Below are 57671 nucleotides of genomic sequence, written 5' to 3' on the forward strand. Positions count from 1 at the left end.
GAGCAGGGCGATGCCGAGCGCGTACCCGAGCTGCCTGACCGTGTTGACCGTGCCCGCCGCCATGCCCGCGCGCTGCGGCGGCGCGTACGTCATGGCGGCGGAGCTGAGCGACGGGACGGCCAGTCCGACGCCGATCCCGGTGATGACCAGGCCGGGCGCCAGCGCCGTCCACGTGGAGTGCTCGTCGAGCAGGCCCTGCAGGAACGCGCCCGCGCCGATCAGCAGCAGCCCGCCACCGAGCGCGACGCGCGGCGACAGCCCGGGGAACAGGCGGGCGGACGCGACGGAGGTCACCAGCGAGGTGACGGCCATCGGCGACAGCGCCAGGCCCGCCATCACGGGGCCGAGCCGCAGGTCCTGCTGCAGCCAGATCGAGGTGAAGGCCAGGCAGGCGAACGCGGCCGGCATGAGCAGCCCCGCCCCGGCCATGATCCCGCTGAACGACCGCCCGGCGAACAGCTTCAGATCCAGCATGGGGTGCTCGCCACGCGTCTCGGCGACCACGAAGGCCACGAACGCCACCGCCGCCGTGACCAGCGGCACCAGTGCCGCCGCCCAGCCGCTCTGGCCGGCCTCGATCAGCCCGTACGTGAGCGCGCCCGCCGCCACCGTGAACGTGACCATGCCGGCCCAGTCGATCCTGGCCCCGCCGGGCCGCTTCGACTCCTCGACGCCGCGCACGGTGAGCCAGGCGGCGATCAGGCTGATGGGCAGGTTCACCAGGAAGATGGCCCGCCAGTGCAGGTGCTCGGTGAGCAGCCCGCCGAGCACGGGCGCGACGGCCGCGGCGGCCCCGTTGACGCCGCCCCACACGCCGAACGCGATGCCGCGCCGCCGGCCGTGATAGGTGGCGCTGATGAGGGCCAGGGTGGTGGCCATCATGGCCGCGGCGGCCGCGCCCTGCAGCACGCGGGCGCCCAGCAGCAGACTGCTGGAGGGCGCGAGCCCGCAGGCGAGCGAGGCCAGCGCGAACACCCCCAGCGCCCCCAGATAGACCCGGCGCCGGCCGACGTGGTCGGCGACGGACCCGGCGGCCAGGAGCAGGGCGGCCAGCGCCAGCGCGTAGCCGTCCAGCAGCCACTGCGCGCCGGTGAAGGACATGTGGAGATCGGTGGTGATGTCGGGCAGGGCGACCATGACGATGGTCACGTCGACGAGGAGCATGAAGGCGCCCAGACAGGCGGCCACCAGCGGTGACCAGGACGTGCGCTCGGGTGCTTGGGTGGGAATCATGAGGACCACGTTCGGGTCTGGCTGGGGTTATTCGCCAGCCAGAGCAAGAGTTCTGGTGGTTTTCCGTGCGCGTTAGCCTGGGGTGGTGGAAATCATTGAGCTGGACGACGTCGACCGAGGGTTGCTGCACGCGCTGCAGGTGGACGGGCGGGCCTCGTTCAGCCGGATCGGCGAGGTGCTCGGGGTGTCCGACCAGCGGGTGGCGCGGCGCTACCGGCGGCTGCGCGGCACCGGCATGTTGCGCGTGGTCGGCGTCGTGGACGGACGGCGCCTGGGCTTCGAGTCGTGGTCGATCCGGCTGCGCTGCACCCCCGACGCGGCCGTGCCGATCGCCGAGGCGCTGGGGCGGCGGCCCGACACGTTCTGGGTGCATTTGCTGTCCGGCGCCACCGAGATCTCCTGCGGCACCCTCCAGCGCACGGCCGACGAGCGCGAGTCGCTGCTGCTGAACAAGCTGGCCAGGACCAACCGCGTGCTCTCGGTGTCGGCGCACCGGACCCTGCACCTGTTCGTGGGCGGGCGGATCGGCTGGTCGGGGCTGGCCGCGCTCACGCCCGAGCAGGTGGAGCACATGGCGGCCGGCCGGGTCTACCAGCGCTACGGCACGGGCGAGCGGATCTCGCTCGGCCCCGGCGACCAGGCGCTGCTGGACACGCTCTCCATGGACGGCCGGACCGGCTACGCCGACCTGGCGGCGGTGACGGGCTGGTCGGAGTCGACCGTCAAGCGCCGCATGGAGCAGCTCTGTACGGCGGGCGCGCTCTTCTTCGACATGGACGTGCTGCCCACGCTGCTGGACTACCAGACGGAGGCCCAGTTGTGGATGTCGGTGTCACCGGCCGACCTCGACGCGACCGGGCAGGCGCTGACCGCGCATCCTGAGGTGGCGTTCGCGGGCGCGACGACGGGGCCGACCAACCTGATGGCCAGCATCGTGTGCCGCGACGACGCGGCGCTCTACCGCTACCTGACCGACAGCCTCGGCGCGCTGCCCGCGATCCGGCACATCGAGACCGCGCCGATCATCAGGACGGTCAAGCGGGCGGGGGCCGTACTCCCCGCGTGATAATCGAGGCGTGCACCGGCGATCGTTTCTCCGGCTCGGCGGCGTGGCGGCGGCCGGGACACTGGGCGCGCTCACGCCCACGCGGGCGGCGCACACCCCCGACGACACCTTCGTCCTGCTGCGCCGCCGCTGGCGGGAGGTGATCACGGGGGACGCCCCGGACCAGGCGCTGACCAGGGCGGCCGGCCGCTACCGCGACACGATGGCGCCCGGCCGCTCCTCCCTCTGGCCCGACGAGCCGTTCCCCTCGTACGTGGCCACGCCCCGGCGGCTACGCACCATGGCGCGGGCCCACGCGCTGACCGGCGACGCGAGTCTGGCCGAGGCCGTCGCCGAGGGTGCGGAGCACTACCTCCGGCGCGTCTACACCGCCGGCGCCTTCCCCGTGGGCAACTGGTGGCACTGGGAGATCGGCGTGCCGAAGGCGCTGCTCGACGCGGCGGTGCTGACCGGGCTGGAGAACCCGGCACTGCCGGCGGCGGTGGATCACTTCGTGCCCGCGAATCGGCTGGCGAGCTACAGCGGCACCAGCACCGGGGCCAACCGGGTGGACCTGTGCGTGGTGACGCTGCTGCGGGCCATGCTCGCGGACGACCACGGCCGCGCGGAGCTGGCCGTCTCGGCGCTGTCGCCGGTGTTCCCCCTGGTCTCCGAGGGCGACGGGTTCTACCGGGACGGCTCGTTCATCCAGCACACCTATGTCCCCTACCAGGGGGCCTACGGGGTGACGCTGCTGTCGGGGCTGGCGACCCTGTACGCCGTGCTGCGCGGCTCGCCGTGGGAGCTCACCGACCAGGGTGTCTTCGACCTGGTCGAGCGGTCGTTCGCGCCCTTCGTCCGCGACGGCGCCTGCATGGACCTGGTACGCGGCCGGGGCGTCGGCAGGAGGCCGTTCGGCGACCACGAGCGCGGCGCGGAGATCGCGGCGGCGGTCCTGCTGCTGGGGGAGAGCGCCCCGGCCGACCGGCGGGCCCGGTGGCAGGCCATGGTGAAGGGGTGGGCGGTGCGGAGCGCGTACCGGCCGATGCTGGAGCACGCCGAGCCGCCGTTCCGCGCCCGCCTGGCCGCGATCCTGGACGACGACGCCATACCCGCCGCGCCGGAGCCGGTCGGGCACCGGCTGCTGCCGATGAGCGCGAGGGCCGTGCACCGCAGGCCGGGCTGGTGCGCGGCGCTCAGCATGGCCTCGCACCGGATCGGCCACTACGAGCACGGCAACGGCGAGAACCCGCGCGGCTGGCACACCGGCTCGGGGATGCTCTACTGGTGGGCCGAGGGCCACGGCGACCAATACTCGGACTCCTTCTGGCCGACCGTGGACCCCTACCGGCTGCCGGGCACGACCGTCTCCACCCGGCGCCTGCCCGACGGGGCGGGCGCGGCGTGGGGTGACACGCGGACGCCGTGGCGCTGGGTGGGCGGGGCGACCGACGGCACGTACGCGGTGGCGGGCCAGCACCTCAGCGGGCTGGAGAGCACGATGGAGGCGTTCAAGTCGTGGTTCTTCCTCGACGACGCGATCGTCTGCCTGGGGGCCGGGATCACGAGCCGGGACGGCACGGCCGTCGAGACGATCGTGGACAACCGCAGGACCGGCGCCGCGCTCACGACGGGGGCGGGCTGGGCACACATAGAAGGCCACGGCGGCTACGTCGTGCCCGGCGGCCAGAAGTTGCGGACTCTGCGCGAGCGCCGCGAAGGCGGCGGGGTGGCCCGTGACTACGTGACGCTCTGGCTGGACCACGGCGTCGATCCCCAGGCGGCCGGCTACGCCTACGTCCTGCTGCCCGGCGCGAGCCAGGCCGCCACGAGAGCCGCCTCTGTGAGCGTGGCGGTCAACACCGCCCGCCTGCAGGCCGTCCAGGTCCCTTCGCTGGGCCTCACAGCGGCCTGCTTCTGGAACGCGGGGACCGCCGCCGGCCTGACCGCCTCCGCGCCCTGCGCGGTCCTGGCCCGCGAGCACCCGGACGGCACCGCCACGCTCACCGTGGCCGATCCCCGGTGCGACCTGGACGAGCTGGCCGTGACCTGGGATCGGCCCATGGCCGAGGTGCTGCGTGGCGACGCCGTCCTGACCGGCGGCACGCTCAGGTTCGGGCGGCTCGCCGGTCAGGAGGGGGCTTCGATCACCGTGCGGCTGCGCTTTCAGCCCTGAGGACGCCTGCCCAGCTCGTCCGTGAAGCCCATGTCCGCCAGGGCCACCCGGAGCAGGGGCTTGCCCTTCTCCAGCACGTCATACTCCAGCAGCTCGGCCGTCTCCGGGTCGATGACCAGCCGGAGGGTCAGCGTGTGGGCCGTGTTCGCGGAGAGGGCGACCCCCGTACGCCCCAGCGCGTCCGTGACCTGGCCCTGCGACGTGATGCCCGGCTGGTCGGCCAGCACCTGGAACAGGGCGGAGCGGGTGCCCGGCTTGAGCGGAGCGGTCATCAGGTCCACGCCGGTCTGCCAGAGGTAGCCGTTCTTGCTGGTGACCTTCGCGGTGTTCGGGCTCTGCTCCCAGAGCGCGTCCAGGCGGCGCTGGAGCTCCTTCTTGCCGGTGGGCAGGTCTTTGATGTTGCGCAGGTTCAGGCTGGGGTTGTCGATCGACAGCACCCGCTCGGTGTCGTCGTCGTAGGTCCTGGCCCCCTTCTCCACCAGCTCGGGCGATCCGGCGGCCGTCCATGCGGCCTCGTCCCGCGGGGAGCCGAAGGAGACCTCGACGTCCTGGTTGCCCACGGTGCGGCCGGTCTCACCCGCCTTCATCGGCCGCCAGATCTCGCGGGTGTCGGCCGCGAACGCCGTGTACGGCAACTCGGCCATCTTCAGCTTCGTGAGCTTGTCCCCGAACTCCTTCTTCAGGTCGGCGAGTGCCTTGGGGTCGTTCCTGACCTCCTTCTCCTTCTTCCTGAACTCGTCGTCGGCGGCCTTGATGCCGGCCATGTACTCGCCGGGCACGTTGTGGATCTTCTGCAGGGTGCGCTCGTTGACGTACCAGTAGCGGCCGGAGGCGGCCGGTTCGCGCTTGGCCGTCGTGGCGGCGGCCAGCAGGAACATACGGGCGTTCACCACCGGCTTCGCCGTCTTCGACGGCGTCTCGACGGCCACGAGCGGGCTCTGGCGTGGCGCCGGGTCGCCGGAGACGACGACCACCGCGGCCGCGGCGGCGAGCCCGGCGGCGAGCGTGCCGGCCATCAGAAGGTACGGCCGCCGGGAACGCCGCACCACGGTGCGAGGTTCGGCGAAGGCGCGGGCCAGGTCGCCCGCCCGGCGCCGCCGGTAGCCGTCCTCGGCCAGCTCGTCCAGCTCCGAGGGCTTGAGCCGGGCGAACACGCGGTCGTTCATGAGGGGTTCCTCCAAGGGGTGCGAACGGGGCGCGGGACGGCACCGCCCAGGCGGAGCGCCTGGGTCAGGCGCTTACGCGCGCGGTGGAGCCGGACGTTGTACGTGCGGACCGAACAGCCCATGACCGCGGCCGCCTGCTCGGGCGGCAGGCCGTACCAGGTGGCGAACACCATGGCCTCCACGTCCTGCTCGGGCAGGGCCGACAGTGCGGCCATCGCGCTCTCCCTGTCGATGACGTGCTCGGCCACGTCCCACGACTCCTGGTCGCGCGAGGTGGTGAGCGCGGCTATGCGATCGACCAGGGCCTGCCGGCGGTGGCGCGAGTCGCGCTGTTTGGCCAGCAGGTTGCGGGCCACCCCGAGCAGCCAGGGCAGCGGCGACTCCGGCAGGTCGCCGAGCCGCCGCCACGCCACGAGGAACGTCTCGCTGGAAACGTCCTCGGCCACGTCGCGCTCGGCCCGCAGCAGGGCGTACCCGAGCACGCTGCGATAGTGCCGGTCGTAGAGGTCGGTGAATCGTTCTTCGGGATCGTCCACACCCAGTAGTCCCTCCGAACGCACGCGGATTACCGCGTCACTGAGATTCACCCCTTATTCGCGCCCTTCGATACTCCTCCACCACCAGATCGGTGAGCTCCTGGAGCGAGGTGTCCGCGGTGGCCTTGTCGAAGGTGATCGTGCCGTGCTGCAGCAGGTTGACCCGGTCGCACACCTCCAGGATCTGGGCGTGATTGTGGGCGATGATCACGATGGACACCTCGCCGCGCGCCTTCAGATCGCTGACCAGGTCGAGGATCAGCGCGCCCTCCTTGGCGCCCATCGCGGCCAGCGGCTCGTCGAGCAGCAGGATCCGCGAACGCGTGTAGACCGAGCGGGCCACGGCGATGGCCTGCCGCTGCCCGCCGGAGAGCTTGGCCACCTCGACGTCCACCGACGGGATGCGTACGCCCATGGAGTCCAGGTGCTCGGTGGCCAGTTTGCGCATGCGCCGGTTGCTCAGCAGCCTGGCGAACCCGATGTGCTCGCGGCCCAGGAACATGTTGTGGAAGACGCTGAGCTCGTTGATCAGCGCCAGGTCCTGGTAGACGATGTCGATGCCGAGCGAGCGGGCCTGCCTCACCGACTTGAGCGTCACCTCCTCGCCGTCCAGCAGGATGCGGCCCGAGTCCGGCTGGTGAAACCCGCACAGCAGCTTGACCAGCGTCGACTTGCCCGCGCCGTTGTCGCCGATGAGCCCGAGCACCTCGCCGCGCCGCAGGGTCAGGCTGACGTCCCGCAGCGCGGTCACCGCGCCGAACCGTTTGGCCAGGGACTCTGTGCGCAGCACTTCCGTCATGCCCTCAGTGTTCTCCTGGACGAGGGTCATGTCAGCACCGCCTGGGCGGCGACCAGCCGTCCGTACGCGCCTCCCATGGTCATCAGCTCCTCGTGGGTGCCGCGCTGCACGATCCGCCCGCCGTCGACCACCAGGATCAGGTCGGCGTCCCTGACCGTGCTGAGGCGGTGGGCGATCACGATCCTCGTCTGTACGAGCCGGCCGAGGTTCGCCTCGATGGTCGCCTCGGTGGCGCTGTCGAGGTTGCTCGTGGCCTCGTCCAGCAGCAGGACCTTCGGCCGCGACAGGACGGCGCGGGCCAGGGCGAGGCGCTGCCGCTGGCCGCCCGACAGGCCGCTGCCGTCGGTCAGCACGGTCTCGTACCCCATCGGCATCGCGGCGATCTCGTCGTGCAGCGCCGCCAGGTGGGCCGCGGAGACGACCCGGTCCAGGGCCGCGCCGGGGTCGTTCAGGGCGATGTTCTCCCTGATCGAGCCGTTGAACAGCGAAGGGTCCTGGGTGACCACGCCGAACTGGCGGCGCAGGCTGCGCAGGTTGAGCTCGGCGGCCGGGACGCCGTCGTACCGGATCTCGCCCGAGACCGGGGTGTGCAGCGCGAGCAGCAGCCGGGCGAGCGTGCTCTTGCCCGAGCCGGACGCGCCCACCAGCGCCACCTTCTGGCCGGGGCGGATGGTGACCGAGACGTTCCGCACCGTCCACGGGCCCCGGGGGTCGTGGCGGAAGCTCACGTCGCGCAGCTCGACCGAGCCGCGCAGGCGCAGCACCTCGATACCCTCGCTCGGCTCCGGTTCGGAGGCCAGGATGTCCGACAGGCGGTCGAAGTGCGCGCCCGCCTCCTGCAGGCTCTGCAGCCCGGTCATCAGCGAGCCCAGCGGGGTCAGCGCGCCGAGCGCGATGGCGTTCAGCGCGATCAGTGTGCCGAGCGTGAGCTGCCCGTCCAGCACCCGCCAGGCGCCCAGCCAGAGCAGCCCGAGCGGGGCCATCACCCGGATCGCCGCCAGCGCGGACTCCAGCAGGCCCCGGGTGAGCCCGGCCCGCACGTCGGCGTTGAGCTGCTTGGCGAAGTGCGCCGACCACTGCGCGACGGCCCGCCGCTCGGCCCCCGACGCCTTCAGCGTCTCGATGCCGCTGATCGTCTGGATGAGGCTGCTCTGCGAGGCCGACAGCGCGGCCAGCTCCTCCCGGGTCAGCAGCGCGATCCGCGACGTGCTGACCAGCAGCAGAACGGTCTGGAGCACGCCGAGCCCGGTCAGCGCCAGCCCGAAGACGGGGTCCCAGAGATAGACCAGCACGAGATAGCCCACGGCCAGCGGCCCGTCCAGCAGCGCCGCGACGACCTGCCCGGTCAGGATGTCGCCCAGCGTGGACACGCTCGCCGCGCGCGTCACCAGGTCGCCCTTGCCACGCCGGGTGAAATACCGGTACGGCAGCGCCATCAGATGCCCGACCACGCCCTCGGTGAGCTCCTGGTCGGCCCGCGCCCGCACCGCGACCAGCAGCGCCGCCCGCAGGTAGCCGATCACGAACTGGGCCGCCCCCGCCAGCAGCACCGCGCCGCCGAGCACCGACAGCACCTCGGTCCCGCCCGACGGCACGATCGTGTCGATCAGCAGCTCGGAGAAGAGCGGCAGCGCCAGCCCGAGCAGTTGCAGCAGCAACGAGGCGGCCACGATCTGCGCCAGCAGCCCCCTGCGCCGCCTGAACAGCGTGCGCACGAACTCCCGCCGCCACGCGCTCGCCATCGACGACGAGCCGCGCTGGAACCCCTCGCCGGGCTCGAACACCATGAGCACGCCGGTGAACCCGGCCCCGAACTCCTCGGCCGACAGCCTGCGCCGGCCCTGCGCCGGGTCCACGACGTCCACCCGGTCGGGCGACCAGCGCTCGACCACCAGGAAGTGGTTGAACTCCCAGTGCGCGACGGCGGGCAGCGGCACCCGCGCCAGGTCCTCGGGCGCGAGGGAGAAGGCGCGCGCCTTCAGCTCGTGCTCGCGGGCGCCGTCCACGATGGCCTTGGCGCTCAGCCCGTCCCTGCCGACCTGGAGCCGCTCGGCGACCTCGTGCAGGGTGGTCTTCTGGCCGTGGTGGCACAGCACCATCGCCAGGCAGGCGGCGCCGCACTCGGTCTCGGTGTTCTGTAGCAGCACGGGAAGGCGCCGCGGCAGGACGGGAAGGCGCCGCATCAGCGTGGGAAGGCGCATCAGCTTGTGAAGGCGCATCAGCGGACCGTGCCCAGCGCCAGCGCGGTCACCGCGACCCCGGCCGTGAGGACGATCGCGACCGCGATCCAGAGCACGAGGAACGAGGGCCCGCTGATCACCAGCGGCATCCTGACCCCGCTCCGGGCCCTGGCCCGGCTGCGCAGCGCCTCCTCCCGGAAGATCCTGCGGGGCGTTCCAGAAGCCGGGCGTGCGACCGGCTGGGTGCGGTCATGGGGATGCGTCATGACCAGTGCCATTCGACCCGGGCCGTGGCGCGGCGCTCGCCCAGCCAGCCGGCGAACGCGGCCCGCCCGGCGGCGGCCAGCGTCTCCGGGTCCTCTCCGGCCGGGCTCCTGTCCAGGACGACGCCGGTCAGGAACTCGCCGCCGGGCAGTTCCTCGGGGCCCACCGCCTGCCCGGCCGGCGCGCCGCGCAGTGGCTCGGGCAGCTCGCGGTCCCACCGCGTCGCGACCGTCACCACGGCCTCCCCGTACGCCGACACGTCACCGGCCAGGTCCACCTTCTCCGGCCCCGTCGCCCACATGGCCTTCACCCGCGCGAAGTCCGCCAGGTGCGCGGCCAGATATCCGGCCGCCAGCTCCGCCTCCTTGTCCAGCCGGAACCGCCGCCGCCGCGCGATCCCCGCGATGTACGCCTCGAACCGCTCCCCGTCCATGCCCGCCGCCGCCATCCAGGCCAGCGTCGAGGCCCGGTCGCGCAGCCCTCGTCCCCGCCGGAACTCGTCGGCCGTGGCCTGCAGGTCCGCCGGGCTCACCGGCCGGTCCTCGTCCACGGCCGCGGCCAGCAGGCACTGATCGACGATCTCCTGGTACGGCGAGGCGTCCCGGCGCGACAACGACCGCAGCATGGTCAGCGCCTGCGGCACCGACACGTGCACGTCGTCCACGCTGACCAGGTGCCCGGCCGCCCAGTGCGTCGAGTGGTCGACCAGCCAGGGCACCCCGTCCTCCGGCGGCGCGGTCAGCGCCACCGTGCCGCCGTCCGGGTGGTCGAGCACCAGGTCGTAGTCCACGATCTGGGTGCCGGGGCGCTGGTCGACGACGAGCTGGGCCCGTACGGCGGGGTGCCGTCCGGCCCACTGTCCGGCGGCCTGCCGGGCCTCTGGGACACCGGAGCGGCGGCGCGGTAACGCGCGCAGCAGGTCCGCCCCCGACTCCAGGGCGTTGGCGAAATCAGACGTCATGGGTTCCTCCGTCCATCAGCCAGCCCGCGATCGCGTCGCTGACGGGCAGCCCGGCCCAGAGTTCGACGAAACCCCACGCGCCGTTGGAGTTCAGCTCCAGGAACACGTACTCGCCGCCGGGCGTGACGATGAGGTCCAGAGCGGCGTAGGTGAGGCCGGTCTCGGCGACCAGCCGGGCGCAGCGCCGGGCCACGCCGGCGGGCAGCTCGTGCGGCCCGTACCGGACGCGGTCGTTGTCGTAGTGCCGCCAGTCCTCGCGCGCGGCGGGCGAGTCGGAGGCGTCGATCTCGGCCGCGAACACCCGCTCGCCGACCACGATCACCCGCAGTTCGACGGCCTTGTCCACGTACGGCTGCAGGATGACGGGCTCGTGCCGGAGCCGGTGCCGGGAGGTGAGGTGGCGCCGGGTGACCACGGTCGTGTACGCCCGATGCGGCGCCCCGTCCACCTGGAACCGCTCGGCCGCGATCTGCTTGGCCACCAGCCGCCCGCCGGATCTCTCGTAGGCCGGGACGAGCTCGGCGGGATCGTTCGTGTACGTCGTGTCGGGCACGTCGAAACCCAGCTCGATGGCCTTGGCCAGGTGGAAGACCTTGTTGTGCGCGCGCAGCTCGTCGGCGCGGCGGCCGGGCAGCCAGCGGGCGTCCAGCAGGCTCCACACGCCGTCGAGCATGACCTCGGCCTGCAGCTCGGCGTGCGCCCGCTGACCGGCGTCACCCACGGCGTCCGCCCTGGGGCCGCTGGGCCGGCTGCGCCACACCGCGGTGATCTTCGACAGGTCGATGCTTCGCGTGCCCGTGTCGAGCAGCAGCCGCCGCTCGTTCTCGCGGAACGACGCGGTGATCCGGCTGCTGCCGGGAAAGTCCCCGTTGTCCCACCACAGCACGGGGACGGGGCCCACGGGATCGCCGGAGCCCACCAGGTGGGCGCCGCGCCGCCGCAGCGCGGCCAGCACCCGCTCGGCGGCGCCGTCCCCGCGCTCGCTCATGATCATGATCACTGCCCCGGTCCCCTTTCACACGAAAAGGCGTGGCGGGCCGGTCGGCCCGCCACGCCGGTCACCACTTAGATCAGCCACCACTCGTAGGGCACGTCATCGAGCGTCCAGGCGCTGGCCTGCCACTCCTTCTTGCGGCTGCCCGCCACGTCGCCGAGCTCGGCGTCGGTCAACTCCGCACCCGCGAAAGGCAGGTCGTCAATCGTGATCTTCGACATCGTCGTTCCCCTCCGGCCGCCCGTTGGACGGCCCTTGTTCCGCTTGCGTGGAGAAATCTAGGAACGACGGCTTGGAAGTCACTTGGGAACCACTGCCGATGGCCCGCTGCTTAGGAGCGAGCGGGTGGCGGGCGGGCGTTCTCCCGCTGGGCTTCGGCCGGGGAGCCTCTTGGGGGTGTCAGGCGTTCGCCAGGACCTTTCGGAGGATCGCCGCGAACTCCTCCGGGTGTCCGATGAAACCCCCGTGGTCGCCAGGGAACTCCACCAGCGCCGCGCCGAGCAGATCGGCCACCGCCACCGAGGTCCGGGACGTGGTCAGGTGGCCCGACTCGACCCCGATCCCCACGACGATCCGGCCGGGACCTGCCTTCACCGCGGCGGCGTCGGGCAGGTAGTGGGTGGTGCCGCGCAGTTCGTGGGCGAAGAAGCGGGCGCCGTCGGCCTGCACCTGCTCGGGAACCTCGGCAGGAGGCCCGACGGGCGCGCCCTCGTCACCCTGCTCGAACCCCGCGCTCCCCATGAACTGCGCGAACGCCGCCCCCAGCCCGTCCCGGTGGAAGGTCGCGATCATGGCGTCCACCTCGGCGAGTCGCTCGGCGGCGTCGGGCAGCAGGCCCAGCGTGGGCGGCTCGTGGGCGACGAGCGTACGGATCCGCCGGGGATGCCGCGCGGCCAGGGCGAGCCCCGTCACCGCGCCGCCGCTGCTGCCGAACAGGTCGGCGGAGTCGGCCCCCATCGCGTCCAGGATGGCCGCCACGTCGTCGGCGCGCAGCTCAGGGGTGGAGTCCTGAGCGGGATCCGCCAGCACGCTGCCCGAGATGCCGCGCGGGTCGTGCGTGACCACCGTGTGATCACTCGCCAGCGCGTCGGCCAGCGGCGCGAAGTCCCCGGCGGCCATCGGCGCACCCATGATGACCAGCAGCGGCCCGGAGCCGCGTACCTCGTAACGCAGTCGCACATCGGCCAGTTCGAGAACGTGGGTGGTCGCCATGGCGAGGTCTTCCTTCCAACGGTTGTCCATGTCGGAGGTTGGACCGCCGCTGACCAGGAAACTCATCGGTGGCCCCCGCTTCGCCAAGTTTCACGTGGAACGCGGGAACCGGCCCTTGATCACCCGTACGTCCGCGGCCGGCCCCGCCAGCCGGCCCGCCCAGCCGACCGCCGCCCGCAACGACGGCTCGGGCGGGTGGTAGGTGTTGGCGGCCGACCACCACCAGCGCTTCTCCCGGGGCGGTTCGGCGGCCAGCACGGCGGCCGCCAGCCCCGGCGGGCACGTGATCTGCTCCCACTGCGCGCGGCGCAACCGCAGGTAGAGCAGGCCCTTCAGGCCCTCCAGCGGCCCGAGGTCCGTGATGGCGGTCGCGTCGGCGAGGTCCAGCGCGTACAGGCGAGGGCACGACAGCAGCGGCGTCAGGTCCACCGGCCGGTCGGTGCGGAGCGTCACGGTGCGGAGCGTGCCGTGGCCCGCCAGCGGCGCCAGGTCGACGGCGTCCATGGTCAGGTCGAGCCGCTCCACCGGGGTGTCGCGCAGCGGGGTCAGGTCGGCGCCGGGACAGTTTTCGACCGTGACCTGCCACAACGTCTGCGCCCCGCGTACGGGCCCGAAGTCGGCCCACGGGGCGTCGATCACCTTCAGGCGCTCGATCCCCGAGTGCAGGCCGCGCATGGTGGCCGCGTTCGCCCCGGTGACCGTCAGCGAGCGGGACTCCTCATAAGGCTCCTCGACCTCGATCCACACCTCGCCGTCCTCGGTCCGGTGGGCTCCGGCCCGCAGCGCGGTCACGTGCCGCCGCAGCAGGGCGGTCACCGAGTCGGCGACATAGACGGCGCCGTCGTCGTACCGCGTGCCGATGCGGATGACCTGCCCGGGCCGCCCGCCGGGACCCGGCGCCAAATCCACGGCGAGGAAGTCGCCGGAGGCGCCGGTGGCGAACGGAAGCCAGCACGGATGGTCCGACACCCTGCGCACCGCCTGCGGCGGGCCTGTGCTGGTGATGAGCGGCTGGACGCGCCAGTCGTGGTGCCCGCCGGCCCACCAGCGGTTCTCCTTGCGGCTATGGTGCTCCAGCGTCTCCAGGCCGAACCAGGGATATCCGGCCAGCAGACCGATGCCGCCGTCGCCGTCGATGTGGGAGTAGAGGGCGCGCAGGTCGGCGGGCAGTGACGCGGGCAGCCGGGCTTCGATCCGGTCGCGGTAGTCCGTCGACAGCGCGGGCGGCGGCGCGTAGGTGTCCCTGCCCAGGACCCGGTCACGCCCCCGTAAGTACGCCCCCAGCAAGGCGATCGCCTCGACCGGGTCACCGGCGGGCGTGGCGTTCACCGGGCCCGGCTGGAGTGTCCCCGGCTCCGCGGGCCGCGCGTTGCGGTCGAGCACGTACAGGAACCCGCCCGCGCCGTCACGTTCCAGCGCCCCGCTGATCACCGCCTCGAACCGCCCCCTGGCCTCGACGACCAGCTCCACGGTGAGCTGACCACCCGCCAGGTCGGCGATGGCGCACAACTCCTCGTGCGGGTCGGCCTCGCCGTCGACGTCGCCCGGCTCGTAGACGAACCCGCTATGCCCGGACCCGCCGTCGCCGTCCGCGTAACCCCGTAACTCGGCCCGCCGCCAGCCCTGAGGCCCGGCCGCCGCGATCTTCCCGGCCAGGGCCTGGAGCAGCTCGGTGATCATGAGATCTAGCGTACGGATCCCGGGGACGCGTCAGGGACGTTCTCAGGGTCGTCCCCGACGCTCGCGCCCCCGGGATGCCGCAGAATCTTGCGTTATGAGGATGAAGAGCGTGGTCGGGATCGCTGGTCTGCTGGGGCTCGCGGCGGTGCTGACCGGATGCGGTTTCGGCCCCACGGACGAGGAGACCAAGGCGTACGACGTCAACGACAAGGTGGCGGCCCTGCGAGTGGAGACCGACTCCGGAAACATCGAGGTGGTCGAGTCGGAGCGGCAGGGGATCCGCGTGACCGAGCGGCTGATGTGGCGCAAGAACAAGCCGGAGACCAGCCACCAGGTGCAGGGCGACACGCTGGCCCTGACCTTCAGGTGCCCGAACACGTGGGGGCTCGGCGCCGCCGGCACGACCTGCGACGTGAGCTACGAGGTCGAGGTGCCCAAGGGGCTGCGCGTCAACGCCACCTCCGACTCCGGGACGCTGACGCTGCGCAACCTGTCCGGCGACCTGGAGGCCCAGTCCGACTCGGGCGAGATCGAGGCCGCCGGGCTGGCAGGTAAGAGCGTCACAGTGAAGAACGACTCCGGCTCCGTCGAACTCGTCTTCACCGGGACGCCCGACAAGGTCAGGTCCACCACGGACTCCGGCGACATCTCGGTACGCGTGCCGGAGGGGCCGTACAACGTGGTCGCCAAAACCGACTCGGGCGACAAGAACGTCGAGGCGGCCACCGACGCCAAGGCCACCCGCAAGATCGAGCTGACCACCGACTCGGGCAACCTCGAGGTCCTCAAGCCTTAGGCCGGGGCGCCTCGTCGGTCCAGCCCAGCCGCTTGACCAGGTACGACTCGAACATCTTGCCCTCGGCAACCGACTCGTCCTGTACGGCGAGCAACTCGCCGCCGTCCCGGTCGATGAGGATCCGATGACGAAGGCCACGGTCGTCGTACGTCAGCGCGACCCCGGCCCGGCCGTCGAGGTCGGTGACACCGTCGGCCACCTGGACACCCGGCAGGCCGGCGAGCATCCGGTACACCGCCGCCCTCGTGCCCGGCGTGCTCTCGGTGTCGAGGAGCAGCCACTTGCCGGCCGCCCAGAGCCATCCGTTCTCGTCGCCCGGCTCTTTCGTGGTGAGCTGCCGCAGCAACTCGGCCTTGAGCGCCCCGGCCTCGGTGGGCAGTTCCGGCACGGGGTCGAGCGACAGTCCCAGGGAACTGAAGTAGACCCTGCCGAGCTGACACTTGTCACCGGCCGGGCAGAGTTCGGGCGAACCGGCCTCCTTCCACGCCCGCTCGTCGGCGGGCGTGAACGGCTTGGCGGAGACCTCGCCTCGATCGGTCTGCCGCCGCCCCAGCCTGTTCACCCACAGCACGTCCTTGACCCGCCACTCGGCGACGAACGTGGGATCGGCCTTGGTTCTGATCCGCGACACCTGCTCCATCTCCCGCCGCCACCACTCGCCGGCGCCCGGGGGCTGAGCGGCCAGCCGGTCCGCCGCCGCGTCGAGCACCGCCGCCGGCTCCGGCGTCGCGGCCGTGTTGATCTCCGACCCGCCGAGCATGGGCACCGCCACATAGCCGCCGACCAGCACCAGACTGACGGCCGCGGCCGCGAGTATCGCCCGGGAAAAGGCGGGCAGGCGTCGTGGCCCGGCCAGCACCCGCGCGCGGACCGCCATCGTCCTGGTCTCGTCGGCCGGCGGTACGTCCGGCATCACGTCGTCGATGAGCTGGAACTCCTTCATCACACCTCAACTCCCAGCGCGTCACGCAGTTTGGTCCTGGCCCGGCTCAGCCGGGAGGCGACGGTGCCGTAGGCGACGCCGAGCGCCGCGGCCACCTCGTCGTAGGTCAGCTCGCCGTACGCGACGAGCAGCACCACATCGCGCTCCCCGCGCGACAGGCCGGCCAGCGCGGCCGAGAGCTTTCGCACGCCCACCCCGGCGGCGACGCGATCTACGACCCGCTGGTCGTGGGGGTCGTCGGGGGCGGGCGGGCCGGATCTGGCCAGTGCCCGGTAACGCCGGACCTCGGCGCGCCGGTGCTTGCCGATGAGGTTGGTGGCGATGCCGTACAGCCAGGGTCTTACGCCGCCTTTGGTGGCGTCGAAGCTGCCGCGCCGCCGGAACGCGATGAGAAAGGTCTCGGCGGCGAGGTCTTCGGCGATGTCCAGGTCGAGGCGGCGGCCGACGTAGCGGCGTATCTCCTCGTAGTGCGCGTCGAAGACGGTGGCGAATCGCTCGGGGTCGGCGACCGCTCCGTCCAGGGACATGATCATGCAAGGGTCTCTCTTGCCGGGGTATGTGGACAGCAGTGATTACCCGTTGGCGGGAGACCCTTCCAGACTTTTAATGCTTTCGCGGGACCAGCAGCCCCCGGTTGAACGCCTCGGTGACGGCCGCCGCGCGGTCGCCGACGCCGAGCTTGCCGTAGATGTTCAGCAGGTGCGACTTGACCGTGGCCTCGGTGACGAACAGCTTCGCCGCCGTCTCCCTGTTCGTGGCCCCGCCCGCCACGAGCTGGAGCACTTCGAGCTCCCGCTGGCTGAGCGGCCCCGCGGCGGACGAGCGCACACGGCTCATCAGCAGGGCAGCCGCCGACGGCGCGAGCACCGCCTCGCCCCGCGCCGTCGCCCGGACCGCCCGCAACAGCTCGTCTCGGGGCGCGTCCTTGAGCAGGTAGCCGGTGGCGCCCGCCTCGATGGCGGGCAGCACGTGGCTGTCGGTGTCGTACGTCGTCAGCACCAGCACCCGCACCCCGCCCGCGAGCCCGGCCAGCTCCCTGGTCGCGCTCACGCCGTCCATCCCCGGCATGCGCAGGTCCATGAGCACCACGTCGGGCCGCAGCGCCTCGACGAGCCGGACCGCCTCGGCCCCGTCGCCGGCCTCACCGACCACCTCGAAGTCGGGCTCGCGCGCGAACATGCTGCTCAGCCCGTCTCTGACCACCGGATGATCGTCCACGATCAGCAACTTGATCACGTTGAAGACCCCTCCCACGCGACGGGGACGCGGGCCGAGATGCCCGTGCCGGCGCCGGGCTCCGACTCGACCTGCAGCGTGCCCGACAGTCCCTCGATCCGCTGCCGCATCGCGACCAGCCCGAACCCGCCGGCACCGCCCGCGAGCCGGGCCGGGTCGAAGCCGCCGCCGTCGTCGCGCACGTCCAGGGCCACCTCGTGTTCCATGTACGACAGTGTCACCCCCACCCGCGAGGCCCGCGCGTGTCTGGCCACGTTGGTCAGCGCCTCCTGGGCGGCCCTGAGCAGCGCCACCTCGGCCTCCGGCAGCAGCGGCCGCGTCGTGCCGGTCGTCGTGACCTGGACCGGGATCGCGTGCAGCGCCGACCAGCGGCCGGCCACGCTCTCCAGGGCCTCGCCCAGCCGTGCCGTCCGCAGCGGCTCGGGGCGCAGCGCGTCCACCGACCGCCGCGCCTCGGACAGGCTCTCCCTGGCCAGTCCGGTCGCGGCGGCGAGGTGCCGGCGCCATCCCGCCGGATCGTCGCCGGCCTGCTCGGCCGCGCGGAGCTGACTGATGATGCCGGTGAAGCCCTGCGCGAGGGTGTCGTGGATCTCCCGCGCCATCCGCTGCCGCTCGTCGTGCACGCCGGCCTCCCTGGCCTGCGCCACGAGCCGTTCGTGCAGGGCCGCGTTCTCCGCCAGCGACTCCTCCAGCCTGCGGTTCGCCTCGCGGGCCTCGTCGAGCGCCCGTATGCGCTCCTCGTTGCGCTGGTCGTTGCGGCGGGCGTACCAGGCGTAGGTGCACATGGGGATGATGTTCGCGACCACGACCGCGGTGTACATGATCAGCCCGCCGGGGGTGCTCATGTCCAAGGCGTACGCCTGCGCCGTGCCCGCCACCACCGCCACCGCCGCGACGCCGGCCTGCCGCCACGGCCACGGCAGCACCCGGAACGCGTAGATGTAGCCGGCGGGCGTGAAGAACCCGAACCACGGAGCCCTGACCACCAGGACCGCCATGATCGCGATCAGCACGGTGAAGAACGCCGCCATCACCGGCGGCCGCGTCCGCCAGGCGGGACGCAGCGTGTAGACGCACAACATCCACACCGCCGCCAGCGCGCACAGGGCCAGTTCGACGGCCGCCGACTGGTCGTACGCGTGCCTGATGGCCACCGAGACGACGGCCAGAACGGCCAGCAGGGCGTAGGGAAGGGCGCCGATCAGGTGCCGGCGCCGCACCACACCGTCCATCCGCACGTTCCTCAATCTAGCCGTGGGTCAGGCGGGCGGTTCGACGGACAGGGCGTGCCGGAAGACGCCGCGCGGGTCCCAGCGGGCCTTGACCTGCTGGAGGCGGGGATAGTTGTCCTGGTAGTAGAGCGTGTGCGCCGGCACGCCGGAGGTGTTCCACTTCGGGTCGGCCAGGTCGACGTCGGGGTAGTTGATGTAGGAGCCGTCGGCGACCGGCACACCGCCGGTCCTGGAGTAGACGCCGTGGTAGAAGTCGCGCACCCAGCGGAGGCGGGCCTCGTCGCCGCTCTCGTCTGCCCAGGTCGTGTAGTAGACCGCCTTCATGACCGCGTCGCGCTGGGCGATGGCGGTGGCCTTCGGCGGCACCGCGCGCACCTGGCCGCCGTAGCCGATGAGCAGCAGGCCGGACTGCGCGGTGCCGGTCTTGTTCGTCAGGTTGCGGTGAACGGTGGCGAGTTGCTCGTCGGTCAGCGACTTGCGCAGGTAGGCGGCCTTGTTCTTGTATCGGCGGGTGGTCGCGTCGCCGGCCTCGCCCGTGCCCGGCCAGGTCATCTTGTGCAGCCACGGTATCGTCCGCCGCTCGTTGATGATCGGCTCGACGTCGGTGCCGGCGGTCACCGCCGCCACGAACTCGCTCACCAGCCCGTCCGCGCCGGGCAGGCCCGCGTCGATCTGCACGGCCAGCGAGAAGTACCCGTTGCTCTCGTGCGACAGGAGGAAGATCGCGTACAGGCCGGCGGACCGCGAGCCGGGTGCGCTGTTGCGTTCGTGCCAGGTGCCGAAGTTGCGCATCATCCTGGTGAGCACCTCTTCGGTCATGCCCTGCCAGGCCCAGGCGACCACGCATTCGAGCATCTTCTGCGGCGAGGCCGGCAGCAGCCGGGACGGGTCGGTGCCGGTGGCGCCGGGCGAGCGCAGCCAGTAGCGGGTGACCACCCCGAAATTGCCGCCGCCACCGCCGGTGTGCGCCCACCACAGGTCGCGGTTGGGGTCGTCCGGCTCGCGGGTGGCGACCACCGCTCTGGCGGTGCCGTCCCGGTCGACCACGACGACCTCCACGGCGTACAGGTGGTCGACGACCGAGCCGTACCGGCGTGACAGTGCTCCGTACCCGCCGCCCGCGAAGTGTCCACCGGCGCCCACGCCCGGGCACCCTCCTGCGGGGATCGTCACGCCCCAGCCCTTGAACAGCGTCCGGAACACCTGCCCGAGCGTGGCGCCCGGCTGCACGGCGAACGCCCGCATGGCGGGGTCGTAGCCGACCTCGTCCATCGGCGAGAGGTCGAGCAGCGTCTTGACCGCCGGGTCGGCGGTGAAGTTCTCGAAGCAGTGGCCGCCGCTGCGCACCGCGACCCGCCGCCCGGCCCGCACCGCCTCGCCCACCGCGCGCACCACGTGGTCGGTCGAGCTCACCACGCGGATCTCGTCCGGCCGGCCGACGAAGCGGAAGTTGTTGCCCCGCAGCAGGCTGTCGTACCGCGGGTCGTTCGGCCCGATCTTCACCGGCCCGAACGCCTCCGGTTCGGCGGCGGCTGGGCGACCGGCCATTAACGTCCCGCCCGCCACAGCACCCGCACCGGCGAGCAGTGCCCGGCGACTCACCTGATCACTCATCCCGATCCCCTTCTGGTCTAGGTGCCACAACCGTCGCAGGACCAGGCAGGGGTGCACATCGGCCGATCTCATGGGACGGCGGCTGAACCGGTGGCTCCACCGGACGGCTGAGCCGGACCCGCCGATCGGCTGACTCAGGCCACTCGGTGGTCGTCGAGGGCGTCGGGATCCCAGTCGATTCCGATGCCGGGAATGTCGGGCGGCGTCACCTGGCCGTCCTCGATCACCAGGGAGCTGCGGGTGATCGCCCGCAGTTGCGGGATGTGCTCGACGTACATCCCGTTCGGGACGGCGGCGGCCAGGCTGACGTGCAGCTCCATCAGGAAGTGCGGGCTCACCGCGACGTTGAACGCCTCGGCCGCGTGCGCGACCTTCAGCCATGGGGTGATCCCGCCGATGCGGGCCACGTCGACCTGCACGATGCCGACCGCGCCCGCGGCCAGGTAGTCGCCGAACCGCTGCACGGAGTAGAGGGACTCGCCGACCGCCACCGGCACCGAGGTCGAGGCCGCCAGCCTGCGGTGTCCGTGCAGGTCGTCGGCCGGCAGCGGCTCCTCGAACCAGGCGATGCCGAGCGGCTCGTACGTCCGTGCGCGCCGGATCGCCTCCGCCGCGGTGAACGCCTGGTTGGCGTCGACCATCACCTCGAAGGCCGGCCCCACCGCCTCGCGGACGGCCGCGAGCCGCTCGGCGTCCTCGGCGATCGACGGCCTGCCCACCTTGATCTTCACCCCACGCAGTCCGGCCGTGGCCGCCTGCTTGGCGCCGTCCACCAGGTCCTCGACGGGCAGGTGCAGCCAGCCGCCCTCGGTGTCGTACACGGGGAGCCACTCGTGCGCCCCGCCCGCCATCCGCCACAGCGACTCACCGGTACGGCGGCCGCGCAGGTCCCAGAGCGCGGTGTCGATGGCGGCGAACGCCAGTGAGGTGATCGCCCCGACGGTGGTCGCGCGGGTCTGGTCGAGCATGTGCCGCCACAGCGCCTCGACCGGCCGGGCGTCCCGGCCCAGCAGCGCCGGGACCAGGTGGTCGGTGATGAGCGACATGACCGCCCGCCCGCCGGTCCCGATCGTGTACGAATACCCCGTACCGGACAGCCCGTCGGAGGTGTGCACGGTGACGAGCACCGTCTCCTGCTTGACGAAGGACTGCATCGCGTCGACGCGGACGGCCGCCGGTTGCAGGTCGACCAACTGGACGTCGATGCGTTCGATTCGAGTCGTCGTGCTCATTTGAGCGCCCCCAAGGTGATGCCGCTCGTGACATAGCGCTGGAAGATCAGGAAAAGGATGACGATCGGGAACGTCGCGATGACGAGGCCGGCGAAGAAGGCCCCCTGGTCGCTGACGAACTGTCCCTGGAAGGAGAGCAGGCCGACCGACAGGGTGCGATCCTGTGGACGGGCCAGCAGGACGACGCCGAACTGGACCTCGCTCCACACGAAGATCAGCCCGAGCAGCGTGACCGAGACGAATCCGCCCTTGCTGATCGGCAGGACCACCCGCACCAGCGCGGCCAGCTCCCCGTAACCGTCGATCTTGGCCGCTTCGAGCAGTTCCCGGGGCACGGCGGCGAACACCGACCGCATGATGAGGGCGATGGTCGGCGTCATGAACGCCGCGTAGACCAGCGAGATGCCCAGCACGCTGTTGAGCATCCGATACCTGCCCAGCAGCTCGAACGTCGGGATCAGCGCGACCACCAGCGGGACACTCAGGGCGAGCACCATGACGCGGCTGACCGCGCTCGACAGGCCCCTGGTCGCGCGGGCCAGGCCGTAACCGGCGAGGCTGCCGCAGGTCACGCCGATGGCCAGGCTGCAGAGCGCCACCAGCAGGCTGTTGATGAGGTACGTCGACAGCGGCGCGCCGCCGACCACGCCCTGCCACGCCTTGGCGTAGTTCGACAGCACCCAGTCGCCGCCCAGCCCCAGCGGGTGGGCGAAGATGTCGCTGGTCGAGCGGAGCGACAGCAGCAGCATCGACACGAACGGCACGACCGTGATCGCCGTCCAGAGCAGCAGGAGCGCGTAACCGACGTACCAGAGCGGGCCGTGCCGCCACCGCTTGCCGCTCATCGCGCGTCCAGGGTCTGCTGGCGGAAGATCCGCAACGTCATGATCCCGATGACGGCGACGATCAGCGTCGTGATGACGGCGGTGGCCGAGCCGTAGCCGTAGTCCTGGTCGATGAACGACTGCTTGTAGACCAGCACCGGGAGGATGCTCGTGGAGTTACCCGGGCCTCCCCGGGTCATCGCGTAGATGATGCCGAACGCGTTGAACGAGAACACCGAGGTCAACGTCGTGATCGTGCCCAGCATCGGCAGGATGTTCGGCAGGGTGATCCGGAACAGCCGGCCGGCCGCTCCGACGCCGTCGAGCGTGGCCGCCTCGTGCACCTCAAGGGGGATGGCCTCCATCGCGCCCAGCAGGATCAGCATGGCGTACCCGGTCTGGGTCCACACCGCGACGAAGATGGCGGCGTACAGGGCCGTCGAAGAGGACGCCAGCCAGGCGTGATCGTCTCCGAGCCCGATCATGCCGAGCAGGGAGTTCACCGCGCCGGTCGTGGGCTGGAACGCGTTCGACCAGAAGATGCCCGCGATGCTGACCGGGATGATCACCGGCAGGAACCAGACGACCTTGAAGATCCGGGCGCCGGGGACCTTCCGGCTGATCGCGTTGGCCAGAAGGGTGCCGAGGGTCACCGTGAACACCACGGTCCCGATGAAGAACTGCAGGCTGGTCCCGATCGACTGCCAGACCAGCGAGTCCCGCAGCAGCCGCCGGTAGTTGTCCAGGCCGTGGTAGACGACCGCGCCGACGCCGTCCCAGGAGCCGAGGCTGATGCGTACGGATCCGGCGATCGGATACGCGACCAGCACCAGCAGCAGCACCAGGGCCGGGAGCATCACGACGATCGGGAAGATCCGTGGCCTCCTGGCCATCAGTCCGACGCTCCCGACACCTTGCCGGACTGCAGGTCCTCCAGCGCCGTCTGATACTGCCGCGCCGCCTCCTGCGGGGTCAGCTTGCCGGCCACGAGCTTCTGCAGCACTGGCACCGAGAACGCCTGCCCGAGCGTGGACGGTACGGCGGAGTCCCAGATGTTGACCAGGCCCACCGACTGCGACAGCTCGAACTGCTGCTGCACGAGATCACCGAGGTTCGACAGGCTCGACGCCGGGATCGACTTGAACACCGGCAGCGAGCCGGTGGCCGCGATGACGCTGACCTGGTACTTGTCGGTCATGAAGAACTGAAGGAACTTCTTGGCCAGCTCCGGGTTCGCCGCCTTGGCCGGGATCACCAGGGTGTCGCCGTTGAAGGCGTTGAACGGCGTCTTTCGGCCCGGGGTGAGCGGCGGCAGCAGAAACCAGCCCATCTCGAACGACGGCTTGGCCTCCTTCAGGCTCGCGTAGGTGTAGTTGCCGCCCTGCAGCATCGCCAGCTTTCCGCTGGTGAACAGGCCCTGGGCCTGGTCGGTGTCCATGCCGAGCATCCCGTTCTGGTAGATGCCCTTCTTCTGCCAGTCCTGGATCGTCTGGAGCACCTTCACGAAGCCGGGGTCGGTGTACTTCACGTCTGTGGGGGAGCCGGGCTTGAAGTTCGTGAGCATGGCGTCGTAGTCGTCTTCCGACACGGCCGTGGGCAGCAGCGCGTCCAGCGTGTGGCCCAGGTCGTACGGGCTCGAACCGCCCACGCCGAAACCCTCGTACCCGGCGGCCTTGACCTTGCCCACCATCGCTTCGAAGTCGGCGACGGAGGCGACCTGGTGGTCGGGCGGATCGGCGACGCCGGCCTTCGCGAAGGCCGCCTTGTTGTAGTAGACGGGGTTGATCAGCAGTTGCTGGTAGAGGACGCCGTAGTGCCGCCCCTCGGTCGTGTAGTAGTCGACCTGGCTCTTGGAGTATTTGTCCGCCAGACCGGCGGCCTTCCAGACGTCGTCCAGCGGGGTGAGCTGCTTGTTCTTCAGCAGCGCCGACCAGACGCCCGTGCTGCGCTGGAGGTAGCCGATGTCGGGGGTGCCGGTCGAGCTGAGCAGCGCCACGTTGGGGCCGCGGGAGCTGCCGGAGTCGACGCCCTCGAAGGTGACCTCCGTGCCCGGGTTGGCCTTCTCGAACTCGTCGCCGACCCGCTGCATGGCGCCGGCCAGCGGTCCGGTGGGGATCTGGATCCGGAGCGTCTTGCCGTCGCCGCCGCCCGGGCCCGTACCGGTGCCGCACGCGGTCGCGACCAGGGCGCACACGAGGAGAGTTCTAGACAGTCGCATGAGACCCGTCCTTCCAGGGATCCGACAGCTCTATGGCGATGACGTCGATGAGCGCGCCGGTCGGCGGTGGCACGGTGATGAACAGCTCGCCGAGGGGCTCGTCGTCCGCGCCGTTCGCCTTGTGCACCTCCTCGTTGACGCTGTACCGCAGCGATTGCTCGGTGCCGAGCAGGCGGACGCCCACGACCGAGCCGATGGGAACGTTCCTGACGACGAGCACATCCTGCGGCTGCAGCAGGAGGTGCAGGTAGAGGGTGGTGCCGCGCTGCGTGGCCGGGCCGTGGAAGTCGAGGCGCTCCGGCGCGGGCGCGGCCCCGACGATGCTCTCGCCGTGGCTGGCGAGCCAGCTTCCGAGCCGCTTGAGCGTGGCGACCTCGGTCGGGACGAGCGATCCGTCACCTCGCGGCCCGATGTTGAGCAGCAGGTTGCCGCCCCGGGAGACGACCTCGCTCAGGTAGGAGGCGAGCAGCCGGGGGCTCTTGTAGTCGAGGTCGTCGGGCCGGTACGCCCAGCTCTCGCTCATGGTGAGACACAGCTCCCACGGGCCGCCCGGCGGCCGGCGCGGCATGCCCTGCTCGGGGGTCGCGTAGTCGCCCTGGCCCGGCAGCCGGTCATTGATGATCACGTCCGGCTGCAGAGACTTGATCAGCTCGCGAAGCTCTTCGGCGTGCCACTCCTCCGCCGTGCGCTCCCACTCGCCGTCGAACCACAGCAGGTCGATCGGCCCGTACTCGGTGAGCAACTCGGTGAGCTGCCCCTTGACGTAGCCGAGGTAGCTCGCCCACTGATCGGGCGAGGGCCGCCGATAACTCGCGGACGGGTAGGGGCGGTCGGCGTCGGTGAACGCCGGATAGTCGGGATGGTTCCAGTCGAGCAGCGAGTAGTAGACGCCGACCCGCAGCCCTTCGGCGCGCAGCGCGTCGAAGAACTCCCGGGTGATGTCCCGTCCGTACGGCGACGCCGCGATGGAGAACTCCGACTGCCTCGTGTGGTACATCGAGTATCCGGCGTGATGGCGGACGGTGAAGACGACGTAGCGGGCACCCGCGTCGCGGGCGAGCCGCGCCACGCCGCGCGGATCCCAGCGTTTCGGGTCGAACGTGGCCGCGCTCGACTGGTACTGCGCGACGGTCATGTCGGCTTCTGGCTCTGTACGGCCCGGCAGGATCGAATGGCCGACCAGGGGCCAGCCGATCTCCACACCTTGCTGACTCGCGTGGTCCCAGTGCACGAACAGGCCGAAACCCGCGTCTCCGAACCAGTCGGGAATGGTCACGAGCTCATCCTTTTGAGTAGGTCGGACGGCTTCGGATCGGATACGATACGATTTGGATGAGAATGCAGGCAGTTTCGGGCATGTGTCAACCCCTGGAACAGCGGCCCCAAATGGAGGGGAGATGAGTGACCCAACCGGCCCGGGTGCCGAGTCCGCCAAGGTCAGCGTCCGCGAATCGGTCTTCCAGACGCTGAAGGCCCGGCTCATGGATCACGACCTGGAGCCAGGGACGAAGCTGTCGATCGACGGGCTCGCCCGCGAACTCGACGTGTCGCAGACGCCGATCCGCGAAGCGCTCGCGCGTTGCGAGTCGGAGGGGCTCGTCGTCCGCCGGCCGAACGCCGGCTACCTGGTGGCGCCCCTGCTCGACCGGGCCGCCCTCGACGACCTCTACGACGTCCGCCTGCTCCTCGAACCGCCCGCCGCCGCGCGCGCCGCCCGCTACGCCACGGCCGACGAGGTGGCCGCCATGCGGGGGTCGCTGGAGCAGATGATGTCACCGCTGCTCGGCGACACCTACGAGGCGTACCGGGGCTTCGCGGAATTGGACGCCCTGTTCCACAACGCGATCGCGGAGGCCAGCCGCAGCCCGCTCATCGCGGACACGCTGCGCAGGTTCCGCGCGCACACCCACGGCTACCGCCTTTACTTCCGCCACGGGATCGCCACCCACGCCGCCGACGAGCACCGCGCGGTGCTGGACGCCATCCGCCGCCAGGATCCGTCGTCGGCGGCGACCGCCATGACCGCCCACCTGGAGGCGTCGCGGTCACGTCTGATGAGCGCCTATGAGGCTTGAGCGTTCGATGTGAATCTCCCGAGCGTCTCCGAGGACGCCGTCATGGGAGTGAAACTCGGCGCAGAAGCCCGGTCCTTTGCCCGCGACCTCGAAAAAGAGCCCGGCGGTCTCCCTGAACACCTTCGCACTGCCCGTCATGAACAGGGTCTCGGCATGGAGGTGCTGGCGAAAGAGATCCCGGTTCTCGCGATGATGACGGGCCTCGAAGTCGATCTCAAGGCGTTCGGCCCGAGGCAGGCCGACGGTCTGGGGACGTCCGGGGCCAAGCCGTCCACGCACCCGCTTCCACCGGGAAGGAGCGAACTGAAGCGAGTGATGCATCAGGACGAGGTCGAGCCCCTCCCCGGGCTTCCGCATCGGAAGATGAATCAAAGAGCGGGGAGAACGCGCGGCGAGCAGCCAGAGCCCGCCGATCCGTCGCGCGCTGTCCTGATCGAGGTACGCGTTCAGGTAGCGGTCGCGATCGACGAGCACGGCGCCGAGCAATGGCCGAGCCGGCCGAATGACCCGGAACTCATCGCGCCCCAACCGCGCCCGATGAATCATGACCGGCAGCTTCATACGCTGATTCTCGGACTGAAGGGCCGTTTGCGCGACATCTTTGATCAGCGCGGCCGGTGGACGGTGCAGCGGCTCGCAGAGGCGGCCACGTCGTCACGAACCGCCTTCGGCCGCCGCTCCACCGCCCTGGCCGGCCAACCGCCGGTTACCGAGGCTGCCGCGGCCCGGCCTCAGGTCACCGTGACGCAGACCGAGAACTCCGACGTCGCCCCGTACTGCGCCGGCCCGACGATCTGAGTGACGGTGGCCACCACCTGCGACCCGACGGGGGCGGTGACGGTCGGCCAGGCCGTGCCACTGTCGAACCCCGCGGGCCCGGTCGTGGCGGACATCTCGCCCAGGTAGGTGCGACCCTCGCCGTTCGTGCCGTCGCAGGCGGCGTTGACGAAGAACTCGATACGGAATTCGGCGTTCGGGAGGCTGATGAGGTCCCACCCGATGATCGTCTGGCCGCCGACGGTGTTCGCCGACGTGATGATCGCATAGTTCTGCTGGTCGTTCGCGCCCACGTCCGGGTCCAGGAGGTCGATCCCCGCGACCCCGACGGGATCCAGGTCGATGCCGAGGCCGCCGCTGTGGTGGATCGAGTTACGCAGGATCGCGTTGCCGACGCCCGACGGTGTCACGTAGACCCCCTCACCGACGTTGTCCCAGATGGTGTTGGGGGGTACCTCTGGTTTGTCGCCACCGATGCTGCTGTCGTCTCCTTCGATCCACACTCCGGCGCCGATCAGGTTGCCCTGGATCCGCAGATCAGCGGCGCCCGCGTGGGCGTCGATGCCGTGCTGGGCGTTACCGGAGATCACGTTACGGGCGGCGGAGGTGGTTCCGCCGATCTGGTTTCCGGCGGAGCCGATCCTGATCCCGACGTGGTTGGGGAGCGGCGCCGCGCCCGAGGTGCTCGTACCGATCAGGTTGCCCGTGATCACACTCGCGGGCGCCGTGCCGTGGGCCTCGACGCCGGGTCCTGTGGTGTTCCCGGAGATGAGGTTGCCGGCGACCTTGTTGGCGTTGCCCCCGGACAAGAGCACGCCGCCGCTGCCGTTCGGGACGGCCACGGTGCCGGAGATGTGCGTGCCGATCCGGTTGCCCTGAACGTCGTTCTTCGCTCCCTCGACCCGCACACCCCAGCCAGGCACAACAACCCGGATGGAGAGTGCTCCTGCGCATTGCGGCCCACTCGCGAAGCTTTCCGGTGGGTAAGGCCATGAGCACCTTAAAACCGGTTCCTTGCGGTCAAGCGCTGGCGTCCCAACGGCCGAGAAGTGTGACAGCAGGGTGACTTTCCCGTAGCCGAGCCAATTCCATGGCCGTCAGCGAGGTCGCGCCTGGGAAGGTGTCGCCCACTTTCCAGCCGGCGTGAAGCACCGCGTCCTCGAGTGCTGCCACGGGATTCCGGGTGGCGAGCCAGCTGTGCAGGAACGATGCGAAGAGTGCGTCTCCCGCCCCCGCGGTGCTCACGACGCCGCGCGGCGCGACTGCCGCGACCTCGACCAGGACTCCATCGGCAAGCCCCATGACACAGCCCCGCTCGCCGAGACCAACGGCCGCGACCGTGCATCCGGGATAACGATGGAAGATCTTCGCCACCCACTCTCTCGGCGGGCAGGGTAGCCGTTCGTGGCTGCAGAAGATGATGTCGGCGACATCCAGCCAAGGCCGGTTGTACGCATCGTCCACATCCGTGATCAGATGGACGTCGACCGCGATCGGCACACCTTCTTCACACGCGGCTCCCAGGAGGGGCCGGACGAACGCGGTGTTGGTGAGCACAGCGAGGTCGGCGCCACAGACGAGGCGGCGGAACACTTCGACGGGATACTCGATGGTGTTGACGGCGGCGACGTACGGGTGGCCCGAGCGTTGCCCATTCGGGGTCACCAGCACAACGCCGAGTGAGGATCGTGGTGCCGGCACCACCCCTGGGCCCCATAACCCTCGGGCACGCAGCGACATGCTGATCGCCTCCCCTGCCAAGTCCTCTCCTACGAGAGTGCAGAGGCCGGCCTCGTCGCCGAGGGCGTGGAGGGTGCTGGCGATGTGGCACGCCGCCCCCGACACCTCGGCCCTCATCCACTCGGGAAACTGTTCGCGCACGTACGGCAGCGGAAAATCCGTCACGGGCACGGCCATGTACAGGCTGGTGACACCCGCCACAACTATCGAGCTGCTCATCGTCCCTCCTCACAAGCCGCGTGGTCGGGCGAACTGATCAGGTATGGCGGGGGGACCGGATCGGCTCTCGGCAGGATGAGCGGCTGCGGCAGGCGCATCAGCCGGTACATCAGCCGCCTCATGTTCCGGTCGAAACGGCCCGGAGCCGAGGTGAGCCGCTGCACAATCTCGGCGTGTTGTCCCGGATGGTGGCGAGCGGCCGCCCAACGCAGCTGTGCCGACAAAGGCTGATCAAGCTGCAACCGGGGTGCTGTCGATGCGAGAAGCCCGCCGGCGGACTGTGGATCCACGTCGCCCACCACATTGCCCACCAGTGAGACGGAGGCACCGCAGACGGTGCCGTACACGGCGACCGAACCATGGTCGCCCACCACGTGATCGGCGGCGATGAGGACACCTCGCCAATCCGCCTCAGGCGGCACCAACGCGAGCTCGTCCCGCAGGCAGTCGGCCAGCCAGCTGCGAATCTGCCAAATGCCATGACCGAACCAGATGTTCGGATGAAGAAGGGCGGCGATGCGATACCGGTCCCGGGGAAGCTCGGTCAGCATGCACCGGAGCAACCCCGCGTGTCTGCCGAAGAGCGAATTCGGTCCCCAGGTGGAGGTCACCACGACGAGCTCATGCTCGTCCGCAACCCCGAGAGCGCGTCGATAGGCGCGGCGCTCATGCGAACTGGCGATCAATCGGTCGTGGGAAGCGTCGCCGACAACTTCTGCGACCGCCACAGCCTCTGGGCAGGTCCGCGCCAACCGCCGGCGTTCGGTGTCGTGGGCGAGCACAATGGCTGATGGAATCACTGTGCCGTCTCGGACCAGTTCCTGCGCGCTGAGCCCGTACACACCGAGAGTCGCGACCGCACCGCCGCCCAGCCGACGGCTGACCAGCTTGTTGTAACCGGCCCCGTGCGGGATGACCACGAGCGGTGCGTGGACGTTCTCGATTCCCCCGTAGGCGGCGCAGACGGCGAGGTCGAATGGCTCGCGGACGGCCAGCCGCCATGGCAGGATCACGCCGCCGATACGTCTGAGTAATTCGGCTACGCCATTACTGAAAACGTCGGGAGCGATGGTGAAGACCACCTGGACGCGGAGGTCGGCGGCGAGCAGGCGGACAACGTCCAGCAGACGCTGACCCGAGGTGACCGTGTGGACGATTACCAGGACGGTCCTTCTGCTGTGGCACGTCACCCAACGTGGCGCGTCCGGCCCAACCGGCACGTGATACCCCTCTGAACACGACATCGGACTTTCGCCCCCCTGTCACCTGCGGTGCGGTTTGGCAACGCCGCATTCGCCTGGCCGTAATTCCCGTTGAACGGCTCAATCCGAGAATCTCTCGGATTCCTAGACAGAACCTTGCAACAACCGTGAAGTGGAAAGTCAGACAAGAAGTGATATATGGACCGCTAACCGGGTCTGCGGGAAACTGGCGGCGAGGGCCCTCTGATCTCTGGAAGGACATTCATGGAGTTCCGGATACTCGGCTCCGTGGAGTTGTGGGCGGATGGAGAGGCATGTGAGCTCGGCTCGGCCAAGGAACGGCACGTCCTGGCCTTGCTGCTGTTGTCTCCCGGGCTGCCCGTATCCATCGAAACTATGATCAGCAGAGTCTGGGACGACACACCGCCGTCAAAGGCGCGCGAGAGCGTCCACAGCTATATCGCACGCCTGCGCGGTCGCTTGAACCGGCGACTCGGCGACACCGCGGCACGGTTGAGCTCGCGCTCAGGAGCTTACGTGCTGGAAATCGACCCGCAAACGATCGACCTGCACCGTTTTCGCCGGTTGTGCGCACAAGCACGAGCCATCTCGGACAGCGGGGACAGGGAAGACGCACTGCGACTACTGCGGGCCGCGGAGAAACTGTGGCGTGGCGATCCACTTTCCGGCTTATCCGGGGAATGGGTGACCAAGTTACGGACGAGTCTGGAGAGCGAGCATCGCGCCGCGATCGGTATGAGACTCGCCATGGAACTCGGTACGGGCCGTCACGCTGAACTGGCCGGCGAGCTGCACGGCCTCGTCCACCAATATCCTTACGACGAGTCATTCGTCGAACATTTGATGGTCGCCCTCTACCGTTGCGGGCGTCAGGGCGAAGCGCTGGAAGCCTACCATCGGGCAAGTCATCGACTTGTCGAAGACCTGGGAGCCGAGCCAGGGCCTTCGCTCCGCGGAACATACGAGCGCATACTGCGCGGCGACACCGATCTGGCCGCGCCGCCCGAACGCCGCAGCGTTTCAGCGGGCCCGCTCGCCGACAATCTGCCCCGAGACATCCCAGACTTCACCGGGCGAGAGGTGGAGCTGAACCATCTTTACGACGAGCTGGAGCGTCCCGCGTCGGCTGTGATGATCAAAGCCATAGACGGAATGGCCGGCGTCGGCAAGACGGCGCTCGCGGTCCACATGGCTCATGAGCTCGCGGACCGCTTCCCGGACGGACGCTGGTATCTCCATCTTCGCGCCCATGATCCTCATCAACCGCCGATCGATCCTGCCCAAGGCCTCGAAGTCCTGTTGCGGCTTCTGGGGGAAGATCCGCAGCGCATCCCCGAGGCGCTTGAGCCGCGCGCCGCGCTGTGGCGCGCGCGGCTCGCCCACCGCCGAATATTGATCGTGCTCGACGACGCGGCAGGCGCCGATCAGGTGAGACCGTTCCTGCCGGGAAGTCCCGGCTGCCTCGTGCTGATCACGAGCCGCCGGAGACTCGCAGGGTTGGAAGGAGCACGGCCACTGTCTCTGGACGCGCTTATGCCGCCTGAGGCGGCACTGCTCTTCCGCCGGATCGTCGGCCAGGACCGGCGGCTCGACGCTGGCGACATCAACCAACTCGTCCGCCTTTGCGGCCATCTCCCGCTAGCGGTCACGATCATGGCGAACAGGCTTCGTCACCGGCCGGCCCGAGGCGTCGGCGATCTGGTGGAGAGGTTGTCGCGGTCCAAGGGCCGGCTGGCTGAGATGTACGCGGGGGACAGCGACCTTCGCACGGCATTCGATCTGTCATATCGAGAACTCTCGTCGGAACGCCAGAAGGGGTTTCGCCGCCTTGGATTGCACGTCGGGGCCGATCTCTCGGTCGGGGCAGCCGCCGCGCTGATCGGATGCGATGTCACCCAGGCGGAACGCGCCCTGGAAGAGCTGATCGACCGTCATCTCGTGGAAGAGCCGAACTCCGGTCGGATCCGCTTTCACGATCTTTTGCGAGCGTACGCTCGGGAGCGCGCCATTGAGGAAGAGCCGGCGGAGGAGCCACGGCGAGTTGTCCACCGGCTGCTCGATTTCTATCTGGACGCCGCTGACCGGGCCGACCGCGTTCTCTATCCGCACAGGGGGCGTGCCGCTGTCGATGTCGCCCATCCGCTCGACTCTCTGCCCGTTGACACACCGCGTTCCGCTGCCGCGTGGTTGCGTGCCGAACGGGTCAACGTACTGATGTGCGTTCACTACGCCGCTGAGCATGGACATCCCACCCATGTGATCCAGCTTTCGCAGGCCGTCGCGACGCATCTGGAACGCTCGGCGCACTGGGAGGATGCCGCCCGCATGCACGAACTGGCCCGTCTCGCCTGCCAGGAGATCGGCGACCGCGGGGGAGAGGCACGCGTGGAACTCGAACTCAGCCTGGTGCGAAGTCGCACGAGCCACTACGCCGCGGCCTTCGAGCACGCCGATAAGGGCCTGAGCATCTTTAGGGCGTTGGGCGACCGGCGCGGCGAGGCGGACACATTGGATCATCTCTCCCGTGTGTCATGGCTTTCCGGCCGCAACAGGGAGGCTCTGGAGTACGCGCAGAGAGCGCTTGTGCTGTATCGCGCGATCGCGGACCGGCATGGCGAAGGCAATGCGCTGCTGCATTCGGGGATCGCGCTGTCATATCTGGGACGTGCCGAGGAGGCGATGGCGGTCTTCGAGGCTTCACTCGAGATCGTGGATGAGACGGGTGACGTCGCCACAAAGGCAATGATTCTCAACAACCTGGGAGAACTGCATTTCAGCCACGGCGATTATCGAAACGCGCTCGAACTCTTCAGGGAGGCGCACGTCATCCTGCGGGAGGCGGGCTGGCGGCAGAACGAGGCCGTTGCGCTCAATAACATCGCCAATTGTCTCGAGCGTGCGGGTCGCCGTGACGAGGCTCTGCACTTCTACCGCGAGGCGCTGACAATATACCGAGAAACCGGCGACCGGCGGCACGAGGCTGACACGCTCAGCAATATCGGGTCGACATATCAGGCCATGGATCTGAACGCTGAGGCGCTTATTCATTTCCAGAAAGCGCTCTCCATAGCGCGTGACATAAGCGACCCCTACGAATCGTCGCGCGCGCTCCAGAGGATCGGCGACAGCCAGCGGCTCAGCGGCCAGTTCGCCCTGGCCCGGGAAACCTATGAGCAGGCGCTGGCCTTCGCACGCGAGCTGGGCGATCCGTTTCTTGAGGCCAGCTCACTTCTGGGGCTGGGCGAAGCGCTCCTGTGTATGCACGGGAGGGAGGTCGCGGCGCGGCCGTGGCGACAGGCGCTCGCGATATTCGAACGCTTGAGCGCACCGGAGGCAGTCGCTCTGAGACAACGCCTTGAGGCGCTGAAGGCTGCTGGGGCCTAGTTTCTGGAAAGTGCGGGCGACTTGGTTCATTGCTAGATATCTTCTTGCTATTTCCGAGAAGCTTCAGAAATATCGGAGAGGAAGCGAGTTGTCCCTATATATGCTCCATGTAGCCCAAGCGGTCGCGTACATCATGATGGGCCGTTGGGGGATCATGATGGGCTAATTGGTCACAAATCGCCTTGAGGCTGTCGTCTCCAATGGGGGCGACAGTCTCAGGTTTCATGACAAACTCCGGTATGTCGGTCAAACGCTGCAAGGCGCTCCTTGATACGGAAATGTCCGATAGATTCGGTCTGTCCTGTTATTTGTAGCGCTGCCTCGTACATTCGTCTGGCCTCGTCCCTGCGGCCAGTACGTTCGGCCAGATTCCCCAGCCCTTCCAGCGCCGCGGCCCTGCCCACCGAGGACCCCAGCTCGGCCATCACATCGAGCGCGGCACGAAGCTCCTGGTTCGCCTTGTTGCCATCACCCGAACTGGCATGCGCGTGACCAAGGAAGATGCCCACACGTGCCCGGTTGTACGAGTCGTCCACACCACTTAGCAGTTGCCGCGCCCGTTCCAGATGAACCACCGCGTCCGGACCACGGTCCTGCGCCATCAGCACGCCCGCGAGGTCGATCAGTGTCAGAGCCGTCTTCCTGTCGGCGCCCAGCGCCTGAAACGCGGCGCTCGCGTCCGTGAGCCGGGCGATGGCCGCGCCGTGGTCACCGCGCGCGGCGGCGACCAACCCGAGCCTGCGCAGCGAACCGACCTCCCTCTCCCGTTCGCCGAGCCGCCGCCAGATCTCCAGCGCGCCCTCGAAGCGTGCGACGGCCTCATCGTGACGCCCGAGGGCGTTCAGGCTCAGCCCCAGGCGGTTGAGCATCTTCCCTTCGGCGTACGGGTCGCCGCAGGAGCGCGCCGCGGCCAATCCCGTCTCTTCCACCTCGACACGCTCCACGTGGTGGCCCATGAAGAGGAAAAGGGCCCACATGGCGTCGGCGAGTTGCCAGGCGGTCGTTTCGCGCCCGTGCTCGCGCGCGAGAGTGACGGCGGCACTCAGGTTCGCGCGCTCGGACTCCAGCCACATGAGCGCATCTTCCGGACCGCCGAAGTCCGTCACCTCGGCGGGAGGTGGCTCGGCGTCTCGGGGCAATCGAGTACGGTGCGGCCGCAACCGGCGCTCCGCACAAGAGGTAGTGGCGAGATACCAGGAGAGCAGGCGCCCAACGGCCAATTCCCGGGCCTCGCGCTGGTCCTCGGCCTCGACCAACTGGGAGGCGTGCAGCCGGACCAGCGCGTGATGAAAGCGATAGCGCCCGTCGGCCGTGTCCGTCAGAAGGTTCGCGTCGGTCAGCTCGCCCAGCAGCCGCCTCGCCTCCATCCTCGAGATACCGGCCAGCGCCGCCGTCGCATCGCCGCCGAACCTGTCTCCAGGAGTGAGGCTCAGCAGCCGGTACAGGCCGGCGGCGTTGGAGCGGAGCGCGCGGTAGGAGAGGTCCAGCGCGGAGCGTATCGTCACATCGCCCTCGATCGACAGCGCCGCCAGGGTCCTCTGCTCCTCGGCCAGCGCGGCGACCATCTCGCGGAGGGGCCAACTCGGACGCGCGGCCAGGCGCGCCGCCGCGACGCTCAGGGCAAGTGGCAGCCGCATGCACAGCTCCACCAGCTCGGAGGCCGCCTCGTGCTGCTGTTCCAGCCGGTCGCTCCCCAGCGCCGCGCGTAGGAGGGAGAGACCGGCCTCGGCGTCGAACCGATCGACGTACACGCTACGCATTCCGTGCATCAGCAGGCCTGTCAACCGGTATCTGCTCGTCACCACGGTGACGCTCGCGGACGAGCTCGGGAGCAGCGGCCGCACCTGGGCGGCGGTCATCGCGTCATCGAGGAGTACGAGAACGCGCTGGTCCCTGGTCACCGTGCGATACAAGGCCGCCCGCTGCGCCAGCTCGCCGGGGATGAGTTCCGTTGGAACACCCAGGGATTGGAGGAAGTCGCCCAGCACCTCTTGAGGGGATGCCGGGCCGGCGCCAGAATGCCCGCGTAGATCGGCGTACAGTTGCCCGTCCGGAAAGTCCGAGCGAATCATGTGTGCCCAGGTCAGGGACAGCGCGGTTTTTCCCACGCCCACCGGGCCCGTTATCAACACGGTCAGCGGGACATCCGTCGCCTCCGCGCGCAGGGCGTCGAGCTGGGCGATGGCCGCTTCGCGATCGACCAGGCGGGGCCGCGGCGGAAGCTGACTCGGCGCGGGTAGCGACGCCGCAGTATGGAAATGGACGCCACCGAATACATCACGTGCTTGGACTAACGGACCGTGAACCACTCCCGTCACATCGTTATGTACAATTTCGGACATATTTCGGTTGGCTATCACGTTGTTTCGACACCAATCACTGGCTGAACCGCGGCATACCTCCGTACATGCTCAGGCGGTTTGGGATAAGACACATGTGCCACGATGGCGGATTATCAAGTGCATCGCAATCTGCCGGGAGCCCATGGCCGTACCCGGCGGACCGGTGCCGGAGCAGCCGGGGCCGTGACCTGCGTCGGCGATCTACCCTGGAGGAAACTCCCGTACCGAAAGAGGCGCGATGGACGCGAGCGTAATCTCCGCTCTGGCAGTGGTCGTCTCCGCGATAATCGGAGGTGCCGCCGGAGAAGCCGGCAAGGGCGCTTGGACCTCATTGACCACTCTTGTGCGGCGGCGTTTCGGCAGCGACGCACAGGCTGTGGCAACCCTGGAACAATTCAACACGCACTCGCCCGAAGAGATCACAAAGGTTCTGGTGGGCCACGCGAACGCTGATTCTGAATTCGAAGTCGCGTTGACCGAATGGACGAACGATACGATCCGCCTCATTCGGCACACGCACGACGTGAGTAACTCCATCGGCGGCGAGGCTCGCATCAGCGGGCCGGTCATCCAGGCTGGAGATGTTCAGGGCTCGATCAATTTCGGTAAGTCCTGACCATTCCGCCGTCATGCGCCGCGTTCGGGTACCCAGTTCCGTACGGCGGGGGCGTACCCGGACGGCTTGTCCCCGGCCTTGGCGCCCGGGCTGACCAGCCGGTTCTGATAGTCCGGCGTGAACATCCGGTAGACCGACCGGGGTGGCACGGAACCGGCCTCGTCGAGCTCGGTCCGCAGTTTGTCCGGCAGCCGAGTTGGTCCGCGCTGCTCGCCCGGCCCGGTTGAGCGCCAGAAGGGACTCCGGCGACCGCGCCGCCTCACGGCCCTCCGCGCTCTCCATCGCGGTGAGTCCGCCCAGAGCCCACGGCGACCGAGCCCGCGCAGTTGGTACGCGCCCGGCTCCGCTGACACATCGAGCAATGCGGCCAGTCGTTCCCCTTGCGCGCAATTCGAATACTCCAAAAGGAGAGGACCCAGATGGGTGAGGAAGGACACCCGTCATGGGAGCAGGCGACGCGCGAGTCGTTCGGCGTTGAGCCCGCGGATGGCGTCATCAACGGCTTGCCGGTCGGTGAGGTCGATGCCGCGCTCGGTGAGGGCGGCGGCGATCTCTTTCGCGGGCCCCCAAGAGCCTTGATCGTCGAACGCCTGGCGGAACTCGCGCAGGTGAGCGTCGACGGCGTCGACGACCGGGGTGATCCATCGGGGATCGAGGCCGCGCCGATCAAGGGCGAAAGCCAGCCACTGGCGCAGAACGCCGGGAAGGGCTGCGCGCTGGGCGGCATCGAGGATGGCTTTGCGAGGCAGCCAGTCGGTGAGCAGCAGCATGACCTCGGTCGGGCTCCAGGCCAGCGGGCCGGAGACGATGTAGCCCTCGCCATAGTCCAGGAACAGCTCGGCCAGCGACCTGCTCACCTCGTCGTCCAGGCTGTTGATGGTGGCGAACTGCTGGACCAGATGGTCGCGCTCGGCCTCGGGCAGACCTTCCCGTTCGGACCAGTCGGGCAGATGGTCGCGGCAACGGGACCAGGCCAGCGCCCGGTTGCCGACGAAGTCCTCATCGTCGTTGCGCGGCCAGGTGATGTCGGTGGTGCGCAGCGCATCGGCCAGGTCGGCGAGCACCTCGGCCACCGGAGCCTCACTGATCGGCATGGGAACCTCGTCGGCCTCGCGCAGCCGGTTCCACTGCGCGGCGGCGCCGGGTTCCAGGATCGCGATCTTGTCGATCATCAACCCTCCGGACTTGAGCACCTGGGCCATCAGCGTGTGCGGATGGGGGCCGTCGTAGTCGATGAGCAGCACCTGTTCGCTGTCCCACACGTCCGCCGCTCGCCACGCCGACGTCGCGGTCCACGCCGTGTCCGCGGACATGGCGGTGTGCCAGGGCGGCAGCGGCTGGGTCTTGGTCAGGATGTCGATCGTCTCGGCCAGCATGGTGATGTCGGTGGCGGGCGCGACCCGCGCCAGCGCGGCGATCGCGGCCAAGCCGTACGGCGAGGGCGTGGTGCATGCCCGGCCGGTCACCTCCACGCACAACCGATGCTCGGCCTCGCGTTCGCCCAGCTCCGCGGCCACCCACGCCTGGCCCAGCCACCCGCTGGCCCAGGTCTCGGCCATCAGCGGATCGGCCAGGCCGGTGAGCTGCCGCGCGTCACGCAACAGCAGATCTGATCGGCGCGGCGGAAGCGGCGAACGACGGACCGGTCTGTTACTGGTGGCCTTGCGGCGGCCGCGGCTCTTGGGCATGCTCCAGTCCACCACAGGCCGGCGACCGTGTGGCATGTGCCGCTCTCGTCGTGATGACCGTGGCCTATGCCGAGCCGAACCAGTCGGGTGCGGCGTCGGCGAGCTCGAATTCCGCAGTGCGACGCCGGCCTTGCCGAGACGTTCGGTCAGCCTCTGTGCTCGCTGAGGGCGAAGTCCTCGCCACAGAACGAGAAGAGCACCGTGCTGTCGAGCTCTGTGGGTATGGGCAGGGAGCACAGGTCGATGATGATGTCGAGGCCCATCGTGATGGCGGTGTCCTGCTGGGTCAGCATCCCTGCGCGGTCTGCGCCCGTCAGCGGTCGTTTAGGGGGTCGTCCGTCTGCCGAAAGGCGCGTAGCGTGAAGGCGACAACGCTTTGACTGCGTGTTTAGTTGATCTGGCCAGGTGGCGCCGCATGTCCATGCCGGTGCCTGTGGCTGGCTGGTCGCTCAACGAGGTGGGCGCCCGGTTGCTGCCAGAGGGATGCTCCCCGTGATGGCGGTCCGATTCGCCGGACATGTTGCCACAACGACAAGCCATCCCTTCGAGAGGAAAAACTCCCGCATCGGGAGTGTGCTCCCTATGGCCTCCTTGTACTCGCAGCCTGCCGGCTCTGATGGGCCCGCAGAAGCGGCCTTGGTGCTGCTGCCGATCACCAGAGAGATAGCGCGGCTGGCCGCTCTGCAGGCCGGTGCCGCCGCTGAACGGGCACGAGCCTCCGCCGAGCGTGCGCAACAGGCCAGGGAACGCGCCCCCATCATCGCCGAACGGCTGGCACAGGTCCGACGCTGGCTCCGAGCCACGGCTCAGCCGGCGTAACGACAAGCCCTCCGGCGGCACGCTGGTGCGCATGGTGGGCGAGGCCGACGCGCTCAACGCCGCCCAGCTGGAGACCTATCTCAGTCACGCACGCCGACGATGAGGACTAACGGCCGGCAGAAGGTGAACGACCCTGGTCAGAGGCGGATGGCGGGCGTCATCGGGAGTGCCTGCGCCCTGGTCCCCGGCCGGGCGGGGGCAGTAGGCCTCGCAGCGGGTGTTTGCCGGCCACCGTGCGATGGTGGCCGAGGACGTTAGGGGGCTGCCAGTGAACGTTGGTGGCCCAGTTCAGGCGTTCGAACAGGCTGATGAGCGCGGCGGAGGGGTCGATCTGGCGGGAGCCGCGGCCGTGCCGGGCGCAGTTGGGCTGGCTGGCCCAGACCCGCCGCAAGGGGCAGGAGCAGGGAGGCGGCGCACAGGGCGGGAAGGCGCGTGAGATGCGCAGCATGGCCGGGTCGTTGCGGAGCAGGTCATGGGCATGGCGGGCGGCTGAGGTGGGCTCGCTGGAAAACAGCCAGCCGGCGGTGGACGGCCGCCCAGCCGATGAGGTTGCCCTGGAAACTCATCGATCCGGCCACGGCCAGGACGACGCGTAGTCAGGGGCCGGGCGGTGAAGGAGCGGTGGGTCGGCAGCCGGTGGAAGCAGACCGTCACGCCCAGCCCGGTCACCACGTAGAAGACGGCGGCCGTCAGCAGGTCGGTGAGGGTGATTCCGTTCCCCATGCCAGCCAGATGCCGGCGCCCAGCGCGAGGAACGGCGCGATGACGATCGCGGCGGTCAGCGTCGCCCGCCCGGCGGGGACGCCGAGGTGTTGCTGGGCGTGCGGGAACGGAGAGTTGCCGTCATAGCCCGCTTCGGCGGGGATGCCGGTCAGGCCATGACCGGGAATCGGTGGTCCAGGCCGGTGACGCGCAGCAGCCGGGCCATGCGCGGCGCAACGCCGGTCAGGGCCAGCGTGATGCCCTGGGCCTTGGCACGGCCTTGCAGGCCGATCATCACGCCCAGCCCGCCGGCGCCGCAGAAGGTGACCTGGGACAGATCCAGGACGAGCAGGCCGCTGCTGTAGGCCAGGCAGTTCAGCAGTCGCTGGCGCAGCCGAGCCGTGGTGAAGATGTCGATGTCCCCCGACAGGCGCACGAGGGTCGGCGCCGAGGCGCTCGCCCCGCCAAGAGGGGCGTGGTCGATGACGGTCATGGAAGTCTCCTTGCCGGGGAAGCTGAATGGTGATGAGATGCCTGGCGGCCGGAGATCGGCCCGCCGCCAGAACAGGCGGTGCCAGGCGGCACGCGGGTTACGTCAGGGCTGACGGCCGTGCGGTGGAGGTCGTCTCCTGTCCGCTGACCGACCCGCCCTCGTTCTCCCAGCCCGCCGGGCCGTCGGCCGTCGCGCGTGGAGCGCGGCTGGCCGGCAGGTGCGCGAGGTTGAGGATGGCGTCGATGCTCAAGCCGGCGATGTCCTGGGCGATGAGCTTGAGCGTCGCCTCGGCGGCGGCGCCAGCGGTGTCTGAGGGGATGATCAGCAGGACGACCGGCTCGCCGGACGCGAAGCTGAGAGTGATCACGCGTGGGTCGGTGTAGCGGAACCAGCCGACGCGGACCTGCCGCCCGTGCGCCGGAATGCGGCGCGGGATGTGCTGCCACGCATCACCGTGCAGGCCGACGCGGAGCGTGACCCGTTCCAGCAGCCGGTCCACGGCGGCGATGAGGCCGGGCAGTTCGGCGGCCGCGTCACGGGAGGAGGGCCACCAGGCCCCGTCCACCACAGCTCGCCGGTTCGGCACCGGGCGGAGACTGAGCCGTTGCGCGGTATCGACCCGAGAGCTCGCGGATGAGGCGGAGCTGAGCGGTGCGGGTTGAGAAAGAAGTGTCGGCGTCATGGTCGCCTGACCTGTCCAGGCCCTGAAGGGCCGGTGGTGGTTCGCCGGGGGCGACGCAGACCTGAATGCCAACGCTCGGAAAGACCTCGGTACCTTCATTCTACTTCACAACTTCCGGAATCGCTCAATTCCGGAAGTAGACTGTGGGGGTGACCTCCGGAAACAGGCCCGCAGAGTTCGCGGAATCGGTCGGAGCGGCCTCCGGAAACACACGCCGGTCGCGGGCCGTGCCGCTTTCCACTCCGCACGCCGCCGTCCTGGCCGACTACACCGCCGCGCTGGAGCACGCCTCTCTGACCGACTCCACCAAAGCCAAGTACGCCTCCCGGCTGCGCGGCTATCTGGCCTGGCTGGCCGTCCAGGCCGACGCCGGCACCCTGGACGGTGACCCGCTCGCCGACGCGGTCGCGGCCACCGGCGCGGTGCGCGACTTCTGCCGCCACCTCAAGAACGGCCGCCGCGCCCCCAACACCATCGACACCTACCTGTCGACCATCGACGACTTCTACGCCCGCCGCGGCCTCGGCAAGCCCCAGGCCCGCCGCGAACGCGACACCCGCCACACCGCACCCCGCGCCCTGGACGCCCGGCGCGCCCGCCGCTACATCCGCCACGTCCAGCTCACCGCGCCGCCGCGCGACAAGGCCATCGCCCTGCTGCCCTATCTCGCCGGCCTGCGCATCTCCGAAGTCGTCGGCCTCGACCTGGCCGACGTGCGCCTGTCGGCCCGCAAGGGCGAGCTCCGCATCCGCGGCAAGGGCCGCGACGGCGGCAAGATCCGCCATCTGCCCGTCCACGCGGACCTGCGCCAGGCCCTGACCGGCTGGCTGGAGGCTCGCCCCGGCTGGGAGGGAGCCGGCACCCACACTGCGCTGTTCCTCAACCACCGCGGCGGCCGCCTGAGCGACCGCGCCGCCCGCGCCATCATCACCGGCCTCGGCGACGCCGTCGGCCTGGATGACGACCCCACCGAGCCCTTCACTCCGCACGTCCTGCGCCACACCTTCGCCACCCAGCTCATCCGCGACGGCAAGGACCCCATCCTGGTCGCCGAACTCCTCGGCCACGGCTCGCTGGACACCACCCGCCGCTACGCCCTGCCCTCCGAAGCCGACAAGGCGGCCGCCTTGGACGCCCTGATCATCGACCATTAGCCGGCCCGGCAGCAAGATCACCTTGCTTGTCCTGCCCGCTGACGGCTGTCTACCCTGAAAGGGCGTCCACGGTGTTGACTCCACCCTGCTGCGATCACGTGGCTGCGTTCTGTGGGCGGGGGCTGCCGGGGCATCCCCTTCGGCGGCGGAAGGCGGACACGCGATGAAGGCTCCGCTGAAGTCGCTGGTGCTGCCCGACGTGCCACCGATGCCGGTGCAGGTGTACAACCCGGCCCGGCTGGCGGCAGTGGCCGCCACCGCCCTGATGGACACCCAACCGGACCCGGACTTGGACAACCTGTGCGAGCTGGCGGCCTCAGCGGCCGGGACCCAGCAGGCGCTGGTCGTGTTGTTCGACGCCCGCCACGCGTTCTACAAGGCCGCGGTCGGCTGGGGCCCCCTGACGCTCAGCCGGCGCAGCATCCCCCTGCACACCGACGCCTGCCCGCTGCTGGCCGGCACCTCCGGTCCCCTCGTCGTCGCCGACACCACCCGCGACGCCCGCCTGGCACACCTCCCGGACGTGCGCGACAAGCAGATCGGCGCCTGGGCGGGCTTCCCCCTCCTGTCGGCCGACGGGCTCGTGCTGGGCGGCCTGTGCGTGCTCGATGAACAGCCGCACGCATGGACCGACCGCCAGCTCGACACACTGACCAGGCTGGCCGGCGCGGTCAGCGACCTGATCGAGTTGCGCCGGCAGGTGCACCAGGCCCAGGACCGTATCGACGCGCTGGAGAGCTCCGGCGCCGCGGCCGACCGGCTGGCCCGGACGCTGCAGGACAGCCTGCTGCCGCCGGTGATCGCCCGTCCGGCCTGGCTGGACGCGGCCGCACTGTATCTGCCCGCCAGCAACGGCGCCGAGGTGGTCGGCGACTTCTACGACCTGTTCCCCACCCGGCAGCCGTGGTGGTGCGCCGCGCTGGGCGACGTGTCCGGCAAAGGACTGGAGGCCGCCAAGGTGACCGCGCTGGCCCGCTACACCGTACGGACCGAGGCCACCCAGCACGCCTCGCCGGCCACCGTACTGACCCGGCTGAACGACGCGCTGATCCGCCAGCGCGTCAACGACCGCTTCCTGACCGCGGTGTGCGTGATGCTGCGCCCCGGCCCTGACGGCGGCGTACGCGGGCTGATCAGCCTGGGCGGCCACGCGCCCGCCCTGATCCGGCGCGCGGACGCGACCGTGGAGGAAGCGGGCCGGCCCGGCCTGCTGCTCGGCATCTTCGCCGACGCCGGCCTGAACGCCGAGCTGGTGGAGCTGGCGCCGGGCGATGCGCTGCTGCTCTACACCGACGGGGTCACCGAAGCACACAGCCGCAGCGGGCACGACGTCTGGGGTCTACCTGCGCTCAGCACGCTTCTGGCAGCCTGTGACGGCCTGAACGCCGAGCAGACGCTGGAGCGCATCACCACCGCTCTGAGCGGGCATGCCGGGGACTACCACAGCGACGACACCGCCCTGCTGCTCCTGCGCGTACCCCACCACGGCGAACAGCCACCATGACGGCCGGCCGCACCGAACCGCCGGTGACAGGACAACGAACTCCCCGCCCGGGCTGCCGCGGATCCAGCGGCTCGTCCCCGGCGTGGCAGGACGTCGCGACGCATCAGACAGCAGGTGCGGGGCAGAGGGCCCCCGAAAGGGGGCACCGGTGCCTTCACCGCCAGCGTCCGACGGCCCGCCGCAGCCGCCGTTGCGGCTCAGCGTACGGGCGGCGCCTCCGGGCCGGGTAGTGGCCGTACACGGCGCGCTGGACCTGAACACCTCCCCCCACCTGGAGCACGAACTGGCCAAGGTGTGCCGGCAGCAGAACCCGCCACTAGTGATCATGGACCTGTCCGGGGTGGAGTTCTGCGACTCCTCCGGGCTGAGTAGCCTGGTACGGGTATGGAGGCAGATCGACCATGACGGCGGCGCGCTGGTCTTGATCGGCCTGCACGGCACATGTGAACGACTGCTCCGCAGAACCGGCCTGCTGGAGCGCATATTTCCCGCCCATCCCACCCTGGCGCAGGCACAGGACGCGCTGACCCGGGCCCAGCGATGACCCGGCAGAACAACCGTCGCCTACGCCTGTGACCGTGGCATTGACAGGCGGCCTCGTGGTGGCTCAGGCCCAACTACGTGAACGCAACGCCGGGACGCTGTCGGGCAACGCCTCCGTCCAGGACCCGGAAGAGAAGTTCCTCCAAGTCGGCCGGCTCATCGAACGGTTCTGTGGCCGCGACGGCCTGATCAACGAAGGCCGCGTCTGGACCGAACGTGTCAGCGAGTGTCCGCAGCTGGTTTGTGTTCTCGGCCTCCGAACGCAACCGCTTCGACGATTCGGAACATGAGACGTACTCCGACAGCAGCGGCAAGTCCGGCGGCCTCGCGCCGTTCGTATCGGCTGTCGGCTACGTCGACAACGGCAACGGCCAGTGCTCTCGGCTGCAGACCCTCACCATCGAGGAGTACAAGGCCCGCCGGATCGCTCACGCAGCGGGCCTGCGATCGCGACCAAGCCGTGCGGTGAGGGTGTGGTGGATGCCCGGCCGGTCACCTCCATGCACAACCGATGCTCGGCCTCGCGTTCGCCCAGCTTCGCGGCCACCCATGCCTGGCCCAGCCACCCGCTGGCCCAGGTCTCGGCCATCAGCGGATCGGCCAGGCTGGTGAGCTGCCGGGCATCGCGCAGCAGCAGGTCGGATCAGCGCGGAGGGAGGGGCGAGCGACGGACCGGTTTGCTGCTGGTGGCCTTGCGGCGGCCGCGGCTCTTGGGCATGCTCCAGTCCATCACACCCGGCGACCGCGCCGCATTCTGACCGAGTGGGCAGATAGACCGCGTGGCCGAGGCTGATGACCACTCGTTGCGACGACCGTGGTCTACGTCGAGCCGAACCAGTCGGGTGCAGCGCCCGCGAGTTCGGATTTCGGCAGTGCGACGCCGGCTTTACCGAGGCGTTCGGTGAGCGTTTGTGCTCGCTGGCAGGCGAAGTCCTCTGCGCAGTACGAGAAGAGCACCGTGTTGTCGAGCTCTGTGGGTATGGGCAGGGCGTACAGGCATTCGACGATGGCGAGGCCCATCGTGATGGCGGTGTCGGCGGCACCGGCTTCGGCTCGTCGTACGGCATCGGCCATGAAATCCTCGACGACCTCGTCGAGGATTTCATCGGCGACGTCGTAGGGCTCGACCCAGCCCTGCCCCGGCTGATAGCCGGTTCGTCCGGACAGCACCTCGATGTCCAGTTGCATGATCGAGATCCGGAGCTCTTCGGCGATTCCCGTGGGGACGGTCCGGACCACTTCTCGTGCGATCGTCTCCGCCTCGTCCTCCAACTCGGGATGTGCAGCCAGGAGTTTGGTGAGGACGACAACGGCCTCGTGGCCAGCAAGGTGAGAAATGGCAGTCACACTGACTCCATTCAAGTGGGGAACCGTGACCTCGCAGTCGGGTGGCGCGGCCGACGGGCGTCTAAAGGAGCACACGGACGTCGGGGCGAAGTCAACCACAGTGCCGGTCGCGCCGTGCGAGTAGGAGGGACGGATGCTATGACTCACCCGGATTCGGTCACCGGTCGCTCTCGACGCTGTCAGGTCCGTGATGGCTAGCGGTTTCGTCGTTCGGATGCCTTGGGGTGGCCGGCTGCGACCCTGGTGAGCCAGATGGTCGTTTCGGTGTCGTCGATGGCGTACCAGATGCGTCCTCCGGAGGTGACCTCGTATTGCCACTGCTCCAGATTACGGTTGTCGTGCTTGACGGTGCCCAGCGAGCCGGACAGTGGGTGTTGCCGGTCGTCGACCCTGCGTGGATCGTCTGTGAGGTCCAGCCAGCACCGGTCGCAGTTGCCGGGCACTTGCGAGCGTAGTTCGCGTCATGCCTTTCAGGCTTTGGCGCTGGCGGCTCGTACGATCCATCCGGTAGGTCGGCGGATCTCTTCGCCCCGGCCGCTCACTCGGCACCGTCGACGGACTGCCCACCGCTGCCGTCGAACGGATCGGCGAGGTCACGGGCGATCTCAGGATCGCTCCAGGCCAGAGCGGTGGAAGTCCATGACCGGCGGGCCCGGGCATAGGGCAGGAGTTCCCCAGTGTCCGCTCCGGCCAGCAGGTGAGCGAGGAGCTCGCGGACACACTGCAGCCGCTCGTGCTCCGGGAGCCAGGTCAGCCACGGGAGGTCTTCGGCCAGGGCCTCTTCTGCCAGGACTTGATTGGAGCGAGCCACGATGGTCATAGATCGGGCCAGCGTGAGGAGAGCGGCACGGGCTGCTTGGTAGCGCTCGTCGCGTACTAGCCACACGTTTTCGGCGTCTCGACGCTCGAGTAGCACGTCGGCAACGTCGAGCTCGGGGAAGACCTCGTTGCGGTCACGAGCCAGCGCGCTGAAAGGGAACGTCTTCATGCATCCAGGCTACTCACCAAGTGCATCACTAATGCAACACTAATGTTGAAGAGCGCGATGGACGAAAGTTGAGGCGCATCCCTGCCAGTCCGATCATGAGCGTGCGAGCCCGCCGCCGGGCGAGGAGCGGATAGGCGGCTTGGTACTGGCGATCGCACGCCACCCCGCTACTCTGCGTTCGGTCCCATGCACTCGCTTATTCCGCGATCGTGACCCCGCAAGAATTTCAGCAAGCCCAGCGAGCACCGATCTCCGGTGGTGTGCCGCGCATGCACCTCCAACCGACTGCTCCGTGCCCGGCTGAGCGGTCAGCCGGGCACTGCGAAGGTTTCACCACTTCGCGGTCACAGATCGAAATTCGGTTTGGACGTCCGCTCTCCGCAGGGTCGCCCCGGACGTCCACGACGTACAACCCATCGCCAGTACGGATCGCGCGGCCGAGCCGCCGCCCGCGCGGCTGCCACCTGCTCACTCCCTCCGCGGCGATCCATTCGTCCAGTGCGGTGACGATCTCCTCGCGCCGGCCCACGCCCCACTCCGCTCGCCGCTGACCCTCCATGACACCAATACGCTAAACAACTTCACGTATCGTTTCCGGATGTTCCGCGACCATGGCCGGACCCGACAACAGCGGTGACGGCCGGTCTCCGATTCAACCGCCAGGGCTCTCTGTAGCCGTCGTCGCCCTGTTCCGGCCGAATGAGGCATCTGGGCCGTTCATCCGTCTACCCGGGGGCCATGCCTGGCCGCGCGTTCCGGTAAGCAGGCGTGCCACTGCTGCCCAGCAGGCTGGCGATCGACGCGTTGCAACGGGAACGCGGCCTGGAGCGCGCTCTGGCCTGCCGTCGGCTCTTCGCCGACGACAGCGAAGTTCTCCCTGACTATGCGGGTTTGAGCACGTGAGCGAGTGCCCGTATTGAGGGCCATGGGCTTACCGCGCATGTCGCAGAGGGAGATGAACCTCCATGTGCCTGGCCTGGGGCTATGGATTCCCTAAGGGCCATGAGAAAGCAAAAGCGCCAGGTCAGAGACCTGGCGCTTTTTATAAAGCTGGTGTCCGAGGGGGGACTTGAACCCCCATGCCCATCACTGGGCACTAGCACCTCAAGCTAGCGCGTCTGCCTATTCCGCCACCCGGACTTGGTGCCTGCACGCGAGACCGTCATCCCGCGTCGGCGTGAGTAAGGTTAGCAAACTCTGAGGGGTGCGTCATACCAAGTATCCGCGCCCTCTCCCCAGACGGCCCCAGCCAGGCGGAGATGGGGCGTGCAGGAGCTCCAGATGGGGCTTTCGTGGCGTGCCTGAGCAGGCAATGGGCTGGTTGCGGGTGGTTTGGGAGCTGGGGAGTTGGTGAATTTCTGGGTCTCCCGTGAAACGCCCTTGCGGCAACCTTGGGTGCTGCTACGGTTACGGACCGTTGAGGGGTGAGTCCACGGACCGGCCTCACGACGTGAGGCCGGTTCTGGAGCTCGGGAGGGCACGTGACGCGCGAGACGGTGCAGCAGCGGAGGGCCATCGCCCTCGCCGCGTGCCGTCTCGGCGTTGCCGCCCCGACCGTCCCGGCGCAGGACGAGACCACCGATCGGGTCTACCGGATGGCGCGGTTCGCGGCCGGTGCCCGGCGGGTCGTCGTGCGGGCAGTCGCGACTGGCGCCCTGGTGGCCGCCGGGTGGCTGCTCGCTGTTCTGTTCGGCATGCTCACCGCCGCTCCGGCGGCCGCGGACGCCACCGCGGCGACAGGAGCGGTAAACGCCGAAGCCGCCCAATCCCTGGCCGGCCCGGACCATGTTTCGGCGTCGGACAACGCCGAGGCCATGGCCGGACGCACGGTCGACGGACTCAACAGCCAGCAGGATCCTGGCCTGCCAACACCGTCCACCGCCGGAAAGATCCTGGACACCAATGGCTTGGTGCCCAACGGCGGTGGCAGTGGCCCCTTCGGGCCCGCTGCCGGGGATGTCGCGAGGTCCGTGTTCGACCCGCGGCTCCAGGCTGGGCGCGCCCCCCTGGCGCGCCTGCTTCCCCCCGTCGTCCGCACAGCGGCGGACGACCCCTCTTTCTCACCTGACTGATCCCCCAGGGACGCCGGCCGGTCGCCATCTCCATCTTCGTCTCCATGTGATGGGCGATCCGTTCACCAAAGAGTGATTCGGTTCGGCAGAGGCGGTCTGGTCCACCGAGGCGATCCCGTTCGCCGTGGGGGTCCCGTCCGCCAAGGCGATCCGGTTCGCGAAGGGTGATTCGGTTCGGTTCCGTACGGCGACCAGTCCAAGGGCCGTTCACCGAGACGAGCCCGTTCATCTCCCGAAGTAGCGCGGCGGAGCGTGGCCAGAATCCCTCCGCCCGCGGGTGAATCACGTCAGTTCAGCTGGTTCGCGAATCCGAGGTCTCCGCTGTGCGCGTACCTCGCACGGCCTCGGCTGCCCGCGAACCGTCAGGTATCCCCCCAAGAACCACTAGGAGCATTCATCATGCGTACGTGGGCCAAGGCATCTACTCCCGCCGCCCTTCTCGCGGTCGCCGCCATGTCGTTCGGCGGCGGCGGCACCGCGCTCGCCGACACCTCCGGCGACGGGTCGGTCGCGGGCGGCAACCAGGTCAACCTGCCGGTCTCCCTGCCGATCGACATCAGCGGCAACTCCGCCGCCGCGCTCGGCAAGGCCGAGGCGACCTCCCAGGGCGGCGCCGAGGTCGTCAACTCCGGCGCCGGCATCCCCAACAGGACCTCGGGCAACGGGTCCGTCGGCGGCGGCAACCAGGTGAACGCGCCGATCAGCGCGCCGATCAACGCCTGTGGCAACGCCGTCTCCCTGTTCGGCAAGTCCGACGCGGGCTGCAAGGGCGGGGCGACCGTTCGCAACCAGGGCAAGGGCGGCGCGGGCGGCAACCGTACCTCAGGAAACGGGAGTGTGCTCGGTGGCAACCAGGTCACCGCGCCGATCTCGGCCCCGCTGAACGCCTGCGGCAACGCGGTGGCGATCTTCGGCGACGCGACCGCCGGGTGCAAGGGCGGCTCGTCCGTCTACAACACCGGCGTGGGCGCGGGCGGCAACCGTACCTCGGGTGATGGCGGCGTGCTCGGCGGCAACCAGGTCATCGCGCCGGTCAGCGCTCCGACCAGCGTCTGCGGCAACGCGATCGCCGTGTTCGGCCGGGCGTTCGCGGGCTGCCAGGGCGGCTCGACCGTCACCAACAACGGCGGTCCCGGCAACCGCTACAAGGCCAGGCACATGGCCGCCGGATCGACGGGCAACGACACCGACGGGCGCTTCGGGGCCGGCAGCGGCAACCAGGTCGTCGCCCCGGTCAGCCTGCCGGTCGACGTCTGCGGCAACGCCGTGGGCAACGCGACCGCCGGGTGCAAGGGCGGCTCGAAGGTGGACAACTCCGGCGCGGGCGGCAACCGTACCTCGGGCACGGGTGGCGTGGGGAGCGGTAACCAGGCGGTCGCGCCGGTCAGCGCCCCCATCGACGTCTGCGGCAACGCCGCGGCGGTGCTGGGTCGCGCGTTCGCCGGCTGCAAGGGCGGCGCCCACGTCAAGAACCCGGCCCGCGGCGGGGGCGGCAACCACACCTCCGGGCAGGGCGGGGTGCTGTCGGGCAACCAGGCGATCGCCCCGATCACCGCGCCGATCAACATCTGCGGCAACGCGGCCGCCGTGCTGGGCAGGTCCGAGGCCCACTGCAAGGGCGGCGCGGGCGTCTGGCCGCACGGTGGCGTCGGCGGAGGTGGCAACCACACCTCCGGCCGGGGCGGGGTGCTGTCGGGCAACCAGGTGGTCGCGCCGATCGCCGCGCCGGTCAACATCTGCGGCAACGCCGCGGCCGTCCTGGGCGACGCCGCCGCGGGCTGCCTCGGCGGGTCGAACGTCGGCCGGCCTGGCCACGAGGGCCCCGACGGGTTCTCTCGCTTCGCCCGCGCCAACAGCAAGGTCGCGGCGGCCAAGGGCGGGATGCTGCCCATGCTGCCCGCCGTCCCGGTCCTCGACGGGCTGGGCGGGGTCGGCGCCGTCAGCGGCGTGACCCAGCAGGTGCAGGAGGTCGGCAAGACCAGCGGCGTGGCCCAGCTCCAGGACCTCGGCAGCGTCACCGACGTGGCGGGCCGCCTCCAGGACCCCGCCGCCGTCACCGGTCAGCTCCAGGACGTCGGCAACGTGAGCGAAGTGGCGCGTCAGCTGCCGGTCCCCGCGAACGTCGACCAGGTCACCGGTCTCCCCGTCGTCGGGGACGCCGCCCAGACGTTCGGCCTGCCGCAGCTGCCCGAACTGCCCGGCCTGCCCGGCCAGGCGCAGACCCCGGCCCAGCCGGAGAAGGCCCACCACTCCGCTCCCGTCGACGGCCGCGGCCGTGGCGTCTCCTCGGGCCCGGGCTCCGCGCTCGCCCCGGCGACCGACCTGGTCGGCTCGACCCCGGCCGGTGGCGCGGTCAGCTCCGCCACCCGCAGCCTGCCGGTCGGTGACCTTGGTCTCATGAGCGCCGCGCAGCCCGCCGGTGTCACCGGGATGAACTCCGGCTCCCTGCTCGCGCTGGTGCTCGGCTCGATGCTGGCCGCCTCGGCGACGCTGTTCGGCACCGCTCGGCGGTTCCGGATCGGCCGGAAGTAAGGAATGTAGGAAGTACGTAACACCGAACGAACCCGCTCACAGCCTGTGAGTAGGCACTGTTAGATGATTTGCCCGTTCCGGGGGCGCGGCCCGGGGCGGGCAAAGTCATGTCCGCGGTCAAAGCGTCCTGCGTACTCGCATGATCTTTCGCCGCAGGCGTACGTGCCGGCTGCCGTCGGGGTGCACGCGCACGCGCGCGAGCTCCCACTGCCCGTACTCTGCGTGTTCGGTCAGCAGTTGACGTGCTGCTTCGCGGGTGAGGTCGCGTGGAATGAAGATATCCATGTAGGAGTAGTCGAGCACAACGATTAGTCTCCAGGGTGAGTCAGGGCGCCATGCCGCTCGCTGGGCCTTATTCTGCGTGCTTGTGGGTGGACCCGGAAGCGAGTGGGTAGCCCGGGGGAAGGAAATTTCCGCGAGTCGGGTTACCTTTCAGATCTATGCCGACTCCCGGTAGGGGGATTGCAAGCGAACAGTGAGGTAGGAAGCAGCGTGCCAGCCAAGAACGGCAGCTCCGGCGGAACACGCCTGGTGATCGTCGAGTCGCCTGCCAAGGCGAAGACGATCGAGAAATACCTCGGTGCCGGGTACACGGTCGAGTCCAGCATCGGTCACATCCGTGACCTGCCGGAGAAGGCCGACGACATCCCTGAGAAGTTCAAGGGGGCGCCGTGGGCTCGCCTCGGGGTGAATGTCGAGCACGAGTTCGAGCCGCTGTACGTCGTCAACCCCGACAAGCGGTCGCAGGTCAACAAGCTGCGGCAGTTGCTGAAGGACGCTGACGAGCTCTACCTGGCCACTGACGAGGACCGCGAGGGCGAGGCCATCGCCTGGCACCTGCGCGAGGTGCTCAAGCCCAAGGTCCCCGTGCACCGCATGGTCTTCCACGAGATCACCCCGCAGGCGATCCGTGACGCCGTGGCCAACCCGCGTGACCTCAACCTCCGCCTTGTCGACGCGCAGGAGACCAGGCGCATCCTCGACCGCCTCTACGGCTACGAGGTCAGCCCGGTCCTGTGGAAGAAGGTCAAGCCCCGGCTGTCGGCCGGGCGCGTGCAGTCCGTGGCGACGCGGCTGGTGGTGGAGCGCGAGCGGGAGCGGATGGCGTTCACGTCCGCCCACTACTGGGACCTGCAGGCGCTGTTCGACACGAACAAGCCGGAGGAGCGGCCGCGCGACTTCACCGCCACGCTGACCTCGGTCGACGGCAAGCGGGTGGCGCAGGGGCGCGACTTCGCCAGCACCGGGCAGCTCAAGAGCGCCGACGTGCTGCACCTGTCCGAGGCCGCGGCCGGTGAGCTGGCCGGGCGGCTGCGGGGGGCGTCGTTCGCGGTCAAGTCCGTGGAGCGCAGGCCGTACACGCGTAAGCCGTACGCGCCGTTCCGGACGACCACATTGCAGCAGGAGGCCAGCCGGAAGCTGGGCTTCTCCGCCAAGTACACGATGCAGGTCGCGCAGCGGCTCTACGAGAACGGCTATATCACCTACATGCGTACCGACAGCATCACGCTGTCGGAGACCGCCGTGGCGGCCGCGCGCTCACAGGCGATCAAGCTGTACGGCGCCGCGTACGTGCCCGACAAGCCCCGCGTCTACTCCAGCAAGGTGAAGAGCGCGCAGGAGGCGCACGAGGCGATCCGGCCCTCGGGCGAGGAGTTCCGCACCCCGGGCGAGACCGGGCTGCAGGGCGACATGTTCCGCCTCTACGAGCTGATCTGGCAGCGCACCGTGTCCTCGCAGATGAAGGACGCGGTCGGCGAGTCGGTCACGGTGAAGTCGAGCGGCCGGTCGTCGTCCGGCGAGGACGTCGAGTTCAGCGCGTCCGGGCGGACGATCACGTTCTACGGGTTCCTGAAGGCCTACGTCGAGGGCGCCGACGATCCCTCGACCGACCGCGACGACTCCGAGAAGCGGCTGCCGAACCTGGCCGAGGGCGACCCGCTCAGCGTGACGCGGCTCGACGTGGCCGGCCACTCGACCAAGCCGCCCGCGCGCTACACCGAGGCGTCGCTGGTCAAGGAGATGGAGGATCGGGAGATCGGGCGGCCGTCGACGTACGCCTCGATCATCGGGACGATTCTCGACCGCGGTTACGTGTTCAAGAAGGGCACGGCGCTGGTGCCGTCCTTCCTGGCGTTCGCCGTGGTCAACCTGCTGGAGCAGCATTTCGGCAACCTGGTCGACTACGACTTCACGGCCGAGATGGAGAAGGTGCTCGACGACATCGCCAACGACCGGGCGGAGCGGGTGCCCGAGCTGCAGCGGTTCTACTACGGGGCCGACGGCGACGAGGGCCTCAAGGAGATGGTCACCGACCTCGGCGACATCGACGCCAAGGAGATCAGCTCGTTCCCGATCAAGGGGACGGACATCGTGCTGCGGGTCGGGCGTTACGGGCCCTACCTGGACAGAGACGGCGCACGGGTCAACGTGCCCGAGGACATGACGCCCGACGAGCTGACGGCGGAGATGGCCGAGGAGCTGTTCTCGCGGCCGACCGGAGACCGGCAGCTCGGGAACGACCCGGCGTCCGGAAACATGATCGTGGCCAAGGACGGGCGATACGGGCCCTATGTGACCGAGGTCCTGCCGGAGCCGGCCGCCGACGAGGATGCTCCCAAGCGGCGCACCAAGAAGGCGGACGCGCCGAAGCCGCGTACGAGCTCGCTGTTCAAGACGATGTCGCTGGACACGATCACGCTGGACGACGCGCTCAAGCTGCTGACGATCCCGAGGGTCGTGGGCGACCTGGAGGGCGAGGAGGTCGTGGCGCACAACGGGAAGTTCGGTCCTTACCTGAAGAAGGGGACCGACTCGCGTTCGCTGGCCTCCGAGGACGACCTGCTGACGGTCACGATAGACCAGGCGAAGGAGCTGTTCGCGCAGCCCAAGCAGCGTGGGCGGGGGCGTGCGGCGGCCGCTGCGCCGCTGCGCGAGCTGGGCGACGACCCGCAGTCCAAGAAGCCCGTGGTGGTCAAGGAGGGGCGGTTCGGCCCTTATGTGACCGACGGCGAGACGAACGCGTCGCTGCGCAAGGGCGACACGGTCGAGGACATCACGATCGAGCGGGCGGCCGAGCTGCTGGCCGAGCGGCGTGAGCGGGCTCCCGCGCCGAAGAAGACCACGACGCGCAAGGCTCCCGCGAAGAAGGCTCCGGCGAAGAAGCCCGCGGCCAAGTCGTAGTGGACTTCCGGCGGGCGCTCGACGGGTGGCCGCCGGAAGTAGCATCGTTCATGTGTTCGTGCTGTTCTTCGTGGGCGCGGTGTTGCTCGCGCACTATTACCTGTGGCATCGCCTGGTGCGGTCGACCACGGGTCCTGGGCGGGTGCGCAAGGCGCTGACCTGGGGCATGGTCGGGTTGTTGCTGCTCGTGATAGCGACGTTCCTGGGCACCAGGATGGAGCTGGGGCACTGGCTGGCCTGGCCGGGGTTCCTCTGGGTCGCGGTCATGTTCTACCTGGTCGTGATCCTGGTGGTGCTGGAGGTTCCGCGCGGGGTGGTCGCGCTGGTGCTGCGGCGGGTGGAGCGGCGGCGGCCGGCGTCCGCGCCGGTGCCGGTCCTGGTGGGCGCCGACGCGTCGACGGCCGTTCTGGAGCCTGTCGGCGCCGCGCCGGTCGTGTCCGAACCGGTCACGTCCGGGTCGGTTTCGTCCGGGTCGGTCGCGTCCGAGTCCGGCGCGTCCGAGTCCGGCGGGTCCGCGCCGGTTGCTTTCGCGCCGGGCGCCATCAGCAGGAGGCTTTTTCTCGGACGGACCACCGCCGCCATCGCCGGCGTGAGCGCGCTGGGCACGGTCGGGTACGGCGTGACGAGCGCACTGGGCGACCCCGTGATCGAGCGGGTCATGGTCACCCTGCCGAAGCTGGACCCACGGCTTGGCGGGCTGCGGTTCGCGGTGGTGAGCGACATTCACCTGGGGCCGATCACGGGCATCGGGCACACCGAGCGGATCGTCCGCATGATCAATGGTCTCGAAGCCGACGTGGTGGCCATCGTGGGCGACCTGGTGGACGGGTCGGTGGCCCAGCTCGGGGCGCTGGCGAAGCCCTTGAAGAGCCTTGAGTCCCGCTATGGGGCATATTTCGTGACCGGTAACCATGAGTACTTCTCGCCGGCCGGCCCCGGAGAGTGGATCGAGGAGCTGGGCGAGCTCGGCGTACGCTCTCTGCGAAACGAGCGCGTCGAGATCAGGCACCAGGGCGCCGTGCTCGACCTGGCCGGAGTCAACGACATCGGCGGCACCGCCTCGGGCGACGGCCCCGACTTCGGCAAGGCGCTCGGCGGCCGCGAGGCAGGCCGGTCCACGGTCCTGCTCGCCCACCAGCCCGTCCAGGTCACCGAGGCCGCGCGGCACGGCGTGGACCTGCAGTTGTCCGGGCACACGCACGGAGGCCAGATCACGCCGTTCGACCTGGTGGTGGAGCTGCAGCAGCCGGTGGTCGCCGGGCTGGCGACGGTGGACGACGTGCAGGTCTACGTCACGCGGGGCGCCGGATTCTGGGGTCCGCCGGTACGCGTCGGGGCACCGCCCGAGATCACTCTGCTGGAGCTGCGTTAGCTGACTTTTCGTAATCCACTGGTCACGGACTGCCATTTTCTAGTAGTATCCGCTCGGATACAACGTGGAGGTGTGCATGGTCTCGTCGCCGATGGAGGGGGCGCTGCGGCAGGAGGTCGCCTGCTGGGCCGAGCGCGGCGGGCAGCTGTTCAGGCAGGCCAGGCGGGCCGCGAGCCTCAACCAGAAGGCCCTGGCCAGCGTGAGCGGCACGTCGAGGACCACCTTGTCGGCGTATGAGCACGGCAGGAAGTCGCCGACGCTCGAGACCGCCGGGCGCATCCTCGACGCGGCCGGGTTCCGGCTGGTGCTGGAGGCCAAGATCGAGTTCACCGCGCGGGTGACGAGCGACGGCCGGGCGTTCCACGTGCCCGACCGGCTGCCCCGGCTGCCGATCGCCGCCGCGCTGGGCGTGGCGCGGGTCCGCGGCCGCACCTACCGTCTGGCCGACCGTGGCCAACGGCGGGCCGCCTACACCGTGCTGCTGTGCGGGGGCGAGCCGGGCGAGCTGTTCGATCACGTCGACGGAGTGCTGCTGGTCGAGTTGTGGGACGAGCTCACCCTTCCCGCGGAGATCCGGGCCGCGTGGCGGCCATTGGTGGAAGAGGCGCGGCAAGAGGTCGGAGTTATGAATTGATGATGTTTTTGGGGGCCTATTCGAGGTGTGTAACCTGCGCCCAAGCCCGCTCACGTAATACCCTCGGCCACGAGCAGCCGGGAATATCCGGCTCGCCTCCTGACTACCCACTTCCGGTCAACACCTGGATACGCTGAAATCATGACTGTCCCTGGCCGAAGCCGCCCGGCTCACGTGCTGGCCAACGCGCCCTTCCGCCGGCTCTGGACGGCCATGTCCGTGTGCAGTCTGGGCGACTGGCTCAATCTCCTGGCGCTCACCGCCCTCGCGGGCAACCTGACCCAGGGCGACTACCGGGTGCAGTCGCTGGCCATCGGCGGCGTCTTCGTCGCGAAGATGCTGCCGGCCGTGCTGCTCGGGCCGCTCGCCGGGGTGTTCGCCGACCGGTTCGACCGGCGGCTGACGATGGTCGCGGCCGACCTGGCCAGGTTCGCCGTGGTGCTGTCGATCCCGTTCGTGAACAGCTACCAGTGGGTCATCGTCGCGACCGTTCTCGTCGAGTGCGTCAACCTGTTCTGGGTGCCGGCCAAGGACGCCACGGTGCCCAACCTGGTGCCCAAGACACAGCTTGAGGCGGCCAACCAGCTCAACCTGCTGGTGACGTACGGCACCGCGCCGATCGCGGCCATGCTGTTCGCGGCGCTGTCCGTGGTCGGCGACCTGTTCACGAGCGTGGTGCCGTTCATGGCCGGGCGCGACGCGACCGGCCTGGCCCTGATCGTCAACGCCTGCGCCTACCTCGTGTCGGCCTTCCTGATCTTCACGTTGCGCGACATTCCCAAGCGCGACGGCGCCATCTCCACCCCTTCGGTGCTCAAGCAGGTCGTTGAGGGCTGGCGGTTCGTCGGCGGCAACCGGCTGGTGCGCGGCCTGGTCATCGGCATGCTGGGGGCGTTCGCCGCGGGCGGCGCCGTGGTCGGCGTGGCGAAGATCTACGTGGTGGCCCTCGGTGGCGGCGACGCGGCCTACGGTGTGGTGTTCGGCGCGGTCTTCGTCGGCATGGCCCTCGGCATGTTCTTCGGTCCGAGGCTGCTGCGCGAGCTGTCGCGGCGGCGGCTGTTCGGCCTGGCCATCACCGTCGCCGGGCTGGTGCTCGTCGCGATCGCGCTGGTGCACAACCTGGTGATCGTGGTCATGCTGACCGTGGTGCTCGGGGCGTGCGCGGGGATCGCCTGGATCATCGGCTACACGCTGATCGGCCTTGAGGTCGAAGACGCGCTGCGGGGCCGTACGTTCTCGTT

General features: G+C 69.6%; 51 protein-coding genes and 1 tRNA gene (2 of these 52 running past the window's edge). 17 read left to right on the plus strand and 35 right to left on the minus strand.

Annotated features, from left to right (window positions below; genetic code table 11):
* Positions 1–1233, minus strand: partial view of an MFS transporter gene (locus C4V41_RS19105; RefSeq protein ID WP_103957209.1) — the 5' portion only. It extends 135 nt beyond the left edge of the window; the window shows 1233 of its 1368 coding nt (coding positions 1–1233); its start codon is at positions 1231–1233; the stop codon falls past the left edge of the window.
* 85 nt (positions 1234–1318) lie between these two features.
* On the opposite strand from C4V41_RS19105, the gene C4V41_RS19110 reads away from it, so the two are divergent.
* Positions 1319–2299: an Lrp/AsnC family transcriptional regulator gene (locus C4V41_RS19110; protein ID WP_200824067.1), complete on the plus strand. Its 981-nt coding sequence runs from the start codon at positions 1319–1321 to the stop codon at positions 2297–2299.
* A 10-nt stretch (positions 2300–2309) separates the two neighbouring features.
* Positions 2310–4454, plus strand: coding sequence for a polysaccharide lyase 8 family protein (locus C4V41_RS19115; protein ID WP_103957211.1), 2145 nt, complete (start codon positions 2310–2312; stop codon positions 4452–4454).
* On the opposite strand, the gene C4V41_RS19120 is transcribed toward C4V41_RS19115, so the two are convergent.
* From C4V41_RS19120 to C4V41_RS19160, 10 genes are all read right to left on the minus strand, one after another.
* Entirely contained in the window at positions 4445–5620 is a 1176-nt protein-coding gene (locus tag C4V41_RS19120; RefSeq protein WP_103957212.1) for a CU044_5270 family protein, read from the minus strand. The genes C4V41_RS19115 and C4V41_RS19120 overlap by 10 nt on opposite strands.
* Positions 5617–6156 carry an RNA polymerase sigma factor gene (locus C4V41_RS19125; RefSeq protein WP_160150326.1) on the minus strand — a complete coding sequence of 180 codons (540 nt, stop codon included), beginning with the start codon at positions 6154–6156 and terminating at the stop codon, positions 5617–5619. Before C4V41_RS19125 ends, C4V41_RS19120 begins: the two co-directional genes overlap by 4 nt.
* Before the next feature lie 37 nt (positions 6157–6193).
* Entirely contained in the window at positions 6194–6985 is a 792-nt protein-coding gene (locus tag C4V41_RS19130) for an ATP-binding cassette domain-containing protein (protein WP_200824068.1), read from the minus strand.
* On the minus strand, positions 6982–9174 hold the full coding sequence (locus tag C4V41_RS19135) for a peptidase domain-containing ABC transporter (RefSeq protein WP_235030225.1): 2193 nt from the start codon (positions 9172–9174) through the stop codon (positions 6982–6984). The genes C4V41_RS19130 and C4V41_RS19135 overlap by 4 nt, the downstream gene beginning before the upstream one ends.
* Positions 9174–9401, minus strand: coding sequence for a hypothetical protein (locus C4V41_RS60755; RefSeq protein ID WP_146103706.1), 228 nt, complete (start codon positions 9399–9401; stop codon positions 9174–9176). The genes C4V41_RS19135 and C4V41_RS60755 overlap by 1 nt, the downstream gene beginning before the upstream one ends.
* Complete coding sequence (locus tag C4V41_RS19140) at positions 9398–10360, minus strand: TIGR04500 family putative peptide maturation system protein (RefSeq protein ID WP_103957215.1); 963 nt, start codon at positions 10358–10360, stop codon at positions 9398–9400. Before C4V41_RS19140 ends, C4V41_RS60755 begins: the two co-directional genes overlap by 4 nt.
* Complete coding sequence (locus C4V41_RS19145) at positions 10350–11348, minus strand: ATP-dependent carboxylate-amine ligase (RefSeq protein ID WP_146103707.1); 999 nt, start codon at positions 11346–11348, stop codon at positions 10350–10352. Before C4V41_RS19145 ends, C4V41_RS19140 begins: the two co-directional genes overlap by 11 nt.
* A 77-nt stretch (positions 11349–11425) precedes the next feature.
* Positions 11426–11575: a putative ATP-grasp target RiPP gene (locus tag C4V41_RS19150; RefSeq protein WP_103957217.1), complete on the minus strand. Its 150-nt coding sequence runs from the start codon at positions 11573–11575 to the stop codon at positions 11426–11428.
* A gap of 178 nt (positions 11576–11753) precedes the next feature.
* The gene (locus tag C4V41_RS19155) at positions 11754–12596 is read right to left on the minus strand and encodes an alpha/beta fold hydrolase (protein WP_235030226.1); all 843 of its coding nucleotides are present in this window, start codon (positions 12594–12596) and stop codon (positions 11754–11756) included.
* A 60-nt stretch (positions 12597–12656) separates the two neighbouring features.
* Positions 12657–14246 carry an SMI1/KNR4 family protein gene (locus C4V41_RS19160; RefSeq protein WP_103957218.1) on the minus strand — a complete coding sequence of 530 codons (1590 nt, stop codon included), beginning with the start codon at positions 14244–14246 and terminating at the stop codon, positions 12657–12659.
* A 94-nt stretch (positions 14247–14340) separates the two neighbouring features.
* On the opposite strand from C4V41_RS19160, the gene C4V41_RS19165 reads away from it, so the two are divergent.
* Positions 14341–15042, plus strand: a complete 702-nt coding sequence (locus tag C4V41_RS19165) for a DUF4097 family beta strand repeat-containing protein (RefSeq protein WP_160150327.1) — start codon at positions 14341–14343, stop codon at positions 15040–15042.
* Here the strand turns inward: C4V41_RS19165 and C4V41_RS19170 are convergent.
* From C4V41_RS19170 to C4V41_RS19215, 10 genes are all read right to left on the minus strand, one after another.
* On the minus strand, positions 15032–15985 hold the full coding sequence (locus C4V41_RS19170) for a CU044_5270 family protein (RefSeq protein ID WP_103957220.1): 954 nt from the start codon (positions 15983–15985) through the stop codon (positions 15032–15034). The two genes, C4V41_RS19165 and C4V41_RS19170, sit on opposite strands and share 11 nt — an antisense overlap.
* On the minus strand, positions 15985–16518 hold the full coding sequence (locus C4V41_RS19175) for an RNA polymerase sigma factor (protein ID WP_103957221.1): 534 nt from the start codon (positions 16516–16518) through the stop codon (positions 15985–15987). Before C4V41_RS19175 ends, C4V41_RS19170 begins: the two co-directional genes overlap by 1 nt.
* A gap of 70 nt (positions 16519–16588) precedes the next feature.
* Complete coding sequence (locus C4V41_RS19180) at positions 16589–17221, minus strand: response regulator transcription factor (protein WP_103957222.1); 633 nt, start codon at positions 17219–17221, stop codon at positions 16589–16591.
* Positions 17218–18453 carry a sensor histidine kinase gene (locus tag C4V41_RS19185; RefSeq protein WP_103957223.1) on the minus strand — a complete coding sequence of 412 codons (1236 nt, stop codon included), beginning with the start codon at positions 18451–18453 and terminating at the stop codon, positions 17218–17220. The genes C4V41_RS19180 and C4V41_RS19185 overlap by 4 nt, the downstream gene beginning before the upstream one ends.
* Positions 18454–18480: 27 nt before the next feature.
* Positions 18481–20001, minus strand: coding sequence for an FAD-binding oxidoreductase (locus C4V41_RS19190; RefSeq protein ID WP_200824069.1), 1521 nt, complete (start codon positions 19999–20001; stop codon positions 18481–18483).
* 200 nt (positions 20002–20201) lie between these two features.
* Positions 20202–21299 carry a mandelate racemase/muconate lactonizing enzyme family protein gene (locus tag C4V41_RS19195; RefSeq protein ID WP_200824070.1) on the minus strand — a complete coding sequence of 366 codons (1098 nt, stop codon included), beginning with the start codon at positions 21297–21299 and terminating at the stop codon, positions 20202–20204.
* Positions 21296–22144 (minus strand): carbohydrate ABC transporter permease, encoded by an 849-nt coding sequence (locus C4V41_RS19200; protein ID WP_103957225.1) that lies wholly within the window; start codon positions 22142–22144, stop codon positions 21296–21298. Before C4V41_RS19200 ends, C4V41_RS19195 begins: the two co-directional genes overlap by 4 nt.
* Complete coding sequence (locus C4V41_RS19205; RefSeq protein ID WP_103957226.1) at positions 22141–23016, minus strand: carbohydrate ABC transporter permease; 876 nt, start codon at positions 23014–23016, stop codon at positions 22141–22143. Before C4V41_RS19205 ends, C4V41_RS19200 begins: the two co-directional genes overlap by 4 nt.
* On the minus strand, positions 23016–24341 hold the full coding sequence (locus C4V41_RS19210; protein ID WP_103957227.1) for an extracellular solute-binding protein: 1326 nt from the start codon (positions 24339–24341) through the stop codon (positions 23016–23018). Before C4V41_RS19210 ends, C4V41_RS19205 begins: the two co-directional genes overlap by 1 nt.
* Positions 24328–25824, minus strand: a complete 1497-nt coding sequence (locus tag C4V41_RS19215; RefSeq protein WP_407670008.1) for an alpha-L-fucosidase — start codon at positions 25822–25824, stop codon at positions 24328–24330. The genes C4V41_RS19210 and C4V41_RS19215 overlap by 14 nt, the downstream gene beginning before the upstream one ends.
* Here C4V41_RS19215 and C4V41_RS19220 point away from each other — a divergent pair.
* Both C4V41_RS19220 and C4V41_RS61885 read left to right on the plus strand, forming a co-directional pair.
* On the plus strand, positions 25739–26416 hold the full coding sequence (locus tag C4V41_RS19220) for a GntR family transcriptional regulator (RefSeq protein WP_103957229.1): 678 nt from the start codon (positions 25739–25741) through the stop codon (positions 26414–26416). The two genes, C4V41_RS19215 and C4V41_RS19220, sit on opposite strands and share 86 nt — an antisense overlap.
* A gap of 42 nt (positions 26417–26458) precedes the next feature.
* Positions 26459–27214: a hypothetical protein gene (locus tag C4V41_RS61885; RefSeq protein WP_160150328.1), complete on the plus strand. Its 756-nt coding sequence runs from the start codon at positions 26459–26461 to the stop codon at positions 27212–27214.
* On the opposite strand, the gene C4V41_RS19230 is transcribed toward C4V41_RS61885, so the two are convergent.
* From C4V41_RS19230 to C4V41_RS19240, 3 genes are all read right to left on the minus strand, one after another.
* Positions 27148–28116, minus strand: coding sequence for a right-handed parallel beta-helix repeat-containing protein (locus C4V41_RS19230; protein WP_160150329.1), 969 nt, complete (start codon positions 28114–28116; stop codon positions 27148–27150). The two genes, C4V41_RS61885 and C4V41_RS19230, sit on opposite strands and share 67 nt — an antisense overlap.
* 97 nt (positions 28117–28213) lie before the next feature.
* Entirely contained in the window at positions 28214–29152 is a 939-nt protein-coding gene (locus C4V41_RS19235) for a carbohydrate kinase family protein (RefSeq protein WP_103957232.1), read from the minus strand.
* Entirely contained in the window at positions 29149–30372 is a 1224-nt protein-coding gene (locus C4V41_RS19240; protein ID WP_200824071.1) for a hypothetical protein, read from the minus strand. Before C4V41_RS19240 ends, C4V41_RS19235 begins: the two co-directional genes overlap by 4 nt.
* Before the next feature lie 246 nt (positions 30373–30618).
* On the opposite strand from C4V41_RS19240, the gene C4V41_RS19245 reads away from it, so the two are divergent.
* Positions 30619–33759, plus strand: a complete 3141-nt coding sequence (locus C4V41_RS19245; protein ID WP_103957234.1) for an AfsR/SARP family transcriptional regulator — start codon at positions 30619–30621, stop codon at positions 33757–33759.
* 215 nt (positions 33760–33974) lie between these two features.
* On the opposite strand, the gene C4V41_RS19250 is transcribed toward C4V41_RS19245, so the two are convergent.
* Entirely contained in the window at positions 33975–36101 is a 2127-nt protein-coding gene (locus C4V41_RS19250) for a tetratricopeptide repeat protein (protein ID WP_103957235.1), read from the minus strand.
* A gap of 238 nt (positions 36102–36339) precedes the next feature.
* On the opposite strand from C4V41_RS19250, the gene C4V41_RS19255 reads away from it, so the two are divergent.
* Positions 36340–36717 carry a hypothetical protein gene (locus tag C4V41_RS19255; RefSeq protein WP_103957236.1) on the plus strand — a complete coding sequence of 126 codons (378 nt, stop codon included), beginning with the start codon at positions 36340–36342 and terminating at the stop codon, positions 36715–36717.
* 11 nt (positions 36718–36728) lie between these two features.
* Here the strand turns inward: C4V41_RS19255 and C4V41_RS19260 are convergent, their stop codons facing one another.
* The 5 genes from C4V41_RS19260 to C4V41_RS19280 all read right to left on the minus strand — a co-directional run bounded on the left by C4V41_RS19260 (position 36729) and on the right by C4V41_RS19280 (position 41200).
* Positions 36729–36980, minus strand: a complete 252-nt coding sequence (locus C4V41_RS19260; protein WP_200824072.1) for a hypothetical protein — start codon at positions 36978–36980, stop codon at positions 36729–36731.
* A 177-nt stretch (positions 36981–37157) separates the two neighbouring features.
* Positions 37158–38318, minus strand: coding sequence for a hypothetical protein (locus C4V41_RS19265; protein WP_200824073.1), 1161 nt, complete (start codon positions 38316–38318; stop codon positions 37158–37160).
* A gap of 233 nt (positions 38319–38551) precedes the next feature.
* On the minus strand, positions 38552–38698 hold the full coding sequence (locus tag C4V41_RS61890) for a hypothetical protein (protein ID WP_160150330.1): 147 nt from the start codon (positions 38696–38698) through the stop codon (positions 38552–38554).
* A 1397-nt stretch (positions 38699–40095) separates the two neighbouring features.
* Positions 40096–40419: an STAS domain-containing protein gene (locus C4V41_RS19275; protein WP_103957238.1), complete on the minus strand. Its 324-nt coding sequence runs from the start codon at positions 40417–40419 to the stop codon at positions 40096–40098.
* 97 nt (positions 40420–40516) lie between these two features.
* Entirely contained in the window at positions 40517–41200 is a 684-nt protein-coding gene (locus C4V41_RS19280; RefSeq protein ID WP_327537459.1) for a DUF5994 family protein, read from the minus strand.
* 128 nt (positions 41201–41328) lie between these two features.
* Here C4V41_RS19280 and C4V41_RS19285 point away from each other — a divergent pair, with 128 nt between their 5' ends.
* The 4 genes from C4V41_RS19285 to C4V41_RS60760 all read left to right on the plus strand — a co-directional run bounded on the left by C4V41_RS19285 (position 41329) and on the right by C4V41_RS60760 (position 44592).
* The gene (locus tag C4V41_RS19285; RefSeq protein WP_235030227.1) at positions 41329–42255 is read left to right on the plus strand and encodes a tyrosine-type recombinase/integrase; all 927 of its coding nucleotides are present in this window, start codon (positions 41329–41331) and stop codon (positions 42253–42255) included.
* Positions 42256–42418: 163 nt separating this feature from the next.
* Positions 42419–43759, plus strand: coding sequence for a PP2C family protein-serine/threonine phosphatase (locus tag C4V41_RS19290; protein WP_103957240.1), 1341 nt, complete (start codon positions 42419–42421; stop codon positions 43757–43759).
* Positions 43760–43907: 148 nt separating this feature from the next.
* Positions 43908–44303: an STAS domain-containing protein gene (locus C4V41_RS61895; RefSeq protein ID WP_160150331.1), complete on the plus strand. Its 396-nt coding sequence runs from the start codon at positions 43908–43910 to the stop codon at positions 44301–44303.
* 28 nt (positions 44304–44331) lie between these two features.
* Positions 44332–44592 (plus strand): hypothetical protein, encoded by a 261-nt coding sequence (locus C4V41_RS60760; RefSeq protein WP_146103710.1) that lies wholly within the window; start codon positions 44332–44334, stop codon positions 44590–44592.
* A gap of 529 nt (positions 44593–45121) precedes the next feature.
* On the opposite strand, the gene C4V41_RS19305 is transcribed toward C4V41_RS60760, so the two are convergent.
* From C4V41_RS19305 to C4V41_RS19320, 4 genes are all read right to left on the minus strand, one after another.
* Positions 45122–45649: a hypothetical protein gene (locus C4V41_RS19305; RefSeq protein ID WP_146103711.1), complete on the minus strand. Its 528-nt coding sequence runs from the start codon at positions 45647–45649 to the stop codon at positions 45122–45124.
* A gap of 194 nt (positions 45650–45843) precedes the next feature.
* The gene (locus tag C4V41_RS19310) at positions 45844–46092 is read right to left on the minus strand and encodes a hypothetical protein (RefSeq protein WP_103957244.1); all 249 of its coding nucleotides are present in this window, start codon (positions 46090–46092) and stop codon (positions 45844–45846) included.
* 95 nt (positions 46093–46187) lie between these two features.
* Entirely contained in the window at positions 46188–46637 is a 450-nt protein-coding gene (locus C4V41_RS19315) for a hypothetical protein (RefSeq protein WP_103957245.1), read from the minus strand.
* Between the two features lie 1051 nt (positions 46638–47688).
* Positions 47689–47777 (minus strand) — tRNA-Leu (locus C4V41_RS19320).
* A 341-nt stretch (positions 47778–48118) separates the two neighbouring features.
* On the opposite strand from C4V41_RS19320, the gene C4V41_RS19325 reads away from it, so the two are divergent.
* Together C4V41_RS19325 and C4V41_RS19330 are read left to right on the plus strand one after the other, a co-directional pair.
* Positions 48119–48709, plus strand: a complete 591-nt coding sequence (locus tag C4V41_RS19325) for a hypothetical protein (RefSeq protein ID WP_235030228.1) — start codon at positions 48119–48121, stop codon at positions 48707–48709.
* A gap of 399 nt (positions 48710–49108) precedes the next feature.
* A complete protein-coding gene (locus C4V41_RS19330; RefSeq protein WP_103957246.1) occupies positions 49109–51241 on the plus strand; it encodes a chaplin family protein in 2133 nt (710 codons plus the stop codon).
* Positions 51242–51358: 117 nt separating this feature from the next.
* Here the strand turns inward: C4V41_RS19330 and C4V41_RS19335 are convergent, their stop codons facing one another.
* The gene (locus tag C4V41_RS19335; RefSeq protein WP_103957247.1) at positions 51359–51544 is read right to left on the minus strand and encodes a DUF5703 family protein; all 186 of its coding nucleotides are present in this window, start codon (positions 51542–51544) and stop codon (positions 51359–51361) included.
* 189 nt (positions 51545–51733) lie between these two features.
* Here C4V41_RS19335 and topA point away from each other — a divergent pair, with 189 nt between their 5' ends.
* From topA to tmk, 4 genes are all read left to right on the plus strand, one after another.
* Positions 51734–54424 (plus strand): type I DNA topoisomerase, encoded by a 2691-nt coding sequence (gene topA, locus C4V41_RS19340; RefSeq protein ID WP_103957248.1) that lies wholly within the window; start codon positions 51734–51736, stop codon positions 54422–54424.
* Positions 54425–54476: 52 nt separating this feature from the next.
* On the plus strand, positions 54477–55796 hold the full coding sequence (locus C4V41_RS19345) for a metallophosphoesterase (protein WP_103957249.1): 1320 nt from the start codon (positions 54477–54479) through the stop codon (positions 55794–55796).
* 76 nt (positions 55797–55872) lie between these two features.
* A complete protein-coding gene (locus C4V41_RS19350; RefSeq protein ID WP_200824074.1) occupies positions 55873–56430 on the plus strand; it encodes a helix-turn-helix domain-containing protein in 558 nt (185 codons plus the stop codon).
* Between the two features lie 141 nt (positions 56431–56571).
* On the plus strand, positions 56572–57671 hold the 5' portion of the coding sequence (tmk, locus tag C4V41_RS19355) for a dTMP kinase (RefSeq protein ID WP_103957250.1). The gene runs 943 nt beyond the window's last position; only the first 1100 of its 2043 coding nucleotides appear in the window; the start codon lies at positions 56572–56574; its stop codon lies off the right edge, out of view.

The sequence above is a fragment of the Nonomuraea solani genome (assembly GCF_900108335.1).
Classification (GTDB): domain Bacteria; phylum Actinomycetota; class Actinomycetes; order Streptosporangiales; family Streptosporangiaceae; genus Nonomuraea; species Nonomuraea solani.

What these genes read in the sequence shown, in the direction of transcription:
- C4V41_RS61885 (WP_160150328.1), top strand. Translation starts at nt 26,459, where the DNA reads ATGGGAGTGAAACTCGGCGCAGAAGCCCGGTCCTTTGCCCGCGACCTC.
- C4V41_RS19200 (WP_103957225.1), bottom strand. Translation starts at nt 22,144, where the DNA reads ATGAGCGGCAAGCGGTGGCGGCACGGCCCGCTCTGGTACGTCGGTTAC.
- C4V41_RS19315 (WP_103957245.1), bottom strand. Translation starts at nt 46,637, where the DNA reads ATGAAGACGTTCCCTTTCAGCGCGCTGGCTCGTGACCGCAACGAGGTC.
- C4V41_RS19165 (WP_160150327.1), top strand. Translation starts at nt 14,341, where the DNA reads ATGAGGATGAAGAGCGTGGTCGGGATCGCTGGTCTGCTGGGGCTCGCG.
- C4V41_RS19275 (WP_103957238.1), bottom strand. Translation starts at nt 40,419, where the DNA reads ATGACCGTCATCGACCACGCCCCTCTTGGCGGGGCGAGCGCCTCGGCG.
- C4V41_RS19215 (WP_407670008.1), bottom strand. Translation starts at nt 25,824, where the DNA reads ATGAGCCGGGCCTTCAGCGTCTGGAAGACCGATTCGCGGACGCTGACC.
- C4V41_RS19255 (WP_103957236.1), top strand. Translation starts at nt 36,340, where the DNA reads ATGGACGCGAGCGTAATCTCCGCTCTGGCAGTGGTCGTCTCCGCGATA.
- C4V41_RS19170 (WP_103957220.1), bottom strand. Translation starts at nt 15,985, where the DNA reads ATGAAGGAGTTCCAGCTCATCGACGACGTGATGCCGGACGTACCGCCG.
- C4V41_RS61890 (WP_160150330.1), bottom strand. Translation starts at nt 38,698, where the DNA reads ATGCTGACCCAGCAGGACACCGCCATCACGATGGGCCTCGACATCATC.
- C4V41_RS19150 (WP_103957217.1), bottom strand. Translation starts at nt 11,575, where the DNA reads ATGTCGAAGATCACGATTGACGACCTGCCTTTCGCGGGTGCGGAGTTG.
- C4V41_RS19330 (WP_103957246.1), top strand. Translation starts at nt 49,109, where the DNA reads ATGCGTACGTGGGCCAAGGCATCTACTCCCGCCGCCCTTCTCGCGGTC.
- C4V41_RS19135 (WP_235030225.1), bottom strand. Translation starts at nt 9,174, where the DNA reads ATGCGCCTTCACAAGCTGATGCGCCTTCCCACGCTGATGCGGCGCCTT.
- C4V41_RS19140 (WP_103957215.1), bottom strand. Translation starts at nt 10,360, where the DNA reads ATGACGTCTGATTTCGCCAACGCCCTGGAGTCGGGGGCGGACCTGCTG.
- C4V41_RS19220 (WP_103957229.1), top strand. Translation starts at nt 25,739, where the DNA reads ATGAGTGACCCAACCGGCCCGGGTGCCGAGTCCGCCAAGGTCAGCGTC.
- C4V41_RS19245 (WP_103957234.1), top strand. Translation starts at nt 30,619, where the DNA reads ATGGAGTTCCGGATACTCGGCTCCGTGGAGTTGTGGGCGGATGGAGAG.
- C4V41_RS19120 (WP_103957212.1), bottom strand. Translation starts at nt 5,620, where the DNA reads ATGAACGACCGCGTGTTCGCCCGGCTCAAGCCCTCGGAGCTGGACGAG.
- C4V41_RS19175 (WP_103957221.1), bottom strand. Translation starts at nt 16,518, where the DNA reads ATGATCATGTCCCTGGACGGAGCGGTCGCCGACCCCGAGCGATTCGCC.
- C4V41_RS19280 (WP_327537459.1), bottom strand. Translation starts at nt 41,200, where the DNA reads ATGAAGGTACCGAGGTCTTTCCGAGCGTTGGCATTCAGGTCTGCGTCG.
- C4V41_RS19160 (WP_103957218.1), bottom strand. Translation starts at nt 14,246, where the DNA reads ATGATCACCGAGCTGCTCCAGGCCCTGGCCGGGAAGATCGCGGCGGCC.
- C4V41_RS19190 (WP_200824069.1), bottom strand. Translation starts at nt 20,001, where the DNA reads ATGGCCGGTCGCCCAGCCGCCGCCGAACCGGAGGCGTTCGGGCCGGTG.
- C4V41_RS19290 (WP_103957240.1), top strand. Translation starts at nt 42,419, where the DNA reads ATGAAGGCTCCGCTGAAGTCGCTGGTGCTGCCCGACGTGCCACCGATG.
- C4V41_RS19210 (WP_103957227.1), bottom strand. Translation starts at nt 24,341, where the DNA reads ATGCGACTGTCTAGAACTCTCCTCGTGTGCGCCCTGGTCGCGACCGCG.
- C4V41_RS19250 (WP_103957235.1), bottom strand. Translation starts at nt 36,101, where the DNA reads ATGTCCGAAATTGTACATAACGATGTGACGGGAGTGGTTCACGGTCCG.
- C4V41_RS19350 (WP_200824074.1), top strand. Translation starts at nt 55,873, where the DNA reads ATGGTCTCGTCGCCGATGGAGGGGGCGCTGCGGCAGGAGGTCGCCTGC.
- C4V41_RS60755 (WP_146103706.1), bottom strand. Translation starts at nt 9,401, where the DNA reads ATGACGCATCCCCATGACCGCACCCAGCCGGTCGCACGCCCGGCTTCT.
- C4V41_RS19145 (WP_146103707.1), bottom strand. Translation starts at nt 11,348, where the DNA reads ATGAGCGAGCGCGGGGACGGCGCCGCCGAGCGGGTGCTGGCCGCGCTG.
- C4V41_RS19130 (WP_200824068.1), bottom strand. Translation starts at nt 6,985, where the DNA reads ATGACCCTCGTCCAGGAGAACACTGAGGGCATGACGGAAGTGCTGCGC.
- C4V41_RS19185 (WP_103957223.1), bottom strand. Translation starts at nt 18,453, where the DNA reads ATGGACGGTGTGGTGCGGCGCCGGCACCTGATCGGCGCCCTTCCCTAC.
- C4V41_RS19205 (WP_103957226.1), bottom strand. Translation starts at nt 23,016, where the DNA reads ATGGCCAGGAGGCCACGGATCTTCCCGATCGTCGTGATGCTCCCGGCC.
- C4V41_RS19235 (WP_103957232.1), bottom strand. Translation starts at nt 29,152, where the DNA reads ATGAGCAGCTCGATAGTTGTGGCGGGTGTCACCAGCCTGTACATGGCC.
- C4V41_RS19155 (WP_235030226.1), bottom strand. Translation starts at nt 12,596, where the DNA reads ATGGACAACCGTTGGAAGGAAGACCTCGCCATGGCGACCACCCACGTT.
- C4V41_RS19195 (WP_200824070.1), bottom strand. Translation starts at nt 21,299, where the DNA reads ATGAGCACGACGACTCGAATCGAACGCATCGACGTCCAGTTGGTCGAC.